The organism is Kitasatospora sp. NPDC092286 (assembly GCF_044755565.1).
Lineage (GTDB): Bacteria > Actinomycetota > Actinomycetes > Streptomycetales > Streptomycetaceae > Kitasatospora.
In genome coordinates this window covers 1-57,671 of record NZ_JBIVRD010000004.1, presented here as the reverse complement: position 1 = coordinate 57,671, position 57,671 = coordinate 1, and the positions used below count along the sequence as shown (strand labels likewise).

General features: G+C 71.7%; 43 protein-coding genes, 3 pseudogenes and 5 riboswitches (1 of these 51 running past the window's edge). Of the genes and pseudogenes, 18 read left to right on the top strand and 28 right to left on the bottom strand.

What is annotated here, in order from left to right:
- The 3 genes from ACIQIB_RS06060 to ACIQIB_RS06050 form a co-directional block, all read right to left on the bottom strand.
- Positions 1-2,085 carry the 5' portion of a response regulator gene (locus tag ACIQIB_RS06060; RefSeq protein WP_363607641.1) on the bottom strand. Its footprint begins 540 nt before the window's first position, so the window shows 2,085 of its 2,625 coding nt (coding positions 1-2,085); its start codon is at positions 2,083-2,085; the stop codon falls past the left edge of the window.
- A gap of 9 nt (positions 2,086-2,094) precedes the next feature.
- Positions 2,095-2,634 carry a heme NO-binding domain-containing protein gene (locus tag ACIQIB_RS06055; protein ID WP_363607642.1) on the bottom strand — a complete coding sequence of 180 codons (540 nt, stop codon included), beginning with the start codon at positions 2,632-2,634 and terminating at the stop codon, positions 2,095-2,097.
- Between the two features lie 316 nt (positions 2,635-2,950).
- Complete coding sequence (locus ACIQIB_RS06050) at positions 2,951-4,030, bottom strand: response regulator (RefSeq protein ID WP_363607643.1); 1,080 nt, start codon at positions 4,028-4,030, stop codon at positions 2,951-2,953.
- A gap of 1,085 nt (positions 4,031-5,115) precedes the next feature.
- Between ACIQIB_RS06050 and ACIQIB_RS06045 the strand changes: the two genes are divergently transcribed.
- The 4 genes from ACIQIB_RS06045 to ACIQIB_RS06030 all read left to right on the top strand — a co-directional run bounded on the left by ACIQIB_RS06045 (position 5,116) and on the right by ACIQIB_RS06030 (position 8,251).
- Complete coding sequence (locus ACIQIB_RS06045; RefSeq protein WP_363607644.1) at positions 5,116-6,927, top strand: glycoside hydrolase family 15 protein; 1,812 nt, start codon at positions 5,116-5,118, stop codon at positions 6,925-6,927.
- On the top strand, positions 6,924-7,388 hold the full coding sequence (locus tag ACIQIB_RS06040; RefSeq protein WP_400756938.1) for a HEAT repeat domain-containing protein: 465 nt from the start codon (positions 6,924-6,926) through the stop codon (positions 7,386-7,388). Before ACIQIB_RS06045 ends, ACIQIB_RS06040 begins: the two co-directional genes overlap by 4 nt.
- Positions 7,389-7,578: 190 nt before the next feature.
- Positions 7,579-7,791, top strand: a complete 213-nt coding sequence (locus ACIQIB_RS06035) for a hypothetical protein (protein ID WP_363607646.1) — start codon at positions 7,579-7,581, stop codon at positions 7,789-7,791.
- A gap of 130 nt (positions 7,792-7,921) precedes the next feature.
- On the top strand, positions 7,922-8,251 hold the full coding sequence (locus tag ACIQIB_RS06030) for an SIMPL domain-containing protein (protein ID WP_400756937.1): 330 nt from the start codon (positions 7,922-7,924) through the stop codon (positions 8,249-8,251).
- Between the two features lie 176 nt (positions 8,252-8,427).
- Here the strand turns inward: ACIQIB_RS06030 and ACIQIB_RS06025 are convergent, their stop codons facing one another.
- The 3 genes from ACIQIB_RS06025 to ACIQIB_RS06015 all read right to left on the bottom strand — a co-directional run bounded on the left by ACIQIB_RS06025 (position 8,428) and on the right by ACIQIB_RS06015 (position 10,428).
- Entirely contained in the window at positions 8,428-8,670 is a 243-nt protein-coding gene (locus ACIQIB_RS06025) for a hypothetical protein (protein ID WP_363607648.1), read from the bottom strand.
- A 171-nt stretch (positions 8,671-8,841) separates the two neighbouring features.
- Positions 8,842-9,972, bottom strand: coding sequence for a DUF6745 domain-containing protein (locus ACIQIB_RS06020; protein ID WP_400756936.1), 1,131 nt, complete (start codon positions 9,970-9,972; stop codon positions 8,842-8,844).
- A gap of 129 nt (positions 9,973-10,101) precedes the next feature.
- Complete coding sequence (locus tag ACIQIB_RS06015) at positions 10,102-10,428, bottom strand: hypothetical protein (protein WP_363607650.1); 327 nt, start codon at positions 10,426-10,428, stop codon at positions 10,102-10,104.
- Between the two features lie 154 nt (positions 10,429-10,582).
- Between ACIQIB_RS06015 and ACIQIB_RS06010 the strand changes: the two genes are divergently transcribed.
- From ACIQIB_RS06010 to ACIQIB_RS05985, 6 genes are all read left to right on the top strand, one after another.
- Positions 10,583-11,536: an STM4015 family protein gene (locus ACIQIB_RS06010; RefSeq protein WP_400756935.1), complete on the top strand. Its 954-nt coding sequence runs from the start codon at positions 10,583-10,585 to the stop codon at positions 11,534-11,536.
- A 92-nt stretch (positions 11,537-11,628) separates the two neighbouring features.
- Entirely contained in the window at positions 11,629-12,567 is a 939-nt protein-coding gene (locus tag ACIQIB_RS06005) for an STM4015 family protein (protein WP_400756934.1), read from the top strand.
- Positions 12,568-12,582: 15 nt separating this feature from the next.
- Positions 12,583-13,749: an STM4014 family protein gene (locus ACIQIB_RS06000; RefSeq protein ID WP_400756932.1), complete on the top strand. Its 1,167-nt coding sequence runs from the start codon at positions 12,583-12,585 to the stop codon at positions 13,747-13,749.
- 65 nt (positions 13,750-13,814) lie between these two features.
- Positions 13,815-14,648, top strand: a complete 834-nt coding sequence (locus ACIQIB_RS05995; RefSeq protein ID WP_400757070.1) for an STM4013/SEN3800 family hydrolase — start codon at positions 13,815-13,817, stop codon at positions 14,646-14,648.
- On the top strand, positions 14,645-16,039 hold the full coding sequence (locus ACIQIB_RS05990) for an STM4012 family radical SAM protein (RefSeq protein ID WP_400756931.1): 1,395 nt from the start codon (positions 14,645-14,647) through the stop codon (positions 16,037-16,039). Before ACIQIB_RS05995 ends, ACIQIB_RS05990 begins: the two co-directional genes overlap by 4 nt.
- A gap of 11 nt (positions 16,040-16,050) precedes the next feature.
- Entirely contained in the window at positions 16,051-16,953 is a 903-nt protein-coding gene (locus ACIQIB_RS05985; RefSeq protein ID WP_400757068.1) for an STM4011 family radical SAM protein, read from the top strand.
- A 60-nt stretch (positions 16,954-17,013) separates the two neighbouring features.
- Here the strand turns inward: ACIQIB_RS05985 and ACIQIB_RS05980 are convergent, their stop codons facing one another.
- Together ACIQIB_RS05980 and ACIQIB_RS05975 are read right to left on the bottom strand one after the other, a co-directional pair.
- Positions 17,014-17,142, bottom strand: a complete 129-nt coding sequence (locus ACIQIB_RS05980) for a polysaccharide lyase (protein ID WP_400658733.1) — start codon at positions 17,140-17,142, stop codon at positions 17,014-17,016.
- A 188-nt stretch (positions 17,143-17,330) separates the two neighbouring features.
- Positions 17,331-17,906: a polysaccharide lyase gene (locus tag ACIQIB_RS05975; RefSeq protein WP_400756930.1), complete on the bottom strand. Its 576-nt coding sequence runs from the start codon at positions 17,904-17,906 to the stop codon at positions 17,331-17,333.
- 288 nt (positions 17,907-18,194) lie between these two features.
- Between ACIQIB_RS05975 and ACIQIB_RS05970 the strand changes: the two genes are divergently transcribed.
- The 3 genes and pseudogenes from ACIQIB_RS05970 to ACIQIB_RS05960 form a co-directional block, all read left to right on the top strand.
- Positions 18,195-23,513, top strand: a complete 5,319-nt coding sequence (locus ACIQIB_RS05970) for a type I polyketide synthase (protein WP_400756928.1) — start codon at positions 18,195-18,197, stop codon at positions 23,511-23,513.
- Between the two features lie 6 nt (positions 23,514-23,519).
- On the top strand, positions 23,520-24,497 hold the full coding sequence (locus ACIQIB_RS05965; RefSeq protein WP_400655044.1) for a spirocyclase AveC family protein: 978 nt from the start codon (positions 23,520-23,522) through the stop codon (positions 24,495-24,497).
- Positions 24,473-25,531, top strand: a pseudogene (locus ACIQIB_RS05960) (NAD(P)/FAD-dependent oxidoreductase); the annotation flags it as partial. The gene ACIQIB_RS05965 and the pseudogene ACIQIB_RS05960, both read left to right, overlap by 25 nt.
- Positions 25,532-25,879: 348 nt before the next feature.
- On the opposite strand, the gene ACIQIB_RS05955 reads toward ACIQIB_RS05960, so the two are convergent.
- The 5 genes from ACIQIB_RS05955 to ACIQIB_RS05935 are packed head-to-tail and all read right to left on the bottom strand — an operon-like array spanning position 25,880 to position 33,602.
- Complete coding sequence (locus ACIQIB_RS05955) at positions 25,880-26,728, bottom strand: ECF transporter S component (RefSeq protein ID WP_363607661.1); 849 nt, start codon at positions 26,726-26,728, stop codon at positions 25,880-25,882.
- A complete protein-coding gene (locus ACIQIB_RS05950; RefSeq protein ID WP_400756927.1) occupies positions 26,725-28,368 on the bottom strand; it encodes an ABC transporter ATP-binding protein in 1,644 nt (547 codons plus the stop codon). The genes ACIQIB_RS05955 and ACIQIB_RS05950 overlap by 4 nt, the downstream gene beginning before the upstream one ends.
- Positions 28,365-29,594, bottom strand: a complete 1,230-nt coding sequence (locus tag ACIQIB_RS05945) for an energy-coupling factor transporter transmembrane component T (RefSeq protein ID WP_400757067.1) — start codon at positions 29,592-29,594, stop codon at positions 28,365-28,367. Before ACIQIB_RS05945 ends, ACIQIB_RS05950 begins: the two co-directional genes overlap by 4 nt.
- A 10-nt stretch (positions 29,595-29,604) precedes the next feature.
- A complete protein-coding gene (locus tag ACIQIB_RS05940; protein ID WP_400756926.1) occupies positions 29,605-30,723 on the bottom strand; it encodes a hypothetical protein in 1,119 nt (372 codons plus the stop codon).
- Complete coding sequence (locus ACIQIB_RS05935; protein ID WP_400756923.1) at positions 30,720-33,602, bottom strand: prenyltransferase/squalene oxidase repeat-containing protein; 2,883 nt, start codon at positions 33,600-33,602, stop codon at positions 30,720-30,722. Before ACIQIB_RS05935 ends, ACIQIB_RS05940 begins: the two co-directional genes overlap by 4 nt.
- A gap of 102 nt (positions 33,603-33,704) precedes the next feature.
- Positions 33,705-33,844: riboswitch (cobalamin riboswitch) on the bottom strand.
- A 52-nt stretch (positions 33,845-33,896) separates the two neighbouring features.
- A riboswitch (cobalamin riboswitch) is annotated at positions 33,897-34,021 on the top strand.
- A 110-nt stretch (positions 34,022-34,131) separates the two neighbouring features.
- On the opposite strand from ACIQIB_RS05935, the gene ACIQIB_RS05930 reads away from it, so the two are divergent.
- Complete coding sequence (locus ACIQIB_RS05930) at positions 34,132-35,547, top strand: hypothetical protein (RefSeq protein WP_400756921.1); 1,416 nt, start codon at positions 34,132-34,134, stop codon at positions 35,545-35,547.
- Here the strand turns inward: ACIQIB_RS05930 and ACIQIB_RS05925 are convergent, their stop codons facing one another.
- Both ACIQIB_RS05925 and folP read right to left on the bottom strand, forming a co-directional pair.
- The gene (locus ACIQIB_RS05925) at positions 35,548-36,336 is read right to left on the bottom strand and encodes an adenosylcobinamide amidohydrolase (RefSeq protein WP_400756920.1); all 789 of its coding nucleotides are present in this window, start codon (positions 36,334-36,336) and stop codon (positions 35,548-35,550) included.
- Between the two features lie 197 nt (positions 36,337-36,533).
- Positions 36,534-37,427, bottom strand: a complete 894-nt coding sequence (gene folP, locus ACIQIB_RS05920; RefSeq protein ID WP_400756918.1) for a dihydropteroate synthase — start codon at positions 37,425-37,427, stop codon at positions 36,534-36,536.
- 184 nt (positions 37,428-37,611) lie between these two features.
- Here folP and metF point away from each other — a divergent pair, with 184 nt between their 5' ends.
- Positions 37,612-38,529, top strand: coding sequence for a methylenetetrahydrofolate reductase [NAD(P)H] (gene metF, locus ACIQIB_RS05915; RefSeq protein WP_363607667.1), 918 nt, complete (start codon positions 37,612-37,614; stop codon positions 38,527-38,529).
- A 462-nt stretch (positions 38,530-38,991) separates the two neighbouring features.
- Here the strand turns inward: metF and metE are convergent, their stop codons facing one another.
- The 3 genes from metE to ACIQIB_RS05900 all read right to left on the bottom strand — a co-directional run bounded on the left by metE (position 38,992) and on the right by ACIQIB_RS05900 (position 43,437).
- On the bottom strand, positions 38,992-41,301 hold the full coding sequence (metE, locus tag ACIQIB_RS05910) for a 5-methyltetrahydropteroyltriglutamate--homocysteine S-methyltransferase (RefSeq protein WP_400756916.1): 2,310 nt from the start codon (positions 41,299-41,301) through the stop codon (positions 38,992-38,994).
- Positions 41,302-41,437: 136 nt separating this feature from the next.
- Positions 41,438-41,663: riboswitch (cobalamin riboswitch) on the bottom strand.
- Positions 41,664-41,742: 79 nt separating this feature from the next.
- Positions 41,743-42,627 carry an ABC transporter substrate-binding protein gene (locus ACIQIB_RS05905; RefSeq protein WP_400756915.1) on the bottom strand — a complete coding sequence of 295 codons (885 nt, stop codon included), beginning with the start codon at positions 42,625-42,627 and terminating at the stop codon, positions 41,743-41,745.
- Positions 42,628-42,678: 51 nt separating this feature from the next.
- Positions 42,679-43,437 (bottom strand): SDR family NAD(P)-dependent oxidoreductase, encoded by a 759-nt coding sequence (locus ACIQIB_RS05900; RefSeq protein WP_400756913.1) that lies wholly within the window; start codon positions 43,435-43,437, stop codon positions 42,679-42,681.
- Between the two features lie 29 nt (positions 43,438-43,466).
- Between ACIQIB_RS05900 and ACIQIB_RS05895 the strand changes: the two genes are divergently transcribed.
- Positions 43,467-43,979, top strand: a complete 513-nt coding sequence (locus tag ACIQIB_RS05895; RefSeq protein ID WP_363607672.1) for a nuclear transport factor 2 family protein — start codon at positions 43,467-43,469, stop codon at positions 43,977-43,979.
- Between the two features lie 72 nt (positions 43,980-44,051).
- Here ACIQIB_RS05895 and ACIQIB_RS05890 read toward each other — a convergent pair whose 3' ends face one another.
- From ACIQIB_RS05890 to ACIQIB_RS05855, 8 genes and pseudogenes are all read right to left on the bottom strand, one after another.
- Complete coding sequence (locus tag ACIQIB_RS05890) at positions 44,052-44,537, bottom strand: flagellar hook-length control protein FliK (protein ID WP_363607673.1); 486 nt, start codon at positions 44,535-44,537, stop codon at positions 44,052-44,054.
- A gap of 37 nt (positions 44,538-44,574) precedes the next feature.
- Complete coding sequence (locus tag ACIQIB_RS05885) at positions 44,575-45,666, bottom strand: peptidase (RefSeq protein ID WP_400756912.1); 1,092 nt, start codon at positions 45,664-45,666, stop codon at positions 44,575-44,577.
- 102 nt (positions 45,667-45,768) lie between these two features.
- Positions 45,769-45,898, bottom strand: a riboswitch (cobalamin riboswitch).
- A 107-nt stretch (positions 45,899-46,005) separates the two neighbouring features.
- Positions 46,006-46,896 carry a 3-hydroxyisobutyrate dehydrogenase gene (gene mmsB, locus ACIQIB_RS05880; RefSeq protein WP_400757065.1) on the bottom strand — a complete coding sequence of 297 codons (891 nt, stop codon included), beginning with the start codon at positions 46,894-46,896 and terminating at the stop codon, positions 46,006-46,008.
- A 2-nt stretch (positions 46,897-46,898) separates the two neighbouring features.
- Positions 46,899-47,975: an enoyl-CoA hydratase/isomerase family protein gene (locus ACIQIB_RS05875; protein ID WP_400655013.1), complete on the bottom strand. Its 1,077-nt coding sequence runs from the start codon at positions 47,973-47,975 to the stop codon at positions 46,899-46,901.
- The gene (locus ACIQIB_RS05870) at positions 47,975-49,117 is read right to left on the bottom strand and encodes an acyl-CoA dehydrogenase family protein (protein ID WP_400756910.1); all 1,143 of its coding nucleotides are present in this window, start codon (positions 49,115-49,117) and stop codon (positions 47,975-47,977) included. Before ACIQIB_RS05870 ends, ACIQIB_RS05875 begins: the two co-directional genes overlap by 1 nt.
- Before the next feature lie 8 nt (positions 49,118-49,125).
- Positions 49,126-50,624, bottom strand: a pseudogene (locus ACIQIB_RS05865) (CoA-acylating methylmalonate-semialdehyde dehydrogenase).
- 208 nt (positions 50,625-50,832) lie between these two features.
- A riboswitch (cobalamin riboswitch) is annotated at positions 50,833-51,023 on the bottom strand.
- 87 nt (positions 51,024-51,110) lie between these two features.
- Positions 51,111-52,712, bottom strand: coding sequence for a PucR family transcriptional regulator (locus tag ACIQIB_RS05860; RefSeq protein ID WP_400756908.1), 1,602 nt, complete (start codon positions 52,710-52,712; stop codon positions 51,111-51,113).
- Positions 52,709-53,524, bottom strand: coding sequence for a serine hydrolase (locus ACIQIB_RS05855; RefSeq protein WP_400756906.1), 816 nt, complete (start codon positions 53,522-53,524; stop codon positions 52,709-52,711). The genes ACIQIB_RS05860 and ACIQIB_RS05855 overlap by 4 nt, the downstream gene beginning before the upstream one ends.
- A 683-nt stretch (positions 53,525-54,207) precedes the next feature.
- Between ACIQIB_RS05855 and ACIQIB_RS05850 the strand changes: the two genes are divergently transcribed.
- On the top strand, positions 54,208-54,690 hold the full coding sequence (locus tag ACIQIB_RS05850) for a hypothetical protein (RefSeq protein WP_363607681.1): 483 nt from the start codon (positions 54,208-54,210) through the stop codon (positions 54,688-54,690).
- A gap of 117 nt (positions 54,691-54,807) precedes the next feature.
- On the opposite strand, the pseudogene ACIQIB_RS05845 reads toward ACIQIB_RS05850, so the two are convergent.
- Together ACIQIB_RS05845 and ACIQIB_RS05840 are read right to left on the bottom strand one after the other, a co-directional pair.
- Positions 54,808-55,035, bottom strand: a pseudogene (locus tag ACIQIB_RS05845) (transposase); the annotation flags it as partial.
- 25 nt (positions 55,036-55,060) lie between these two features.
- Positions 55,061-55,600: a CGNR zinc finger domain-containing protein gene (locus tag ACIQIB_RS05840; RefSeq protein ID WP_363607682.1), complete on the bottom strand. Its 540-nt coding sequence runs from the start codon at positions 55,598-55,600 to the stop codon at positions 55,061-55,063.
- A 181-nt stretch (positions 55,601-55,781) separates the two neighbouring features.
- On the opposite strand from ACIQIB_RS05840, the gene ACIQIB_RS05835 reads away from it, so the two are divergent.
- Positions 55,782-57,008, top strand: coding sequence for an MFS transporter (locus tag ACIQIB_RS05835; protein ID WP_331749496.1), 1,227 nt, complete (start codon positions 55,782-55,784; stop codon positions 57,006-57,008).
- Positions 57,009-57,671 lie beyond the last annotated feature (663 nt).

Genomic DNA, 57,671 nt, shown 5'->3' with positions numbered 1-57,671 from the left:
CTCAAGCATTTGATTGATCTTCCGCGACGCCTCGAGGCCGTCCATGACGGGCATCTGCACGTCCATCAGCACGACGTCGTAGCAATCATTGAGGACGGCATCGACGGCCTGACTGCCGTCGTCGACTATCTCGGCGGTGTGGCCGAGTTTCCGCAACATCAGCGTAGCGATCTGCTGATTCACCGCATTGTCCTCGGCCAGCAGGATTTTCAGGTCAGAAGACGCGCCGTCAGGAGACGTACCCTTGCTCGGGGAAGGGCTCACCCCGGCGGGTTCCCGCTTGCCCACGATGACCGTCACAAGCGCATCATGCAGCTGCGAAGCCCTTATAGGCTTGGTCAGGACCGCGGAGAATTCTTCACGGTCGATCAGTTCTCTGGACGTCACCAGTGAGGTTGCCAGTATGAGCGGCAGACGTTCACGACCCAGGATCCGGTGGATCCTCCTGGCCAGCTCCACGCCATCCATCTTCGGCATCATCATGTCGATGACTGCCACATCAAACGGATCGCCCGACTCAAGTATTCTGAGGGAATCTTCGGGGAAGGCCGTTTCATAGGGCACCATGTTCCATGAATCAGCGTGCCGCCTGACCACTTCGCGGTTGACCGCATTGTCATCGACAATGAGCAGGCGCTTCAGTCGCAGTGGTTCTTCCGCGACAGGCGGCAGACTGCCTTCGGCGACCTCCAGATTGATTTCGAAGCTGAAGACAGAGCCGACACCGCTCTTGCTCTCCACCTTCATGAAACCATCCATCATCTCGACGAGGCGCTTGCTGATCGCCAGCCCCAGGCCCGTCCCCCCGTACCGGCGAGTGGTGGACGAATCCACCTGGCTGAAATCCCGGAAGAGTCGATCCATGCGATCTTCAGGGATGCCTATACCCGTATCCGAAACGGAAAAATGCAACCGCGTGGCCCGGTCGTCCCCGTCGACATCCTCAGTGGTTCTCACCGAGACTACGACTTCACCGGTCTCGGTAAATTTAATCGCATTGGAGAGGAGGTTGGTCAGTACTTGCCGGAGACGCATTCCGTCGCCGACCAGCCTGTCCGGAACGTCAGGCTCAACCAGGCAGGCAAGTTCGAGCGATTTTTCTGCGGCACGGGTGGCAATCACCCCGACCGCGGAATCCATCATATCACGCAGGGAGAACGGCCGGCTCTCCAGCTCCAGCCCGCCGGCTTCTATCTTGGAGAAGTCCAGAACGTCATTGATGATACCAAGCAGGGCCTCCCCGCTGGAATTGATGATATCAACAAAGTTTCGCTGTTCGGACGTCAGTTCAGTAGACAGCAGCAATTCAGTCATCCCGATGACTGCGTTCATCGGGGTCCTGATCTCATGACTCATGGTGGCCAGGAACGAGCTCTTGCTGCGGGCCGCGGTCTCCGCGACCGAGCGCGCGTCCTGCAACTCCCGCTCTGCCTTCGCCCTTTCAACCACGCGTGACAGCTGAGCGCCGACCTGAATCAGCAGCTTCGTGAGCATCTCGTCCTGGCTGATTTTTCCCGGCGCGGCAAAGAACTCAAGCACAAAAATGACTTCGGATTCACAGAAAACAGGAAGCGTCAGGAACTCGGTGATTCCGAGTTCACGACAGGACTTGATGTAATCTATTTCTTCGTCCTCGCTGCCGACGGTGCCTGTCAGCGCCTCGGTGGACAGCAGGGCGCGTCCGGCCGGCCCACGCCCCCGGGGAACCATGAGCCCATCATTCGCCTGCAGCGCTCGCAGGTGTTCCGGATCGTCCGCCCACCAATAACGCGAGTACGAGGCAAGCATGCCGCTGTCCGGCGAGAACGACAGCGCATGACCGGCCGGGCACCCCGTGAAGGTGCATATTCCTTTTACCGCGGCAAGCAGCGGATCGCTCACCTGGAGCGCGTTGTTGCATGCCGCAGCCACCGACTCCAGCAGTTCCAGACCCCGCTGCTTCTCGAGCTCCTGGTTCTTTGCGTCATGCAGCTTGCGAATCATTTCCTCTGATATCAGCTCGGCCTGCCGCCGCGCCTTGCGTTCCTTGTTCAGTAGGCTTTCCAGCAGAGCTGCTTCCCGATCTATATTCCGCTCACGCTCCACCGTAATCTCCTATGACGCTAGCCTTACTTCAAATACGCATTCTTCGTCCCCTCGCCCGGTGCATCTGGGCTGCTTGATCTGAACGGACTCCCCGAAGTGAACGGCCGCACCCTCGATAAGTCCTTCGCCGAACCAGCACAGCTGTCGTTCCGACCTGTAGCTCATGATGAGTACATCATCGGACGACGTATCGAATCTGAAACTAGGCACATCGGCACCGGGATAGAGCCGCCTCACTTCGGGATGTATGATGTCGTTCAGTGTCAGCAGGAAGGTTCGAGCCGAGCTGTGTCTCTCGAAGAACACGGGATATCTTTCGGCGAAGATCGGCAGCGCCTCGCGCCCCAGCCAGCGAACAATTTCGTCTTCTGACATACCGAACATGGACGCCGCTTCGGCAACTATTTTCAGGAACTCGGCATCCGGGTAGTTGCCGAGCGACGTATACACTCCCTCAACACCTGCAGCGTTGATCAGGTCTTCCCATGCGGTCAGGCCGTACTTCTGCGAGACCACCTCATTGAAGAGATCAAAAACGACGCCCTTCATCGCATCTCATCCCCTTGCCCTGACGTCTCGACGGCAACCAAGTCCACGGATCCGAGGGTGCCGGCTTTCACGAGTGCCGCGATTGATTCTCGAATGCCATTTTATGCGAAGACATCTTCATCGCTTATTACTGTGGCGTCTCCAGCAGCCGCATATTGAATGAGCGGAACCAGCATACGCCCGCCCGGACACCGGTGCGACTGGAGGGGAGGATGGCAGACCGGTCGCCATGGAGCGCTCTTGCCCCCGTACACCTTTGGCGCCGCGCGTGAGCCGGTACAGTGCGCCTTTAGGGCCTTTAGGGCGCGGCACGCCTTCAGCCGGCGGCGGCCCCTTTCGATCCATCTCCCCAGACACCGACGGAGGACCGCTTCCCGCGAAGGGATATCTCTCCGACGAAGACGAGGTCGTCGGAATGCCTGCTCAGCATGGCGTAGGTTTCGTTTGAGATCAAAATCGCGTGCGGTACCTCTTTGGTCATTTGCTCAAGACGGGATGCGGTATTGGTGGTATCACCCACCGCCGCATACTCGAGGCGGCGTTCCGACCCTACTGTTCCGGACATCACCGGGCCACTGTTCAAGCCGATTCCGATTCTGAATCCCGTACCCAGGCCTTCGCGCTTCAGCCACGTATTGAAGTCCAGCAGGGCTTCCTGCGCCATCATGCGGGCCGCGGCCAGGGCGAGGTCGGCATGGCATTCCTCCTCGATCGGAGCCCCAAAAGCGGCCATAATCCCGTCGCCCATGTAGGACACCAGGGTACCGCCGTGATCGAGAATAACGTCACTCATGGAACCGAGATAGTAGTTCAGGGCATTGATCACGAGATCCGGCGAACTGTCCTCGGCCCAGGACGTGAACCCGCGCAAGTCTGCGAACATTATCGTTGCGACGCATTTTTCTCCCTTCAGCCTGAGATCCTCGCCGGCCTGCAGGAGCACTTTGTCGACTATAGCTGTGGGAACGAATCGCCCAAAGATGCTGCGGACCCTCTCCTGTTCCAGGTCGTGAATCCTCTTCCGGTTGAGGCTCGCATCCATCCTCGCCCGCAGCAGGATCTTGTTGGCTGGCTTCGGAATATAGTCGGTTGCTCCGAGGCCAATCGCTTTGACAACACTGTCTATATCTTCGATCGCCGAGATCATGATGACGGGAATGTGACGAGTCCTCGTATCCTGCTGGACGCGTTCCAGCACGCCGAAACCATCCATCTCGGGCATCTCGATGTCGAGGAGAATGACGTCGACGTCGTTCTCCGCCAAAAGATCACAAGCGACCCGCCCGTTTTTTGCCGCGAGTGTCAGATACCCCTCTCTTTCGACGAGCCTGATGAGGAACATCCTGTTAACGGGATCATCGTCCACCACTAGGACGCACGGGCGGTCCAATCTCATATCGAATCCTCCTTGCAAATGTCTCAGCACCCGGCAAGGGTCGGGGACTCAAGTCCCGGCGGACAGTCCACCAGGTACGCGCACCCGATATCTGCGCGTCGTCCAGGAACCAGGTGAATCGGCTTGGTGATCCTTACCCGCGTTGATTCCTCTCTGTCACCACCCAAAGTGGTGGCTGCCATTCCCATTATTCGCGGCCAATCCTCGTGGCGCCAGACCTGATGAGACCTTGGGAGCCCTTTTCAGGTGCAGGTCGTGCGGGTGAGGGTGGCGACGGTGACTGAGGACCTGCCCGCACTGTGTGTGGCCGTACTTGTGGTTACCGCTCACCTTCCGTGAGATGGAGGAGCTGATGCCGGAGCGCAGCGTGATCGCCTCCCAGGAGGCGGGCCGCCGATGGCGCCTGAAACTCGGCCAGGCCTACGGCGACAGCTGCGGCCCGGTGACAGGTGGTACTTGGAGGAGGTCTTCATCATGATCAACGGTGACTGTAAGTACCTGGGAGGGCGCGGGCACAGCGGTAACCGTCCGCGTTCAGTGGCATCTCACCCCGCTTCAGACCCCGCCGCCACGTCATGACCGCTGGTCGGCACCGACTCGAAACGATTATCCGCCTCGCCATCTGTAACCACATCACCGAGCCGCCGGCCCGCCCGCGGCAGGCTGAACCAGGCCCGGAAGCGAGCCCCGGCACGCCCCGAGACGCCCCCTCCGGGATGCCGGACGCCGATCCGCACGGACTCCGGCGGCCGTACCCGCGAGTTCCTTGAACTGGCGCGCGGCGCGCGGTCGATGATGGTCCTACTCGGTGGGGACGGCCATCACCGACGGTATCCACCAGGTGGTGCCGAAGGTTCCGGCGCCGGCCTCGGCACCGGCCGTCGAGCCCGCCGGGGGCACCGCCGGTCGTTCGCCAGGAACGTCCCGGCCCCAGTGCCCAGTTGCGTGTCGCCGCATCCGCGCGGCCCGCGACACCGGCCTGCGGAACCTGCCCCCGGCCCCGGTTGTGGCACAGCTGGCAGGCAGGGCTCCCGCGTAGCACAATCGAAGTATGTTCAGCCGCTCAGGGCCCCAAAGGACATGGCATGAGCTACAAACCGATTGAGAACTACGGAGTAATCGGGGACATGCACACGGCGGCTCTGGTCGGCATGGACGGCTCGATAGACTGGTGCTGCCTTCCGAGATTCGACTCGCCAAGCGTCTTCGCCCGCCTGATCGATGATGAAAGGGGCGGGTACTTCAAGATCTCGCCGGTACTGTCGGGGCGCTGCCAGCAGATGTACATGCCCGACACCGCCGTTCTGATCACGCGCTTCCTGAGTGCGGAAGGCGTAGGCGAACTGGTCGACTTCATGCCCGTCAAACAGTCCGCCTCCCGCGTGACGTCGCACCAGATTGTGCGAGTCGCCAAGGCGGTTCGCGGTAACATACCTTTCCGCCTGGACTGCTTTCCCGCCCTTGATTTCGCGCGGCAGGACCACGAAATCAGCCAGGAGGGGCGCGGGGCCGTATTTCGCGGTGGCGAGATCTCCGTTGCTCTCACCAGCCGCTTTCCGCTGGCCACGGTGGGCTCCGGGGTCTCTGCCGAGTTCACGCTGCATGAGGGTGAGGAGGTGACGTTCCTGCTCCGCCAGGTGGAAAGCCTCGGCGGCGAGGCTGATCTCCTCGAGGCGCGCCTGACCGGCCAGGACCTCCTGCACCGCACTATCGACTACTGGAAGAGCTGGCTCGGCCAGTGCACTTATACCGGCCGATGGCGGGAGATGGTGCGGCGTTCGGTTCTCACGCTGAAGCTGCTGACACACGATCCCACCGGCGCTATCGTTGCGGCTCCGACCACCAGTATTCCCGAGGAGATAGGAGGGGAAAGGAACTGGGACTACAGGTTCACTTGGATCAGGGACGCCGCGCTGACCCTCCTCGCCTTTATGAAGCTGGGATTCACGGAGGAAACCATCCGCTTCATGGAGTGGCTCGAGGACCGCGCCAAAGAGACCGGCGAGGGTTACCCGCTGAAGCTCATGTATCGAATTGATGGCAATGCTCAACTCGATGAAATGACACTGGACCACCTGCAGGGCTACCGGGAATCACGGCCGGTACGCATCGGCAATGACGCCTCGAACCAGCTCCAGCTGGACATATACGGCGAGCTCCTCACTGCGATCGAGCTTTTTGATGCGCGCGTCTGCCATATATCTTATGACTTGTGGTGCCATCTCCAGCGAATGGTTTACTGGGTCGCCGACAACTGGCACCGTCCCGATGAAGGAATATGGGAGATCCGGGGCGAGAAGCAGCACTTCGTCTATTCGAAACTGCAGTGCTGGGCAGCCCTCGACCGGGCCCTGCGCATATCTTCCCGTCGTGGATTTCCACTCGACAGTGACCGCGTGAGGAGTCAGCGTGATGAGATATTTCAAACCATCATGCAGGAAGGCTACGACTCACAACGCAAGACCTTCGTTCAGTATCTCGGCTCAGATGCCGTGGACGCCAGCATTCTCGCCATGCCCATGATCGGTTTCATATCACCGAAAGACCCGCGGATGCTCGGCACACTTCAGAGCATCATGGAAGACCTTTCGTCGGACAGTCTCGTGTACAGGTACGAGGCGGACAAGGCCGCGGGTGACGGACTCCGCGGCGGCGAAGGGACCTTCAATATCTGCACGTTCTGGCTCGTCGAGGCCATGGCGCTGGCCGGGCAGGTGGAACCGGCCCGCTTCCTGTTCGAGAAGATGCTGACTCACGCCAACCACCTGGGGCTTTTCGCGGAGGAAACGTCCGCATATGGAGAAAGTATCGGAAATTACCCGCAGGCCCTCACCCATCTGAGTCTCATAAGTGCCGCGTGCACCCTTGACGAAGCCCTGGGGAGGGGAACGGTGTGATTCGAGAAGATCGTTCAGCGGCCGGCGGATACCTCGACAGACCGGCCGAATACTGGATGTCCTTTGTTCGCAGCGACGATCCGACCGAACGGCGGCTGGGCGTCTACGCGCTGGGAGAGATCGGTTCGGTCGAGGTCGTACCCGCGCTCGAAGCAGCGCTGCACGACTCTTTCAGCTTCGTACGGGTCTGGGCGGCGGCCGCTCTGGCCAGGGCAGCCTGCGACAAGCAGAAAGACGCGGTCCTCGCCCTCTCGGCAGAGAGCGCGGATTCCGCCGGCTTCGTTCGCAGCCTGGTGGCCTGGTCCCTCGGCCGCCTCAGCTATCAGCAGGGCGGGGAGGCGGCAGCCGTCCAGACGCTTCGAGTCCTGCTCGAGGACCCGGATGCCAGTGTTCGCGCCGAGGCCGATCTCGCCCTGCACCAGATTCTCCGCAGGGCCCGACGAATGGGTCTCGACGACTGACCACCGGCTCCTGGCGGGAGGCACCCGCCCGCACCGGTTTTCTTCCAGCCGGTACTGATCGCCCGGGCCCCGTAAAGCCGGTGGGCCCACGACGACACGCGTCCCGCCCCGTTCGGGTGACATTCCCCCTACGGCGGGTTCCCGCTTCCCTAGGGTGCGGTTGCACGTTGGCCTACGAAGGGATTGCTCCATGTACCGTACCGTCCGCACCCTCGCCGTCCTGCTGGCCGCCGTCGGCGCCGTCGCCGTTCCGGCCCAGGCCTTCGCCGACAGCCCGGCTGTGACCACCACGACCATCACGGTCATCGGTACCGGCAACCAGCTCGCCGGCGCCGACATCTTCAACACCGGTGGTGACAACGTGGTGGGCTCGTTCGACGGCAACGGGTACCAGACCCCCTGACCTCGCACCGCCCACAACTGCCGCACCGCCCGCACCGACCCCGGTGCGGGCGGTGCGGCACGTTCGGACCCCTGCGCTCCGGGGGCGGTCAGCCCGTAACGGCGTAGTCGAGCGCCGGCCGCCCAGCGACGTGCCCAGGAACGCGGCGCTCTTCACCTCCAACGAGGCCGGGGCGAACCAGGTCGACGGTGTCGAGTTCGATGTGAGTACCAGGAAGGAACTCCGCGCCCGGGCGCGCACGGCCGCCGTGGCCGCCGCCCGCGAGAAGGCGGCCCTGTATGCGGAGGCCGCCGATGTCCGGCCCGGCCCCGTCATCCACATCAAGGACGTGGGCTCCGATCAGTTGCGGAACTCCTACCGCGGGCACCGCCAAGCCGGCGGGGCCGGGGGCGACCTCGCCCCCGGCAAGATCAGTGTCGCCGCGGGCGTGGTGATCGGTTTCTCGATCACCGGCGGCTGACAACACGCACAACAGAGGCCTGGTGCCCGGCCACGAGCGCGGCCGGGCACCAGGCCGCCTGTTTGCGGAGTGGAAGGACGACCGGACTGAGCGCCGGTCGTCGTTTCCGATGTTCCAGGCCCCGTGTCGGCCATGACAGCATTTGATCACGCCCTACCCGAACTGCCGCGCCGGCCTCAGGCGGTGGCCGTCGGAGCGGGCGAAGCCGCGCCGGTGGGCGGGGCCTGACAGGGCAGGGTGACGATGACGCCCACACCCTGGCCGGACTTCGCCCCGCCCACCGAAACGGTGTAGCGGTCGGGCTCGTGGACGGCCTCGAAGTCCCAGGTGGGCGAGGTGGACCGGGTGGCCGAAGCGGACTCGTTCGAGGTGATCTTGAAGCCCTCGCCCGCGAGCTTCTCCCGCAGTGCCCGGAGCACATCAGGACGCTGGTCGTCCGTGGCCTTCAACTGGATCGCCGAGCTGAGCCGACGGCAGTTGGATACCCGGCCTCACCGGTATCGAGCCCCTACTCGGTCGGCCGCCGCACTCCCGGCGGGCCGGCGGCGGGGCGTACCCCGCGGCGCGGGCCGCCGGGGTCCTCCGGGCCCTCAGGTCTCGCGCTGCGGGTGGTACTCCGCCTCCGTCAGGCCGAAGGTCCAGGCCACCCCGGCCCGGGCGGTGCGGGTGCTGGGCGGGACGCGCAGCCAGTAGGTGCGGAAGGTGCCGTCGGGCTCGGCGGTGGAGTTCACCACCTCGACCATCACCACCGGCTCGTCGGCCGGCAGCTGGATCCGCCAGAGCACCCCGGTCTCGTCCCGGTGCAACGGCTCGGCGCCGGAGTCCGCCAGGTAGCGCTCGTAGCCGTAGTGCTCCAGCAGGACGCGGCGCAGCTCGGCGTTCTCCTCGGTGCGGATCCGCTCGACGGTGACGGTGCCGAGGCCGGCCAGGAAGCCGGGCGGGACGGGCATGCCTCGCCAGGCGTGCAGCGCGAAGCCGTCGGCGTACTCCAGGGCCGGGCCGTCGGCGCGGTCGAGCCGGCCCGCCTCGTCGCGGTGCAGGGCGACGGGCCGCTCGCTGACCAGGGCCACGCCCTCGTACGGCCACCACCAGCCGGCCTCGCGCGCGACCCGGGCGAGCGCGTCGATCCCGTCGGCCTTCTCGGCACCCCCGTCGTCCTTCTCAGCGCCCTCGGCCGCGCCGGTCGGCTCCCCCGCCGCCTCGAAGGCGGCGAACCACGGCGCGTCGTGCTGGCCCCGGACGGCGTCCAGCAGGGCGAGCCGGACGGCCGTGCGGCGGGCGCGGGCGGCCTCGACGACGTCCTGCGGATCCTCCTCCGCATCGGCCTCCGGGGCGAGCCGGTCGAGGACGGCGTCGCGGACCCGCCCGGCCAGGGAGTTGGTCACCGGGCCGAGTTCCCCGCCGGTGAGCGCCCAGAGCGGCGCCCAGCCGGCCGGGCCGACCCGCTCGACGGCCCGGCGGCGGGCCTCCTCCCACGGCCGGGTGCGGACGGCCTCACGGACGCTCACCGCGCCGCCGGCCCGCAGCTCCAGCGCGGCCTCCGCCGCCGCCCGCGGCGAGCCGAACCAGCGGACGACCGCCGGCTCCGCCAGTCCGGCCGCCCGGTAGGCGGCGCGCAGCGCGCGCTCGACCCCGGCCCGGTCGGCCGGCCCGGTGGCCGCCGCGCTCGCCCGCCAGCGGGCCGTCACCGCACCGGGCCCGACCGTCTGCTCCGTCACCATCACGCACTCCGCTCCCGGCCGGGAGCCCTGCCCGGCCACTGGTACTCGATCTGTTCAACTGCTCGATCCGTTCGACGCCGCCGCACCATCCGCGCGGCGGCGGCCCCGCTGTGAACCGCCGCCGGGGCCTCAGTCGGCGACGACGCGGACCGCGCCCGGCATGTACTCGCGCTGGCGCACCACCCGGTACCAGCCCCTGGGCAGCGGTATCGCCGCGTGCTCCTCGTGCACCACCCGGCCGCCCTCGGGCAGGTGCAGCCAGGCCGCACCGAACGGACCGGCCTCCCTGCGCAGTTCGCCCGGGCCGACCACGGCGTGGGCGTGGCCGGTGACCTCGCCGAGCGCGAGGACCATCCGGCCCCGTCCGTCCCTCGGCTGCGCGGCCAGCGCGCCCACCCGCGGCGGCACCGCGGCCTCCTCGACCGGCGCGATCAGCACATCACCCTGGCGGTACATCAGCCCTCCTGACCGGCCCGGCGGGCGCCGGACCTCTCACGCCCCGAAACGTAGAGGAGGGGTCCGACAACGCGCCCGGGCGACGCCCCAGCCACCGGATTGTCGGACCTGGCTGGTAGACATTTGTTCGGCCCCAACCCCCGAGGAGCAGCGCATGACGGTCAGCAGGCACATCGAAGAGTTCCACGGCCTCCCGGTCTTCGACTTCGTCCAGGCCGTGGAGAAGGGCGCCCAACTGCCGGACGCGGCAGCGGTCGCCTGGAAGATCGGCCTGGAGTACGAGTCCCCGCGGACGTTCACCGAGTGCTGGCAGCAGTTCCTCGACACGGTCGAGGCGGACCGGGTGAGCGCCGTGGTGATCGGCCTCTGGTCGCAGGAGGAGCCGGACAGCTTCGCCGAGCCGCTGCGGGCGATCGTCGGCGCGGCCGGGCGTCTCCCGGCGCTGCGCGCGCTCTTCGTCGGCGACATCACCTTCGAGGAGTGCGAGATCTCCTGGCTCCAGCTGGTGGACGTGACCCCGCTGCTGACGTCGTTCCCGCAGCTGACCGAGCTGGTGGTGCGCGGCTCCGGCGAGGACTGGGAGGGCGGGAGCGGCCTGGCGCTCCAGCAGGTCCGGCACGAGCGGCTGCGCGCACTGCGCTTCGAGTCGGGCGGCCTGCCGGTCTCCGTGGTGCGCTCGGTCGCCGCGTGCGACTTCCCCGCCCTCGAAAGCCTGGCGCTCTGGCTCGGGGTGGACCAGTACGGCGGTGACGCCGCCCTCGACGACCTCACGCCCTTCCTGGACGGGTCGCGCTTCCCGGCGCTGCGCCACCTCGGCCTGCAGAACAGCGAGTTCCAGGACGCCATCGCCGCCGCCGTGGCCCACGCCCCGGTCGTCGCCCGGCTCGAAGCACTGACCCTCTCCATGGGCGTGCTCACCGACGAGGGCGCCACCGCGCTGCTGGAGGGCCAGCCGCTCACCCACCTGCGCGCGCTCGACCTGCACCACCACTACCTCTCCGACGCGATGCAGGAGCGGCTCCGCCAGGCCCTGCCCGGCGTGGCGCTCGACCTCTCCGAGGCCGGGAAGCCGGACGACCAGTGGCGCTACGTCGCCGTCGCCGAGTAGCGGCGCCGGCAGCACGCGAGCCACCGGACCAGCACGCAACACCCAGCACCAGCACTCCCACCACCGACCGGCAGAGCGCCGCAGGAGCATCCGTGTCCGTCAACCACCCCGAGCAGTTCCACGGGCTGCCCGTCTTCGAGTTCCCCATCGGCCCCGACGCCTCCCGGAAGCAGCCCGCCCCGGGCGCCGTCGCCTGGCGGCTCTCGGTGGACTACGGCTCGGGCACCGACTTCGACGAGCGCTGGCAGGCGTTCCTCGCCGCGATCGACCCGGCCGGGGTGCGGGCCCTGATAGTCGGCCCCTGGTGGGCCGAGGACTACGGACCGGTGGACGACACGCTCGCCGCGATCGTCCGGGACGCCGGGCGCTTCCCGGCGCTGGAGGCGCTGTTCATCGCCGATGTGGCGTCCGACGAGTGCGAGATCTCCTGGCTGGAGATGTGCGACGTCACGCCGGTGCTGACGGCGTTCCCCCGGCTGACCGAGCTGGTCGTGCGCGGCGGCGGGGGCCTGGAGCTGAAGCCCGTCCGGCACGACCGGCTGACCGCCCTGCGCTTCGAGGCCGGCGGCCTGCCGGCCACCGTGGTGCGGGCGGTGGCCGGCTCCGAACTCCCGGCGCTGGAGCGGCTGGAGCTCTGGCTCGGCGTGGACGAGTACGGCGGCGACAGCACCATCGACGACCTCGCGCCGTTCCTGGACGGGTCGCGCCTCCCGGCGCTGCGCCACCTCGCCCTGGCCAACAGCGAGTTCGAGGACGAGATCGCCGCCGCCGTGGCCCACGCGCCGGTCGTCGCCCGGCTGGAATCGCTCGACCTGTCGATGGGCGTGCTCACCGACGAGGGCGCCACCGCGCTGCTGGAGGGCCAGCCGCTCACCCACCTGCGCGCGCTCGACCTGCACCACCACTACCTCTCCGACGCGTTCCAGGAGCGGCTCCGCCAGAGCCTGCCCGGTGTGGCGCTCGACCTCTCCGACGCCGAGGCCGAGTACGAGGACGATCCCGAGGACCGCTATGTCGCGGTCGCCGAATAGGCGGGTGGCGTTCGGATGACCACGCGGCTGACCGTCCTCGGCAATCCGGGCCACCGGCGGGTGACGCTGTTCGCCGCCGCGGCCCGGGCCGCCGGCCTGCCGGAGCCCTCCGTACTGCCCTGGCTCGACCTGCTGCGCGGCGAGTACCGGCTGCCCGACGGCGCTCTGCTGCGAATCGAGTCGCCCGGCGAGGAGCCCGCGGTCGACGAGCTGCTGCGCGGGCCGGCGCTCGGCCCGGGCTACGCGCCGACCAGGGTGGAGGGCGGGGCCGCCTGGTACGCCGGGGTGATGACCGCCCTGCGCGGGCTGGCCCGGGTGCCGGGGGTACGGCTGCTCGGCGATCCGGAGGAGATCGCCGTGATGTTCGACAAGCGGCGGGCGCACACGGTCCTGGCCGCCGCCGGGGTGCCGGTGCCCCGCGCGCTCGACACGCTCGGCGCGGACGTCACCGGCTGGGAGGAGCTGCGCGAGCGGCTGCGCGCCGCCGGACTGCGCCGGGTCTTCGTCAAGCCCGCGCACGGTTCCTCCGCCTCGGGGGTGGTGGCGCTGGAATTCGGCCCGCGCGGGCAGGTCCTGGCCACCACCTCGGTCGAGCTGGCGGGCGGGCAGTTGCACAACTCGCTGCGGGTCCGGCGCTACCGGGACGAGCGGCAGGTCGCCGGGCTGGTCGACCGGCTGGCGCCGGACCGGCTGCACGTCGAGCAGTGGATCCCGAAGGCCTCGCAGTCCGGCCGCTCGGCGGACCTGCGGGTGGTGGTGGTCGCCGGACGGGCCACCCATGCGGTGGTGCGGACCAGTTCCCAGCCGATGACCAATCTGCACCTCGGCGGCGCCCGGGGCAACCTCGACCTGGCCCGGGAGGCCGCCGGGGCCGCCTGGCCGGCCCTGCTGGAGACGGCGGAGCGGGCGGCCGCCTGCTTCCCGGACTCCCCGATGGTCGGCGTGGACGTGCTGCCCGCCTCGGGCTGGCGGCGGGCGCTGGTCTGCGAGGTCAACGCCTTCGGCGACCTGCTGCCCAACCTCACTGGACTGCCCGGCGGCCCGGCCGAGGGCCTCGACACCTACGGCGCCCAGCTCGCCGCCCTCCTGGCACGACCCGACGCCCGGACCGGACCACCCGGCCTGCGGCCGGACACCCGCCCGGCACCGACGAACCACCAGATCATGGAACCGACCCGATGAACCAGCACACACCCCACCGGACCACCGACCGGACGCCCGACCCGGCGAACCGCCCCGCCCCCGACATGAACGCCGTCGTGGGCAGCCACGACCTGCTCCTCGTCACCCTGGACACGCTGCGCTTCGACGTCGCGGAGGAACTGGCCGCCGCCGGGCGGATCCCGAACCTCGCCGCGTTCCTGCCCGGCGGCCGCTGGGAGCGCCGGCACTCGCCCGGCAGCTTCACCTACGCCTCCCACCAGGCGATCCTGGCCGGTTTCCTGCCCACCCCGGCCTCTCCGCACGGACCGCACCCGCGTCTGTTCGCCGCCCGCTTCGCCGGGTCGGAGAGCACCGCGCCGCGCACCTGGGTCTTCGACGCGCCCGATCTGCCGGGGGCGCTCGCCACGGCCGGGTACCGGACGGTCTGCATCGGCGGCGTCGGTTTCTTCAACAAGCAGGGACCGCTGGGCTCCGTCCTGCCCGGCCTCTTCCAGGAGAGCCACTGGGAGCCCGCGATGGGTGTCCCCTCCCCCACCTCGTTCGAGGCGCAGGTCGCCCGGGCCGAACAGGTCGCCGCCGAACAGCCGGACGGACAGCCGCTCTTCCTCTTCCTGAACGTCTCGGCGCTGCACCAGCCCAACTGGTTCCACCTGCCCGGCGCCGACCGCGAGCACGGAGACTCCCGGGAGAGCCACGCCGCCGCCCTGGAGTACGTGGACGCCCACATCGGCCGGCTGTTCGCGGCGATGAGCGCCCGCCGCCCGTGCTTCGCGATCGTCTGCTCCGACCACGGCACCGCGTACGGCGAGGACGGCTACACCGGCCACCGGATCGGCCACGAGGTGGTCTGGACGGTCCCGTACGCGCACTTCACCATCCCCGCCCGCCCGACGGCCACCGCCGAGGAGACCTCATGACCACGGCACCGGCGCCGACCGGCCACCCACTCGACCTGACGACCGCGCGGCCACCCGGCCTGACGGCTGACCGGGCGGCCGACCAGTCGCCCTACCAGTCCTACGTCTACGCCTACCCGCACAAGACCGCGTACCGGCCGCTGCCGGACCGCCCGACACTGCGCGAGCTGTGGGCCGGCGAGCCGCAGCACGCGCTCTCGCTCTACCTGCACATCCCGTTCTGCGAGGTGCGCTGCGGCTTCTGCAACCTGTTCACCCGGATCGGCAGCCCCGAGGGCCTGACCACCGCCTACCTGGACGCGCTGGACCGCCAGGCCGGCGCCGTCCGCGAGGCCCTGGCCGACGACGCCCGGTTCGCCCTGGCCGCGTTCGGCGGCGGCACGCCGACCTATCTGACGGCCGCCGAGCTGGAGCGGCTCTGCGACATCGCCGAGCGGCGGATGGGCGCCGACCTACGGGCGATACCGCTCTCCGTGGAGGCCTCCCCCGCCACCGCCACCACCGACCGCCTGGAGGTCCTGGCCGCCCGGGGCACCACGCGGCTGAGCCTGGGCGTGCAGTCCTTCGTCGACGCGGAGGCCCGCTCGGCCGTCCGCCCGCAGAAGCGCGCCGACGTCGAGGCCGCCCTCGGGCGGATCCGCGCGGCCGGCTTCCCGGTTCTCAACATCGACCTCATCTACGGCATCGACGGCCAGGACGAGGCCGGCTGGCTCCGCTCACTGGACGCCGCACTCGCCTGGCAGCCCGAGGAGCTTTACCTCTACCCGCTGTACGTCCGGCCGCTGACCGGCCTGGCCCGGCGCGGCGAGCAGGAGAGCCGGACCGCCTGGGACACCCGTCGGCTCGCCCTCTACCGCACCGGCCGCGACCACCTGCTCGCCCACGGCTACCAGCAGGTGTCGATGCGGATGTTCCGCCGCGCGGCCTCCCCGCAGGCCGGGAGCGGCGAGTACGCCTGCCAGACGGACGGCATGGTCGGCCTCGGCTGCGGAGCCCGCTCCTACACCTCGCGGCTGCACTACTCCTTCGACTACGCGGTGAACGCCACCGAGGTGCGCGGCATCATCGACGACTACGTGGCCACCGAGGACTTCGGACGGGCCGAGGTCGGCCGGTCCATGACCGCCGAGGAGGCGCGTCGGCGGCATCTCGTCCAGTCGCTGCTCCAGGCCGAGGGCATGCCGCTGGCCGAGTACCGGGCCCGCTTCGGCAGCACGCCGGCCGAGGACTTCCCGGCCGAGCTGGCCGCGTTCGGGGCCCGTGGCTGGCTGGCGGACGACCCGTTGCGGCTGATGCTCTCGCCGGAGGGGCTGGCGCACTCGGACGCGGCCGGTCCGATGCTGTTCTCGCCCGAGGTCCGGGCGCTGATGGCCGACTACGAGGTGAAATGACCTTCCTCGGCATGCTCACCACCGCGCCGGAGCCCGGCACCGAGGCCGGTACCGGCACCGGCCTCGATCTGACCCTGCTCTACCGGGGCCCGCTGTCCTCCTGCGACTACGACTGCCCGTACTGCCCGTTCGCCAAGCGGCGTGACACGCCCGGGCAACTGCGCGCCGACCGCGCCGCGCTGGAACGGTTCACCGGGTGGGCCGCGGAGCGCGCGGGGACCGGCGACACCCTGTCGCTGCTGTTCACGCCGTGGGGCGAGGGGCTGGTGCGCTCCTGGTACCGGCGGGCGCTGGCCGAGCTGAGCCGCCTGCCGCACGTCCGGCGAGTGGCGATCCAGACCAACCTCAGCTGCCGCACCGACTGGCTGGCCGAGGCCGACCTCGCCACCCTGGCGCTCTGGGTGACGTACCACCCCGGGCAGGTCGGGCACGACCGCTTCCTCGCCAAGTGCCGCGAACTCGACGCCCTGGGAGTGCGGTACAGCGTCGGCGTGGTCGGGCAGCCGGAGCACCTGGCCGAGGCCCGCCGGCTCCGCGCCGCGCTCGCCCCGGCCGTCTACCTGTGGATCAACGCCGCCGAGGGCCGGACCTACACCGACGCCGAGGCCGCCGACTGGACGGCCCTGGACCCGCACTTCGGCTACAGCCGGCACGCCCACCCCAGCGCGGGCCTGCCCTGCCGCACCGGCGAGTCCGTGCTCTCGGTGGACGGCGACGGTACCGTCCGCCGCTGCCACTTCGTCCGCGACGAACTGGGAAATCTCTACGACGGCTCGTACCGCACCCAACTGCGCGCCCGCGGCTGCCCGTTGCCGGTCTGCGACTGCCACATCGGCTATGTGCACCTGGAGACGCTGCCGCTGTACGACGTCTTCGCGGGCGGCGTGCTGGAACGAGTGCCGCACGGCTGGTGAAAACCCGTTCGCGCCCTCACCCGGTGGCGGCCCGGGAAGGCCCTGGAAGGCCCGGGGCGGTCAGTGCTGGACGGTCGTCGAGAGCGAGAAGTCGGCGAAGTACGCGTGCTGGGTGCTCGTCGGGCCCCAGGTGGTGTCGTGGCCGCCGTAGAAGGTCGAGAAGAACACCCCGCCGAACGGGACGGACACTTCCGGTCCGGCTCACACTTCGCCGGATCGTGCGGCGGGACACCCCTGACCCTCGTCAAGCAGTACATCGAGAACCAGCAGCGCCCCGCCCGACCGTCACCACGGAGGCGCAGAACCCTCCGCCGCTTCGCGCCCCCGGTCCAAGGACGGCCTTCACCCCAGCCCGAAGGGCGGAACACTGGCCAAGATCAGAAGTAGACCTCACCGTTGTCCGGCGCGGAGGAGTTGCCCCGCCACATGTACCGGGTGGACCAGCCGTTCCCGTGGTTGCCGCCGGACTCGTCGCCGATGGTGCCGCCGTACAGGCCGGGCAGCTTGCCGGCCTTGCCCCAGTCCTGCCCGGCGGGGAACTTGAGGGAGTACTTCAGGTCGAGGGTCGCCGACTTGGCCAGACCGGCCAGGCCCAGGGCCTTGAGGCCGGTGTAGAACTGCCCGCCGCCGGGATTCGGGCAGTCCGTGCACGAGCTGGCGGACGAACCGGCGCCGTACGTCACCCGGAGCGCGGAGCCGTCGCCCGGCCCGCCCGGGGAGGTGACGGCGCTCAGCTGCGCACCGCCCCAGGACCCGGCGGCGGCGGTACCCCGGACGGCCCGCCAGGCCGCGGTGCCGTACCCCGTGAACTGCCCGCTCCAGGCCGGAGCGCCGGCGCGCGCCGCACCTGCCGTACCGGTGGTCAGCGGGGTGGCGGCCAGAACGGCCGAGGCGGCGAGCCCGGTTCGGCGGCGCGGCCCGGGTGTCCGGCGCGATGTCTGATGCGACGTCATGTTCGTTCTCCTGCAAGGCGCAACGCATTACCGTCAGTTAGTGGGTTTCCTGACTTTCCGCCACTGTCAAGAAGCCTGGGGCCTTGCATCACAGACCGGAACCCGATCCGGCGTACAAGCCGGGGCGTGAGCAGCCGATACATGTGCGCCGTATGCACCGAGCGCCCCCTCCTTCGCCCTTGCCGAGTCTGTTGGTCGGGCGCTCACTGAGTACTGAGCATCGCCTTCCGGTCATATCTCAGGCCCGGGCCTTGAGCCGGAGCGGTGGTTTCAGGCGGAGGTACGGCCATGTCGGCATCGAATGCTGAACCGATTGCCATCGTGGGTATCGGGTGCCGGTTCCCGGGCGGTGTGGAGTCAGCTGCCGGCCTGTGGAGGCTCGCGGCCGCCGGACGGCGGACGGTGGGCCCGGTACCTGTGGACCGCTGGGACGCCGCGCGGCTGGCGGCTGTCCACGATCCGGATGACGCGGTGCGGGCCGGGCTGGGCTGCTTTGTGGAGGGGGATGTCTGGGCGTGGGATCCGGTGGCGCTGTCGGTGGCGCCGGCGGAGCAGGACTGGGTGGATCCGCAGTTCCGGCTGCTGGCGGAGGTGGCCTGGGAGGCGGTGGAGCACGCCGGAATTCCGCTTGCACGGTTGCGGGGGTCGCGGACAGGCGTGTATGTGGGCACCTATGCGCCGGACAATCTGTTCCGTGAGGCGCGGCCGGTCGAGGACGCCCCGAACAGCCCGTACTTGTTCGGCAATTTCACAGCGGGGGCCGCCGGGCGGGTGGCGTTCGCGATGGACCTGCGCGGCCCGGTCATGGTGGTCAGCACGCACTGTTCGTCCGGGCTGGTGGCGGTGGATACGGCGTGCGGGGCACTGACGCTGGGCGAGTGCGATACGGCGCTCGCGGGTGCGGTGCTGCTGATGATCTCGCCGGAGACGCAGTACTACGAGGCCCCGCTGCTGCTGTCGCGGCGCGGTGCCTGCCATGCCTTCGACGCGCGGGCCGACGGATACGTGCGCGGTGAGGGGGCGGGAGTGCTGCTCCTCAAGCGGCTGGTGGACGCGCGGCGGGAGGGGGACCGGGTGCTGGCGGTGATCCGCGGCAGCGCGGTCAACAACGACGGGCAGTCCAGCCGGCTGACCGCGCCGTCCACGCTGATGCAACAGCAGCTCTTCAGAGACGCCGTCGGCAAGGCCGCGGTCGATCCTGGTGAGGTGGGGCTGGTGGAGGCGCACGGCCCGGGGACCGCGGTCGGCGACCCGATCGAGTACAGCTCGATCGACGCCGTCTACGGCCGGGGAAAGGGCCGGTGCGCGCTGGGTTCGGTGAAGACCAACATCGGGCACTCGGAGCCGGTCTCCGGGATCGCCGGAACCATCAAGGCGGTCGAGTGTCTGCGGCGTGGCGTGATCCCGCCCAACCTCAACTTCGACCAGTGGAACCCCTCGATCCCGCGCGACCGGGAATCCCGGCTGTTCGTGCCGACCGCCCTGACACCGTGGCCGGTCGACACGCGCACACGGCTGGCCGCCGTGTGCTCCTACGGGGTGACCGGTACCAACGCGCACCTGGTGTTGGAGGCCGCCCCCGCACGCCTGCGGCCCCGTCGCCCGCGCCCGGCGTCGCCGCAGAGCGCTGAAGAGTCCTTCTTGCTGGCGGTGTCGGGCGGTTCACCACAGTCCCTTGCGCTGGCGGCGGCCCGGCTGGCCGACTGGGCGGAGGGCGAGGGTGCCGGCACCGGCCTGCTCGACGTCGCACACACCCTGGCGTTGCGCCGTTCGCCGGCGGACCACCGCCTGGGCATCGTCGCCCGCGACCACCGTGAACTGGCGGTGCGGGCCCGCGCCTTCGCCTCAGGCCGGGAGGCCGAGGGGGTGGTCTCGGGTGTGCCGGTGCTGCCGCCTTCGCATCCGGGGCCGGTGTTCGTGTTCACCGGGCAGGGTTCGCAGCGGGCCGGGATGTGCCAGGGCCTGCTGCGCGGTGAGCCGGTGTTCCGGGCCGCGATCGAGGAGATGGAACCGCTGGTCACCCGGGAAGCAGGATTCTCCCTGTGTGAAGTGCTCACCCGCCCTGAGGAGTTGGTGGGTCTGGCGCGTATCCAGCCCACCCTCTTCGCCGTCCAGGTCGCCCTCGCCGGGCTGTGGCGGTCCTGGGGAGTCGAACCGGTCGCGGTGATCGGGCAGTCGCTCGGCGAGGTCGCGGCGATGGTGGTGGCGGGCGGGCTGGGCCTGGCCGAGGGGGTGGAAATCATCTGCCGGCGCTCCGCACTGCTGGCCACCATCTCCGGCGGGGCGATGGCCTCGGTGATGCTCGGCGCACCGGAGGTGCGGGCCGCCATCGACGACGCCGGCGCCGACGGGGTCACGTTGGGGGTGCTCACCTCCCCGGACAGCACGGTCGTCTCCGGCGATGCCGCCCAGATCGCCGCCCTGGCCGCACGGTGGGAGGCCGCCGACGTCGTGGTGAAGCCGATCGACGTGGACGTGGCGTCCCACTCGCCCGAGGTCGACCCCATCCTGGACCGGCTGCGCACCGCCCTGGCCGATCTCCCGCAGGCACGGCCCGCGGCCACCTTCTACTCCACCGTCACTGACGATCCACGGGTGCCCGGGGAGCTGGGAGGGGAGTACTGGGTGCGCAACCAGCGCGAAACGGTACGCTTCCACGCCGCCGTCTCAGCCGCTCTGGCCGATGGCCACCGGCTGTTCATCGAGTGCACGGCCCATCCCCTGGCGGTCCGGCCCATCCTGGACACCGCCCGCCACCACGGCATCCACGATGCCGTCGCCCTGGGAAGCCTGCGTCAGGGCAGCGACGACCAGGACGCCTTCCTCACCCACCTCGGCCGGCTGCACGCGGCCGGCTACGACGGCATCGACTTCTCCTCCCACTACGGCCACGGCCAACTCGCCGAGGTGCCCGGCACGGCCTGGCACCGCACCCGCCGCGGCGGTGACACCACCCCCTACCGGCTCGTCGCCCCGTACCTGGTCGGCGCAGCACAGCACCCGTTGCTCGGCGGCTCCGTCCACGACCCCGACCACCCGGGACGGTTCCTGTGGCAGACCCCCCTCGGCCCGGCCCGGCTGCCCTGGCTGGACGACCACAAGGTCGCGGACGTGCCGGTGCTGCCCGGTACCGGCATGGTGGAGATGATGCTCGCCGCCGCAGCCCGCGTCTTCGCCACCGACCGCGTCAGCGTCCACGACGTGACCATAAAAAGCCCGCTGATCCTGGACCCCGAGCCCCTGGTCACCACCCGTCTGGTCCACGACGGCGACAGCGCGCACGTCGAAATCCTCTCCCGGACCGAGGACGGGGCCACGGTGGTCCACGCCCATGGCACCGTGCGTCCTCTCGACGGCGCCGAAGGCGCCCCGCCGCCCATCACCCTCGGTCCGGCCGTGCAGGGGTGGCAGGACAGCGATCCGGCCGACCTGTACCGCGTTTTCCGCGAGCGCCACAACGTCCACCACGGCCCGGCCTTCACCGCCATCGAACACATCAGGATCCACCCCACCGAAGACCGGGCCACCTCCTCACTGCGCACCCACGCCAGTGCCCGTGTCTCGGCCTGGATGATGTCCCTGCACCCGGCCCTGCACGACGAACTCGTCCAGACGGTGGTATCGCTGTGGCTGGCCCACCGGGCCACCAGCCCCGGCCCCGTCGTCGTCGCCGGCTTCGACGAGGTCCGCGTCTACGGGCCCACCGCCCACGTCCGGACCGCCCTGGTCGAACTGCACCACGCCGACGATCTGACCTGCACCTCCTCCGGAAAACTGGCCACCGCCGACGGCACCGTGGTCGCCGAAGTCCGCGGCCTGCGCCTGTCCAACATCACGCCCTCAGCCGAACGCTTCGCCACCCGCCTGGCCCATCTGACCTGGCAGCCCGAACCCGCCGTCCCGTCGGCCACCCCGCTGGGGCAGACGGGCCAGGCGGGCTGGGCCGTGCTCGCGGCCGACGGGGAAGGCCGGCCCGCCGAACTCGCCCGGGCGATGACGCGACGGGGTATCGCGTGCCGCCTGCTGCCCCACGACACCGGTCCGCTGGCGGCAGCGCTTCCCTCGCCGTGCACCGGCGTCGTCCTCGCCGTCGGCACCGGAGCCACGACAGCCGATCCAGCCGGTGCGGCCCGTGAGCAGGTCGCCCGCGCCATCACGGTGATCCAGCAACTCACCGCCCTGGACCACCCGCCACGGCTGTGGATCCTCACCGGCCCACAGGCACCGGACCGGACATCGCTGACCGGGGCCGGGCTACCCGGACTGCTGCGCACGGCCGCCTACGAACACCCCGAACTCGCCCCCAGCAGTATCACCTTCGACACCGGCACCCCTTGGGACCGGCTCATCGACGAACTGCTCGACTCCGCCCAGCCGGTCACCGAACTCGCTTACCACGGCGGCCGGCGACACGTCGCCCGCCTCCACGCGGGCGCCGACACCCCCACGCTCCCGGCCGACCCGCCCGCCGGCCCGGTACGCCCCGGTGCCGCCTACCTGGTCACCGGCGGCCTGGGCGGCCTCGGCCTGCTGACCGTCACCTGGCTCGCCCGGCGTGGCGCCGGCCGCGTGGTGATCAGCGGCCGCTCCGCCCCCGGCACCCGGGCACGGGCCGCCCTCGCCGCCCTGCGTACCGGTGGCACCGACATCCGCGTCGTGCGCGGTGACATCGCCGACCCCCGCACGGCCGAGCGGTGCGTCGTCGCCGCCACCCAGGGCCGGATGACGCTGCGCGGCGTCCTGCACGCCGCCGGCGTCGTCGAGGACGCCGCCCTCGGCAACCTCCGTCCCGACCTGCTTCAGCGGGTATGGCGCGGCAAAGCCGAAGGAGCCTGGGCCCTGCACCGGGCCACCGCCGACATCGAGCTGGACTTCTTCGTTCTCTACTCGTCGGTCGCCTCGCTGATCGGCTCACCCGGGCAGGGCGCCTACGCGGCCGCCAACGCCTTCCTCGACCAGCTGACGGCCTGGCGCCGCGCCCGGGACCTGCCCGCCACCGGCATCCACTGGGGTGCCTGGAGCGAAGTCGGACGCGGACAACACCTCGCCGACCGGGGACTGATCACCATCACCCCCGTCGACGGCATCGACGCCCTCGAACGCATCCTGACCGCAGGATTCCGGCAGATCGCCTACTCCCCGCTCGACCTCGACCAGTGGACCGCCCCCTACCCTGCCCTGCGCCACTCCACCCTGCTCACCCCACTCCTGACCTCCGGCCAGGACGACGGCGGGCAGGCGCCGGTGCGCGAGGAACTCCTGACCGCCGAGGGCGAAGGAGCGCGCCGGGAGCTGCTGGAGTCCTTCATCATCGACTGCGTACGCGAGCTCCTCGGCGGCACCACCCATCACATCGGCCCCCACACCAGCATGGTCGTCCTCGGTATGGACTCCCTCGGCGCCGTCCAGCTGCAACAGCGCATCCAGCGAGCCCTGAGCATCACCGTCAAACCCGGGGTGATCTGGGTCAACCCCACCCCCGCGGGCCTCGCTCACTGGCTCATGGGACACCTGGGCCTCGGCACCGGCGGGCCTGACAGCGACGCGGAAGAGCGATCCGCGACCGCCCCCGGTCCTGAGCCGCCTCACCACCTCACACAGGGGTGACAGCACATGCCGTACGAGAGCACCTTCCCGGCCCGTCGGGCCAAAGAGCCTGCCGCCCCCGCCGGGGGACGGCACAGCCGTTGGCGCCGCCCGCCCGTGTGCTGGGCAGCGTTCGGCCTCCTGTGCGTTCTCTTCCAGATCTGGGTGCTCGCCCGCTGGGCAGCCGACGGCAACCTGCACGCCTGTTCCTCCGGCGGCTACACGATGTCGGCGGGGATGAAGCTCGCCACCCGGATCGAGGACGCCGTGGCCCTGGCGGGCTCTGTCCTGCTGATCGTGGTGGCCTGGCGGCAGTCCCGCAAGGCCGGACACATCACGCTGTCCGCCGCACTCGTCACGGGCTACTTCCTGGTCTGGTGGACCGACCCCTATTCCGGCAGCTTCCACCACACGGTCAGCGCGAACCGGTACGACGTCAACCTCGTCTCCTGGGGCCCCTACCTGCCCGGATGGCACGGCCCGACCCCGCAGACCGAGACCTTCCTGGAAAACGGCGCCTACCCCTGGGTCGTTTTCTGGATCTTCATGGCCCTGGGCATCGCCGCGCTCCTGCGTCGGTACAGGCCCCGCTGGTCACGGGCCCGCACCGCAGCGGCGACCGTCGTGATCAGCCTGATCTGCGACATCCCCATGGAGCACGCCTACATGCGCTTCGGTGGCTACGGCTACCCCCGCGCACTGCCGTATCTCACGCTCTTCGAAGGCCACTGGTACCAGCTCCCCCTCACCTCACCACTGTGCCTGGTCCTCCTCGCCGCACTGCCGGTGCTGCTGATGACCTTGTACGCGGGACCCGGCCGGGAAGCCTGGCTGCTGGAAGGCTCCCTGTCCCTCCCGCCACGCGCCCAGCCGTGGATCCGGCTGCTCGCCGGCGTCGGCTTCGCCACCGTCTGCATGCTCGCGCTCCAGCTCGTCATGCTCCTGGCCTCCTTGGTCAGCCACCCGATCGTGCTTCCCTCATGGTTCGACCTTCCCCGGCCGTAGGCCGCGCCCGACGCCGCGGGCACGCCGTCGTGATCGGGGCGGGCATCGCCGGGCTGCTCGCGGCCCGCGTCCTGGCCGAGACGTTCGAACACGTCACCGTTGTCGAACGGGACCGGCTCACCGACGCGCCCACCCCCCGGCCCGGGGTTCCCCAGGGCAGACACGCCCACGCGCTGACCACCCGCGGCGCCCAGGCCATCGAGGAGCTGTTCCCCGGCATCCGCGACGAACTCACCGCCGAGGGCGCCCCCGTCTTCGACTTCTGCCGGCAGGCCCGGCTCCACCTCCCCGCCGGGCGACCCGAGCCGGTCACCTCCGGCATCCTCGTCCAGCCCGTCAGCCGGCCCCTGCTCGAAACCACCATCCGCTCCCGCGCCGCCGCCCTGCCCGGCCTGCGGATTCTGGACCGCCACACCATCACCGGACTGCACTTCGACAGACCGCTCCGGGTGAACGGCGTCCTCCTCCGACCACGGCAGCCGCCCGGAACTGCCACCCGGCTCCTGGATGCGGACCTGGTCGTCGACGCCTCCGGCCGTACCTCGCGTCTGCCCGACTGGCTCACCGCCGACGGCCTCCGGCCGCGCCCCTCGCAGACGGTGATCGATCCCGGTATCGGCTACGCCAGCCGCCTCTTTCGGGCGCCCCCGGGCTCGCACCCGCCGTGGCAGGCCCTCCTCGTGCCGCTGCGTGCCCCCGACACACCCCGCGGCTGCTTCGCCCTGCATATCGAGCACGACCGATACCTGATCACCCTCCAAGGGGCCTCCGGACACCACCCGCCAAACGACACAGCCGGGTTCGAAGCCTTCGCGGCATCGCTCAACTGCGGCCTCGACGACGCCCTGAACAGCATGGAACCCACCTCGGGAATCGCACGCTACCGCCACACCGCCAACCGGCGCATGCACTACCACCGCCTGCACCCATGGCCCGACGGACTCATCGCGCTGGGAGACGCCGCCTGCGTCTTCAACCCCCTCTACGCCCAGGGCATGACCGTCGCCGCCCTCGAAGCCCACCTTCTACGACACCTGCTGGCCAACCAGCCGCCCGGCGGACCACACGACTTCGCCCGCCACTTCCAACGGCACCTCAACCGCACCACCCGCTGGCCCTGGGCCATGGCCACCCTCAGCGACCGCGCCTGGCAACCCGACCAGCACACGCCACTGGCGGCCCGCGCCGCGCAACGCTACCTACGCGCCTGGCAGGACCTCATCCCCGACCACCCCGCGATGTACACCGACTACATCAGGGTCGCCAACATGCTCACCGGCCCAGCCACCCTCGCCCGCCCCCGCAACCTGCTGCTCGCCCTCCGCTCGGGCTCCGCCTCAAGGCCCTCCGCGCACCCTGCGGACGGCCCGGGCACAAGGAGGTCAGACACCGGCCGGAGTACCGGTGGGTCCGGGTCGGTCGCGGGAGTCGGGCAGGCCCGCGAAGCGCACGGTCGGCTCGAAGTTGGCGCGACGGGCCGCGCGGCGGAAGACGGTGAGGACGGCCGGGCCGACGATGAGGACGCACAGGCCGGTGGTGACGGCGCGGCCGGTGTCCCAGCCGAGCGAGGTGGCGAGGTCGAAGAGCAGGTAGCGGTGCCACTGTTCGGTGAAGGGAAGCCCGGGCAGGTAGGCGATCGAGCTGTTCGGGTCGGTGGAGAACGGCCAGAAGGAGAGGTTGAGCAGAAAGCCGAAGAGATAACCGGAGACGGCGCCGTAGCCGGCCAGCATCAGCACCTCCCACCTCCGCCGGAGCTTCGGCAGCAGCCCGGCGAGCATGCCGACGAAGGCGCAGCCGAACATCTGGTAGGGCATCCAGGGGCCGACTCCGCCGGTGATGAGGGCGGAGGCGAAGAGCGAGGTGCAGCCGAGGGTGAAGCCGAAGCCGGGGCCGAAGACGCGGCCGGCGAGGACGAGGATGAAGAAGACCGTCTCGACGCCGGCCGTGCCCGCGCCTAGCGGCCGCAGGCCCGCGTTGACGGCGGACAGGACGCCGAGCATGGCGAGCGCCTTGGCGTCGATGCCGCCGGCGGAGATCTCGGCGATGACGACGGCGAGGACCAGGATCAGCAGGGCGCCGAAGATGAGCGGCGGCGCGTAGGAGGAGCCGAACGTTCCCGGGGCGACGACGAACGGCCAGGTGAAGGCGGTCAGGCCGATGAACGCGGCGAGGGCCACGACGATGCGGGCCCGGCCGGGGATCCGGACGGCCGCCCGGGTGGGGGCGGTCACCGGCCGGCCTCCAGCCCGCCCAGGGCCCGGGCGACCTGACGGCTGGTCAGATAGGGCAGCGGGGCGAGGATCTTGGCGGTCTGGGGGGCGAAGGTGGGTGAGGCGACGATCACTTCGGCGGTCGGGCCGTCGGCGACGGTCTCGCCCTCGGCCATCACCACCACCCGGTCCGCGGCCGCGGCGACGAACTCGACGTCGTGGGTGGAGACGACGACGGTGTGCCCGTCGGCGGCGATCCCGTCGACGATGCCGATCAGCGCCTCCTTCGCGTGGTAGTCCAGTCCTCGGGTGGGTTCGTCCAGCAGGACCACCTCCGGCGCGGCGGCCAGCTGGACCGCCAGGACCAGGGCCAGCTTCTGCCCCTCGGAGAGGTCGCGGGGGTGGGTGCCGTCGGGGATGCCGGGGGCCAGCCGGTCCAGGATCCGCCGGGCGGCCGGCGCCGGCCGGCCCGCGGCGTCCTGGTCCGCCTGGGCCAGTTCCTGGGCCACCGACTCCAGGTAGAGCAGGTCCGTCGGGGTCTGCGGGACCAGCCCGACGAGTTGGCGGGCCTCGACGGCCGGGAGCCGTTTCGGGTCCCTGGCCGGTCCGCCTTCGGCCCGGGCGACCTTGACGGTGCCGCCCTGCCGCGGGCCGGAGCCCTGCAGGGCCCAGAGCAGGGAGGACTTGCCGGAGCCGTTGCGGCCCATCAGCGCGGTGACCTGGCCGGCCCGCAGCTCCAGGTCCACCTCCCGGACGGCGGCCACCTGGCCGTAGCGCACGACGATCCGCTCGGCGGTCAGCACCGTCCGTCCTCCGGCGGGTTCGCGGCGCGGCGGCGGGGCGGGGTGGCCGGAGAGGCGTTCCCTGAGCGGTGCGGCGGCCCGGCGGGCGTCGCGGACGGACAGCGGCAGCGGGTGCCAGCCGGCCAGCCGGCCGAGGTCGACGACCGGTGGCGCGATCGCCGTGCCGGTGAAGATCTCGGCGGGCGGTCCGTGGGCGACGGTGCCGTCACCGGGGAGGTAGGCGACGCGGTCGGCGTACTGGACGACCCGTTCCAGGCGGTGTTCGGCGAGCAGGACGGTGACGCCGAGGTCGTGCACCAGCCGGGTGACGGCCGCCAGGACCTCTTCGGCTGCGGTCGGGTCGAGTGCGGAGGTGGGCTCGTCCAGGACCAGGACCCGGGGGTGGGCGGTGAGCACGGAACCGATGGCGACGCGCTGCTGCTGTCCGCCGGAGAGCTCGTGCAGCGCGCGGTACCGCAGGTCGGCGAGGCCGAGCAGGTCGAGGGTCTCCTCGACGCGTTTGCGCATCGTCTCCGGGGGGATCGCCAACTGCTCCATGGCGTAGGCGAGTTCCTCCTCGACGGTGTCGGTGACGAAGCCGGCCAGCGGGTCCTGTCCGACCACGCCGACCACGTCGGCGAGTTCGCGCGGCGGGTGGTGGGCGGTGTCCCGGCCGTCGACGGTGACCCGGCCCGACAGGGTGCCGCCGGTGAAGTGCGGGACGAGGCCGTTGACCGCGCCGAGCAGGGTGGACTTGCCGGCGCCGGTGCGCCCGACCACCAGGCAGAGTTCGCCCTCCGGGATGTGCAGGTCGACGTCGCGCAGTGTCGGTGCGGCCGCGCCCTCGTACACCACGCCGACCTGGTCGAAACGGATCACTTGGTCACCTCGGTGTGCGTGCGGCCGCCGGTACGGCGGTCCCCGGTGGTACGGTCGGCGGCCCGCTGCCGGGGCACGGCCGGGGGTTCGGGTGTGCGGCCCGGGGGCGGGGCGATGACCCCGGCGGCACCGGCCAGCAGCAGGGCCAGCACGGGGACGACCGGCAGGCTCGGCCAGCTCAGCGGGTAGAGCGACGGGTTGAGGTCGGTGGCGTCGTACCCCACGGTGACGAACAGCAGGGTCGCGGCCGCCACTCCGCAGCCGGCGACGCCCCACTCGGCGGACCGCCACGGGTCCGGCCGGTAGGTGGTGCGGCGTACCCGTCGGCCGCCGAGCGCCAGGCCGGCCGCGCACAGCAGCGAGCCCGCGAGCAGGGCCGGCAGCCCCAGCGCGGCGGGGGCGGTTCCGTCCAGCAGCCCGTACACGCCCGCGCAGAGACCGATCATGCCGAGCAGCATCAGCGCGCCGGTGGCCCGGCGGGACGCGCGGGTGGCGGTGCCGGAGCGGCCGTAGCCCCGGGAGTCCATCGCTGCGGCCAGGTGCAGCGAGCGTTCCAGCGCGTCCTCCAGCACCGGGACGACGATGCTGCGCAGAGCCCGGATGCCCTTGCTCCGCCCGGCGCGCAACCGCCTCGCGCGAACCACCCGTTGGACGCTCTGCACCAGCTGCGGGGCGACGCTGATCGAGACCGTCACGGCCACGCCCAGCTCGTAGAGGGCGCCGGGGAGCACGCGCAGGGCCCGTTTGGGATTGGCCAGGGTGTTCGCCGCGCCGATGCAGCAGAGCAGGCAGGCGAGCCGCAGGCCGTCGGTGGCGGCCGAGAGGGTGGCCTCCAGGGAGACCGGGCCGCCGATCCGGATGCCCGCGTACCAGTCGGGGGTGGGGATGTGCGGGAGCGAGAAGAGCAGGTGGTCGTGGGGGGTGATGCCGGTGGCGAAGACGCACCGGAAGACCACCCGGATCGCCACCACGGTCAGGGCGAGCCACAGGTAGTACTTGAAGCCGCGGGCCCACGGGGCCTCGGTACGGCGGGCGGTGACCACGTAGCCGAGGACGGCGAGCACCAGGAACAGGAGCAGCGGATTGGTGGTGCGGCTGGCCGCGGTGGCCAGGGCCAGGGCCCAGGCCCACCAGGCCAGCGGGTGCAGGTTGCGCGGGAGTCGCCCGGCCCCCGCGGCCCGCCCGGGGGCGGACTGCGGGGACCCGGTGCCGGGTCGGTCGAGCACGGTCACGGAATCACTCGGCCCGTCGGCGGCGGCGCGCGGCGATGACGGTGGCGGTGCCGAGGGCGGCCACGAGCACGACTCCGGCGACCACGGGCGCGATCGGGCCCGCGTCGTGCGGGGCGTCGGCGACCGGGGCGGCGTTCACCACGGCCGGACCGCCGGCGTCGGCGGACGGGGCCGGGGTCGCCGGGTCCGTGGACGGCGGTGGTGCGGTGTCGGTGGCCGACGGGGTGTCGGACGGAACCTGGGCAGGGGTCTCGTCGGGCGCGGGCACGGACGCGGCCGGATCGGGTGCGGGGGTGGTCTGCTCGGGCAGCCCGGCCGGCGGGATCGCCGGTTCGGTACGGCCCGTGCCTCCCGGAGTCCCGGCGGCGGGCGGACGTTTCGTGCCGCCGCCACCGGTGCCGCCGGTGACCGAACCGCCGGAGGCCGAACCGCCGGACGTCCCCCCGGTGCCGCCGCCGCTGCCGCCGGCGGTGCCTCCACCGCCGGAGCCACTACCGGAGCCACTGCCGCCGGCCGAACCGGCGCCGGCCGGCGGCCTGGGCGGCTCCGGGGTGGCGTCCGCTCCGCCGCCCGGTGCGGTGTTGTGCGCGCGGACGGTGTCGGGCGAGAAGGCGGGACGTCCTTCGGTGCCCTCGATGTTGGTCCCGCCGAAGATCCACAGGTCGACGCTGCCGGGCTTCGGCCGATAGCTCATCGCGCCGAGCTGGCTGTACGACCAGGTGTTCTCACCCGGGTCCGCGTGCCAGTACGACCAGTAGGCCGTGGCGGGCGGTGTGAGGACGCACTTCTCCTGATCCGGGGTGGGGAACTGCTTGCCGCCCTGGTAGCCGCTGTAACCGATCCGGCAGATGAACGCCGGGCCGTCGTGCCCCGTCCCGGTGGTCTTCCAGCCCCCCTGGTTGAGCAGGGTGTAGCCGGTGGTGGGGGTGGTGCCGCAGGAGCGCAGCAGCGGGCCGCCCCACTTGCCGAAGTCGACGGCGAGCACCACGCCGGAGGTGGTGGTGCACTGTTCGATCGGCAGCGGGGCCGCCACCGCCGGGGCAGCCGCCACCCCGAGCCCGCCGAAGGCGAGGGCGAGCGTCGTGGCAACGGCCCCGAGCAGCCGGCCGGTCCGCCGGATCACCGGTGGCGCCCGGGTGCGGAGGCCGCGCGGCGGCGGGCGGCGAGGACGGCTGCGGCTCCGGCGCCGACCAGCAGCCCGGCGGCTGCCATCAGGGCCGGTGTGTCCGTCCCGGTGCGGGCGAGGCTGCCGCCGTCGGCCGTGCCGGGCACGCGGTTTCCGGGTACGCCGGGCTGGGCCGGGTATCCGGGGTCGCCCGGGACGGGCCCGCCGGACACACCGGGCGTCCCGGTGTCCGCGGTGGCCGGGGCGGTCGGGGCGGTCGTGGGTGAGCCGGTCGGGGCCGGGGATCCGGTCTCCGTCGGGGAGCCCGTCGGCGTCGAACTCGGCGTCGCCGTCGGCGAACCGGTCGGAGTGGGCGTGCTGCCGAGGTCCCGCCGGAGGGTGCCGAAGGAGATCCCGGTGGCGCCGCCCACCGCCTGGGTGGAGGCCCGGACGTCCGAGCCGCGCTGTCCGCTCGTGGCGACGTTGAAGCCGCCGTCGCTGTTCTGCTGGCCGGCGAGGAAGTCCAGCGCCTTGGCGATCGGGCCGGCGTAGGCGCTCTGACGCAGCGTCATCCCCTGGATCGCGAGGGCGGCCGAGTTGGTGGAGTCACCGGCCGCGCCGGGGAAGCCGCCGTCGGCCTCCTGCTTGCCGGCCAGCCAGCCGAGGGCCTTGTCCACGGCCTGGGCGCCGTCATCCCCGGGAGCGAGGGCGAGGGCCATGGCCGCCATGGCGGTGCTGTCCACGTCGGAGTCCCCGGTGGCGGGGATCAGGCTCGGCCAGGAGCCGTCGGCGTGCTGGAGGCTCTTCAGGTAGGCGACCGGCGCGGCGGCCGGCCTGGTCTCCCCGGCGCGCAGCTGGGCCATGATGCCGAGCGCCTGGGAGAAGACCGAGGTGGCGTAGGTGTAGTTGCCGGGCGCCGCGCAGCCGGTGTCCGGGTTCGTCTGGGCGCAGACCGCCGTGGCGAGGGCGGCGATCAGGTCGTGGCCGCCGAAGGCGCGCGGGTCGCGGCCGGTGATCTCGGCGAGCAGCGCCTCCTTGCCGATCGAGCCGCCGCCGGCGTACTCGGTGCCGATGCCCGTCCAGTCGTTGACGGTTCGGTCGCCGGCGTCCTTGCCCTGCTGGTCCAGGAAGTCGACGATCCTGCGCAGGGCCGCGTCGTCCGCGCCGGTGGCGGCGAGGGCGTAGGCGCCGTCGATGGTGAGGCCGAAGTCGGCGAAGGCCGGGAAGGCCTCGTAGTAGTGACCGTCGATCAGGCGTGCCGGGTCGGTCAGGTAGGCGCTGCCCTTGCCGAGATCGGGGGTCTTCCCGGGGTGCGGGCCGGGCGGCGCGGTCGTGGCCGCGTTCGGGTCGTGCCGGACGCCGGTCGGGTCGGTGCCGGTCAGCGCGAGGATGGCCTGTTCGGTGGCGTCCGGGTCGGACTCGGTGGTCGACTCGTCGGTGCCGAAGCCGCCGTCCTGGCCCTGCCGGGCGGCGAGCCAGGTCCTGGCGGCGGTCTGTCCGGCGCTCCGGCCGGTGGCCTTGAGAGCCTGGGCCACGCGGGCGGTGCTGCCGGTGTCGCCGCCCGCGGCGCCGGTGTAGGGGAGGTAGGAGCCGTCGGCCTGCTGGCTCGCGGCCAGTTGGTCGGCGGCCTTCTTCGCCGTCTGCTCGAAGCCGCCGGCCTTGCGCAGGGCGAGAACGGCGAGAGCGGTGCCGGACGGATCGGACTCGCAGTAGTCGCCCGCCACGATCATCGCTCCGGCGATGCCGCCGTCGGCGCACTGGAGCGCCGTGAACCGGGTGAGCGCCGAGGCGGGCGGAGCGACCTCGGCCCGCTGCAGGGCGATGACGCCCAGGGCCTGGACCCAGGGCGAGGCCGCACCGTGGAAGTCCCCGGCGGCGGTGCACTTGCCGTTCTCGCCGGCCGAGGCACAGACGTGGTCGGTGAGCGCGGCGATCAGGTCGCGGCCGCCGAAGGCACGGGGGTTGCCGCCGGTGCTCTCGGCGACCAGGGCCAGCAGCGCGGCGGCCCTGGCGTCGGGCTTGGCGGACGGCCCGTCCGGGAGGAGGAACGCGTCGGTGTGGGCGGCGAGGTAGGCGAGGACCTTGCGCAGGGCCGGGTCCTCCGTCCCGGCGGCGGCGAGGGCGATCGCGGTGAGGGACGTCCGGGGGAGGTCGGGGCCCTCGAAGGCCCAGTTCTCCATGTGGTCGCCGTCGACGAGCCGGCCGGCCAGCCAGGCGGCCGCCGCGACGGGGTCGCCCGCGGCGGGCGACGGGCCGGTCGGGCTCGGGGACGTCGAGGGGGAGATGGACGCCGAGGGGGAGGCGGAGGCCGAGGGGGACGGACCGGCGCCGTTCTCGGCGCGGACGGAGTCCGGGGTGAAGGAGGGTGCCCCGCTGGTGCCGCCGATGTCGGTGCCGCCGTACACCCAGGCCTCGACCTCGCCGGGCTTCGGCTTCTGGGTGGCGGCGCCGAACTGGCTGTAGGACCAGGTCTGCCGACCGGGTTCGGCGATCCAGTACGACCAGTACGCGGTGGCCTGTGGGGTGTTGACGCAGGGCTCCTCGGCGGCTGTCGGGTACTGGGTGCCGCTGTTGAAGGTGCCGTTGCCGAGCCGGCAGATGAACGCCGGGCCGTCGTGCTCGGTGCCGGTGGTGGTGAAGCCGGCGTTGTGCAGCAGGTTCATCCCGGTGGTGGGGTGGGCGTCGCAGCCGCGGACGACCCCGCCGCCCCAGTGGCCGAAGTCCACGGCGACGATCGCGCCGGTGGTGGCGGTGCACTCCTCGATCGGGTCGGCGGCCGCGGTACCGGGGTGGCCGAGCAGGACCGTACCGCCCGCGGCGGCAGCGACGGCGCCGGTGGCCAGCAGGGACGTCAGACCCCGGGCTCTGTGACGTGTGCGCGTGCTGTTGACCCTCACCGGCGACTCCCTGATCGGTCGACGGGGTGTCACGGCGCAGCCGACGGCTCCCCGGCATGGGGACCGTCCCGACCGCGTCGTAGTCCTCGACGACGCAAGTGCTTCTGAACAGGCCCTCGGCGCAGGCAGTCCGGCTCATCCGCCCGGAGGGGCGGATCTACGGTTGCGGGTCAGCGCCGGAGTTGGACCGGCTTCCCCTACTGCCGAGGATGAAAAACGGTTCATCAGACCACGCTCCCGCGTCGGCCGTCAATGAGTCGTCATGTCGCCTTGGACACCTCGCCGGTGGCGGCACCGTGCGGTAGCGTCCCCGGTGGCCGAGCGGGGGAACCTGGTGCGATTCCAGGGCTGACGCGCAACGGTATGGGGCGGTTCCGCCGTCCCGAGCCCGAATGCCCGCCCGGCCACGTACCACCGGCGAAAGCCTGCCCACGCGATCCGGGCGGCGGCCGCTCCGGCCGCCGAACTCCCGAGGGAGCCCCGGGGCCCGGAGCCGGGTCGGCGCCCATCACTCCAAGGAGCCCGCCCCGTGTCGTCCCTCCTCTCCTCCTCGCGCGTCTCCTCCGCGGTGGCCGTCCCGATAACGGCCGGCGCCCTGCTGCTCTCCGCCGTCCCCGCCCACGCGACCGCCACCCCGGCCCAGACAGCCACCTCGAAGAGCACCGGCGTCACCTATCTGAAGTCCCTCCAGGCCGCCGACGGCAGCTACGTCACCGGCGGGGGCCTCTCCAACGAGTGGGCGTTCAGCGCGCTGGCGGCCGCCGGCACCGCCGCGGCGGACGTGGCCCCGGGCGGCGACGCCACCAGGAACGCCCGCCTGGTGTACCGCAACCAGCTCGCCGCCACCACCTGGCCGAGCGCCGCGCCCGTCGTCACCGACTACGAGCGGGGCGTCCTCAACGCCTACGCCGCCGGGATCGACCCCGCGCGCGTCGGCCCCGGCCGCAACCTCATCGCGGACGTCGCCGCCTACTGGCAGACCGCCGAGCCCGGTTACTACGGCCCGTCCGCCAACTTCAACGGCACCGTGTTCGGCCTGCTCGCCCTCGGCGGCGCCAGGACGCAGAGCGGTGCCCAGCGGGTGCCGCAGGCCCTGCTCGACGCCTCGGTCACGGCGGTCCGCGCCAACCAGCACAACGACGGGGGCTGGAACTTCGGCAAGGCCGCCGGCGATCCGGCCGCACTCGCCCAGGCCGGTGACATCGACATGACCGGCGCCGCCATGGCCTCGCTGTGCAGCAGCGGCGTGCCCGGCACCGACCCCGCGATCGTCGCCGCCAAGAACTTCCTCAAGGGCAAGCTCGTCGCCTCCGGCGCCTTCAACTCGATGTTCGGCGCCAACACCGACTCCAACGGCTGGGCCGTCTCCGGTCTCAACGCCTGCGGCATCAACCCCCAGGGCGCCGACTTCACCAGCGGCACCGGCAAGACCCCGGTCGACTTCCTGATCTCCCAGCAGTTCAAGCCCGGTGGCGGCTTCAAGTACCTGCCCACCGACACCGCCCCCTCCCCCTACGCCTCCGTCGACGGGCTGCGTGCGGTCGCCGGGGCGGGCTTCACCGCCACCCCGCCCACCCCGACCACCGCCGGGGAGCCGACCTGGGCCACCACCGGTTCCTTCACCGCCGGCACCGCCGCCCGGCTCGCCCTGGTCGTCGACGACGGCACCGGCTCGCCCAGGGTCTGCGCGGTCACCGTCACCCCGACCGGCACCACCACGACGCTCGGCGCCGTCCTCGACGCCGCCGGGGCGGCGACCCCGAGCGGCTGCGTCACCGCCGTCACGCCGTCCTCCGGCAGCGGCACCGTCACCGCCGTCAACGGCACCGCCAACAGCGGGACTTCCAGCTGGAAGGTGAGCATCGACGGCGCCGCCGCCACCGGCGCCGCCCGCAGCACCGTGATCAGCGTCGGCGACACCGTCTCGCTGCGCTTCGGCAGCTGATCACCGCGCGCCGGACAGCACAAAGGTCCTGGCGCACTCCGGAGTCAACCGCGCATGGCCGGGCACGGCCCCCCGTGCCCGGCCTGTGCGGTCCCGCTCGGCGCCCAGCGTGACGGCCTCGTGGACGGCGCGGGCGGCCCGGGCGCCCCACCGGGAGCGCGGGCCGCCGAACGGCTCGGGCACCTGGCCCGGACCGGCTCGGCGGACCGCCACGCACACCGCGTCGGACGGCGTCCCGGAACAGTCGTACCCGGCCTCCACCAGCGCCTGGACCTTCGCCTCGGTCGCCGTCGCCAGCAGGTTGACCAGACCGGCGTCCGACACCGCGGCGGGCACCACCAGCAGGATGTTGATCGTGCCCGGGAATCCGGCCCCGGCCTCCGCGGCCGGGTCGGGGGCGGCCGCCCAGGCCGGCACCCCGATCCCCGTCGTCACCACCGCGGTGACCCCGCCGTCGCAGGCCCAGGTGAAGTCGTCCACCCGCGCGGCGGTCATCAGCCCGGCGCCGGGGCCGCTCAGCCCCAGCCCGGTGGCCAGCCCGGCGAGGTGGCGGTCCGGGTCCATCCGGCCGTACCCGGGCCTGACCTGTGCGTTGACCACCCACTCCCGCTCGCCGAGGCCGCCCCCGAGCACCGCGCTGCTGAGCATCCGCCAGCCTGGGCCGGCCCGCCACAGCAGAAGGTGGCGGCACTCACCGTCCTCGAACCGGCAGGACCGCTCGACCTCCACCGCCCCGCCGGTCCGGCCGACCGGTTCGGTGAAGGCCGCCTTCTGCTGCGGGAACGCCATGGAACGGGCCGCCTTCGGGTGAGTTCGGGTGAGTTCGGGTGAGAGTGAGCCGGGCCTGGCTGGGCCGGAGCCGCCGGCGGCGTCACGCGGGCGGGCAGCGCGAGCCGTCCGGCCGACCGGAAACCGGGCGACAAGAGTACCGACCGCCCGGGTGCGCGGCGGCGCCGGGCCCGCGTGCACCGGGCCCGGGCGGCTCGTCACCGGGTCGGCGCACCGGCCCGGACGGGCATGCCGGCGAGCGCCCGGCGCAACGCCGCCTCGACGCGGACCGCGTCCGCACTCGCCGACACGTCATGGACCCGAACCGCCCAGACACCCTTCGCGGCGGCGAGGGCCGAGACGGCTGCCGTAGCGGCATCGCGCTCCCGGGCGGGCCGGGGCTCGCCGGTCGACGGGTCGGCGAGCAGCGTCCCGAGGAAGCGCTTGCGCGAGGCCGCCACCAGGACGGGACGGCCGAGCCGGGCCCAGGCGTCCAGGCGGGCGAGCAGCGCCCAGTCGTCCTCCCGTCCCTTCGCAAAGCCGAGCCCGGGATCGACGATCAGCTGGGCGGGGTCCACTCCGGCCGACACCATGGCGTCCAGTTGCCGCGCCACCTCACCGACCACCTCGTCGACCACGTCCTCGTAGTCGGCCAGGCCGTCCATCGCGGCGGAGTGCCCGCGCCAGTGCATCACCACGAAGGGAACGCCCGTCCTCGCCGCGACGGACACCATCAGGGCGTCCGCGCGACCCCCGCTGACATCGTTGATGATCCGCGCGCCGGCCTCCACCGCCGCCTCGGCCACAGCGGCCCGCATCGTGTCCACGCTGACGGTCACTCCCCGCGCCGCCAGCTCCCGGACGACGGGCAGCACGCGGCGCAGTTCCTCCTCCAGGGGCACCCTGGCCGCCCCGGGACGGGTCGACTCACCACCGACGTCCACCACGTCGGCTCCCCCGGCGGCCAGTTCCAGGCCGTGGGCGACCGCCTTGCCGGGATCCAGCCACAGACCACCGTCGGAAAAGGAATCCGGGGTGACATTGACGATGCCCATCACCCCGCAGCGACCCCAGTTCTCCACACCGGTGAGCGAGTACTCGTACGCGTTCATGAGGTCATTGTGCCGTGCCCGGAACCCACTGTCCGCAGCACCCTCGCACAAATTCCGCACCGCACTCCCGAACAGCCGGCCCGAAGCCCGGGAGCTCCCTCCGGAACGGGCGTCCCGGCGGGCCCGCGTATCACTAGGTGGACACCCGCATGGGAATTCCCGGCACCGGTCGACAATATCCCGCATGACTCTCGGAACCCCCAGTACGAGGACCGACCGGGCAGTCCCGATCCGCGAGCTCCTGGCGGCCGGGGAATGCTCCTACTCGTTCGAGTTCATGCCTCCCCGCAGTGCGCGGGCGGAGGCCGGTCTGTGGAATGCGATCCGCAGGCTGGAGGCACTGTCACCCACCTTCGTCTCCGTGACCTACGGCGCGGGTGGATCGACGCGCGGACGCACCGTCGGCATCACCGGGCGGATCGCCCAGGAGACCACGCTGACCCCGGTCGCCCATTTGACCGCGGTGAACCACAGCGTCGCCGAGCTGCGCAACATCCTCGGCCACTACGCTGACCAGGGCGTTCGCAACATCCTCGCCCTCCGGGGCGATCCGCCCGGCGACCCGCTGGGCGACTGGGTGCGCCACCCCGAGGGCGTGACGTACGCGACGGAGCTGGTCGAGCTGATCAAGGAGTCCGGCGAGTTCTGTGTCGGCGTCGCGGCGTTCCCCGAGACGCACCCCCGCTCGCACGACCGCGACAGCGATATCCGGCATTTCGTGGAGAAGTGCCGGGCCGGGGCCGACTACGCGATCACCCAGATGTTCTTCGACGTGGACGGCTATCTCCGGTTCCGCGACCGGGCGGAGAAGGCCGGGTGCACCGTCCCGATCATCCCGGAAATCATGCCGATTACCACGATCCGGTCACTCCGGCGCATTCCCGAGCTCAGCACCGCGATCATTCCTCCGTCATTCGTCGAAAGAATGACCAACGCGCAGGACGACGCCGAGCAGGTCCGCTCCATCGGTATCGACTTCGCCACCGAGATGTGCCGCCGGCTGATTTCCGAGGGCACTCCCGGGCTCCATTTCATGACGATGAACTTCTCCACGGTCACGACGGAGATCTACCAGAATCTCGGCCTGCACAACCGGAACTGACACCGGTGGCCGGTGGCCCCCGCCCGATCCCCGGCGGAGGGCCACCGGCCGCCACGTCACCGGCCACCACGTCACCGGTCCGGGCGGCGAGGCGATCACGTCTCCCCTGTCGCCGGAGGGCTCGCGCCGTCCGACGCCGACGACCCGCCCGGAAGCGGCGGTCCCGCAACAGGCGAGGTGTGGGGCTGGGCCGCCGCCAGCCTGGCCGAGGGCGTGCTGCAGCACCCGGATCCGGGCTCCCTGTGCTCCGACCTGCCGACGGCCGGCCAGCAGGATCGCGTACTCCTTCTCGGGAATGGCGATCATCACCTGCCCGTCCACACGGATGCGACGAGCCTCGAACTTCCTTCCCACCGCTCCCCTCCTGTCGCATCCGGGGAACCGGCCGACAGCCGGTACGGGGTGGGTGCGGGGACGGTCGCCCCCGCCCCACCCCGGCACCGGGGTCGGCTTCGGCTCGGGTCAGCCCTTCAGCTCGGCACGGACCAGGCGTGCGGCCTCGACGAGGTGGTCGAGCGAGGCGCGGGTCTCGGGCCAGCCACGGGTCTTCAGGCCGCAGTCGGGGTTGACCCAGAGCCGCTCGGCGGGGATGGCCGCCAGTCCGGCCCTGAGCAGGGCCGCGGCCTCCTCGGTGCTCGGCACCCGGGGCGAGTGGATGTCGTAGACGCCCGGGCCGACCTCACGCGGGTAGCCGGCCTCGGCCAGCTCGTGCGCGACCTGCATGTGCGAACGGGCCGCCTCCAGGGAGATCACGTCGGCGTCGAGGTCGTCGATCGCGGTCATGATCGCGCCGAACTCCGCGTAGCACATGTGGGTGTGGATCTGGGTGTCCGCGCGCACCCCGGAGGTGGAGAGCCGGAAGGACTCGGTGGCCCACGCCAGGTAGCCGGGGCGGCCCGCCGCGCGCAGCGGCAGCGTCTCGCGCAGGGCGGGTTCGTCGACCTGGACGACGGCGGCGCCGGCCGCCTCCAGGTCGGTGACCTCGTCGCGCAGGGCGAGGGCGACCTGGCGGGCGGTGTCGGCGAGCGGCTGGTCGTCGCGGACGAAGGACCAGGCGAGCATGGTGACCGGGCCGGTGAGCATGCCCTTGACCGGGCGGTCCGTCAGGTCCTGGGCGTAGCGGAACCAGTCGACGGTCATCGCGTGGGGCCGCGAGATGTCGCCGGCCAGCACCGGCGGGCGGACGTAGCGGGTGCCGTAGGACTGCACCCAGCCGTGCTGGGTGGCCAGGTAGCCGGTGAGCTGTTCGGCGAAGTACTGGACCATGTCGTTGCGTTCGGGCTCGCCGTGGACCAGGACGTCGATCCCGGCCTTCTCCTGATAGGCGATCACCTCGCGGACCTCGGCGCGCATCCGGTCCTGGTAGGTGCCGTCGTCGATCCGGCCGGCGCGCAGGTCGGCGCGGGCGGTGCGCAGGTCGGTGGTCTGCGGGAAGGAGCCGATGGTGGTGGTCGGCAGCAGCGGCAGGCCGAGGCGGACGCGCTGGGCCCCGGCGCGCTCGGGGTAGGCCTGGGCGCGGCGGGCGTCCTCGGCGGTGGTGGCGGCGACCCGGGCCCGGACGGCCGGGTCGCGGGTGAGCGCGGAGGCGGCGCGGGAGGCCAGGTCGGCCCGGTTGGCGGCGAGTTGGGCCGCCACGGTGTCGGTGCCCTCGCGCAGGCCCCGGGCGAGGGTGGTGATCTCGCCGGTCTTCTGACGGGCGAAGGCGAGCCAGCGGGCGACCTGCGGGTCGAGGTCGCGCTCGGCGGCGGCGTCCAGCGGGACGTGCAGCAGCGAGCAGGACGGGGCGACGTCCACCCGGTCGGCGAGGCCGAGGAGCGTGCCGAGGACGGAGAGCGACTTCTCCAGGTCGTTGAGCCAGATGTTGCGGCCGTCGACGACGCCGGCGACCAGGCGCTTGCCGGGCAGGCCGCCGACGGCGGCGAGGTCGTCGAGGTTGGCCGCGCCGGGGCCGGTGAAGTCGAGCCCGACGCCCTCGATCGGGGCCTTGGCCAGAACGGGCAGGGCCTCGCCGGCGCGGTCGAAGTAGGTCGCGACCAGCAGCTTGGGCCGGTCGGTGAGCCCGCCGAGCTCCCGGTAGACGCGGGCGGCGGCGGAGAGTTCGGCCGGTGTGCGGTCCTGGACGAGGGCGGGCTCGTCGAGTTGGACCCACTCCGCTCCGGCGGCGCGCAGGTCGGCGAGGAGTTCGGCGTAGACGGGCAGCAGCCGGTCCAGCAGGGTGATCGGCTGGAAGTCCGCGGTGACCCCGGGTGCGGGCTTGGCGAGCAGCAGGTAGGTGAGCGGGCCGACCAGGACCGGGCGGGCGGTGTGGCCGAGGGCGATCGCCTCGCGCAGCTCGCCGACCGGCTTGGCCGGGTTGGCGGCGAAGACCGTGTCCGGTCCCAACTCGGGTACAAGGTAGTGGTAGTTGGTGTCGAACCACTTGGTCATCTCCAGCGGCGCCACCTCCTGGGTGCCGCGGGCCATGGCGAAGTAGCCGTCCAGCGGGTCGGCGTCGACGGCGGCGCGGTGCCGGGCGGGGATCGCGCCGACCGCCACCGTGGTGTCCAGCACATGGTCGTAGAGCGAGAAGTCCCCGGTGGGGACCTCGGTGACACCGGCGTCGGTGAGCCGTCGCCAGGTGTCGCGCCGCAGGTCCGCGGCGGTGGCGTACAGGGCCTCGGCACTGATCCGGCCGGCCCAGTAGCCCTCGATCGCCTTCTTCAGCTCCCGGTTCGGCCCCTGCCTCGGGTAGCCGTACACGGTGGCCTGCGGGGTGGTGGAACTCGTTGACACGGAACTCTCCTTCGCGAGTCGCGCTGCGATCCCGGGAGAGCGCGAGGAGGCGAAGGTACGACAGGGGTGCGCGGCACCAGGATGTGCCCGCCCGCTCCGCCGACCCGCCCTCGAGGTCACCGAGATCACCGCGTGCGGGGTGCACGCGGGCAGTGGCAGGTCTTCGGACTCGCGGGCACGCCGGGCCTGTCGGCCTTCTCCGGCACCTACTGGCCGTCGCTTCCCGGGCCCCATCGGGGTCCAGTGCATGTGACGGCGGTCGTTCCCACTCACCGCTGCGGGGCAGTCCCGGATTCACACCGGGTTCCCTCTTACGACGCCATGCCTGGAGGACATGACGAACCGACTGCACCGCACAGACTAGGGCCCGCGGGGCCCGCCGTCACCGCCCGTCCGAATGCCGGATGGCCGGATGAGACCGATTCCGGGCAGGTGGCCGCCTCAGCCACGCTGTGACCCGGTCCCGTCGGCGGTCGCGGTGCGGTAGAAATCGGCTGCGGTGACGGTGGCGGGGACGCCGAGTTCGGCGGCGACCGCGGTGATCGCGGTGGCGCCGACGGCGAGGTCGGCTTGGCCGTCGGTGGTGAAATGCGGTGCGATGAACGTCTCGTAGTGGGCTCGGGCTTCGTCCGCGGTGTGCCGGCCGAGGAACGTCCGGATGTGGCGCACCGTGGTGTCGGGTTCGTTGTGGATCACCTGCAGGGCTCGTACGACGGCCTGGACCGCGGGGTCGTCCGGGTGGAGGTGGGTGGGGTCGACGGCCACGCCTACGGTGGGGATCCTGAAGTGGTCGCCGACCCAGGCCAGCACCTGCCAGCCGTACTCGGCGGCTACCGCTTCCGGTGCCATGGTGCTGCCGACCAGGGCGGCGTCGATCCTGCCCTCGTGCAGCCTGCGCAGGTCCATGCCGTAGTCGCCGGGCGGGCGGACGACGGTGTGGATGTCGCGGTCCGGGTCGAGGCCGGCCCGGCGCAGCACGATCCGGGTGAAGCACCCGGGTGCGGTGTGGGGAGCGTGCACCGCCAGCCGTCGGCCGGCCAGGTCGGCCAGGGAGGTCAGGCCGGGGCGGGCGAGGAACCAGAACAGCGGGCGGTGGGTGTTGACGCTGAGGGCGACCCAGGGGGTGCCGTCGGCCAGTCGGGACAGCAGTGCCCGGCCGAGCCCGATGGTGGCGCCGTGGCGCAGCCGCTCCTCGTCCCACGAGCAGCCGTCGTGCAGCGCGACGTGGACGCCCTCGTCGGCGTAGTAGCCCTGCTGGTCGGCGATGTAGGCGGCCAGTTCCTCGTGCAGGCCCCGCCCGACGTAGGCGAGATCGATCGTGTACATGAACGTTTTTCCTTGATCGTGCCGCCGCCGTGCGCACAGGACGGCGGGGCGTCAGTACATGGACATCCCGCCGTTGACCGCGGCCGTGGTGCCGGTCATGACGGCGCTGTCCTCGCCGGCGTAGAAGGCGACCGCCCGGGCGACGTCGTCCGGGTGTGCCAGGCGGCCCAGGGGGGTGGCGGCCACCTGCCGACGCCTGTGCTCCTCGTCGAGCACATCCGCCGCCATGCGGGTGCCGTCCACCGGGCCGGGCTCGACGACGTTGACCGTGATGCCCAGCGGGCCCAGCTCCTGGGCGAGGTACCGGGCGAACTGCGCCAGTGCGGCCTTGGCCGTGCCCAGTGCGATCATGCCCTCCCGGGGCTGGCGGCTGAGGACGGTGCCGAGATAGACGATGCGTCCCCAGCCCTGTTCGGTCATGGCGGGCAGGACGGCCTTGGTGACCGCGAACGCCGCACGCAGCTCGTCGTCGAGCTTGCCGCCCAGCTCTTCCCACGTCATGTCCTGGAACGGCTTGACCACATACGGGGTGAGCGCGTTGTGCACGAGCACGTCGGTGCCGCCCCATGCCGCCCGGACCTGCTCGATCATGCTCTCGACCGCCGCTGCCTCGCGCACGTCGGCCTGCACGGCCATGGCCTGGCCGCCCGCGGCCTCGATGCCGGCCACGACCTTCCCGGCTGCCGTGCCGCTGTGCAGGTAGTTGACCACCACGCGCATCCCTCGTGCGGCCAGAAGGCGCGCGGTGGCCGCACCGATTCCGCTGCCGGCCCCTGTCACCAATGCCACCCTGCCGGTCGCCCCGGTCATGGGACCACTCCCTGTCTGTCATTGTCATCGTGGGCCGCCGGGATGACCGTCCGGAAACCATGCTCGGCGGCGGGACCGCCGCCGGGGTTACGGTGGTCGGCAGGAGGCCGGCACACCGGATGTGCGCCTCGTCCGACACCGCTGTGATCGGAGGGAACACGATGGGGCACCAGGAGACCCGAGCGGCGCTGGATCGGCACTGGGCAGCGTCCGCCGCAGGGGACCAGGACACCGAGCACGAGATCTACCACGACGACGTCATCGTTGATTATCCCCAGTCGGGTGAGCGCATCCACGGCCGCCACAACCTGCAGGCGCTGCGCTCACACCACCCGGCCAGGCTCGGCTTCACCATCCGCCGGATTCTCGGCAGCGGGGACCTCTGGATCACCGAATACGTGCTCGACTACGACGGAAAACCGGTACCCACCGTCAGCGTGATGGAATTCCGCGATGGAAAGGTCGCCCGCGAGACCCAGTATTTCGCGGATCCGTTCGCTCCGCCCGCCTGGCGTGCCCAATGGGTGGAGCCGGCACCATGACGGGCCTCCTGGTGCTCCAGCCGGATTTCTCCGTTCCAGCCGGAGCACCGAGGCGGATCGGCCCGGTGGGGATCAGGGCGCGGTGATACCCGGCTGGGCACCGGCACCGAAGGACCAGCCCTCGACGTCCCCGGGGGCCGGGTCGTAGCTTCCGGCGCCCAGCGAGCTGTACGACCACGGGCCGCCGTGCTGGGCGTGCCAGTACGACCAGTAGGCGGTGCCGGTGGGGTTGGTGCAGGTGGCGGGGAGAGCGTTGATCTTGCAGACGAAACCCGGGTAGCGCGGGTGGAAGGCGTACGGGAAGCCGGCGCCGGTCAGTGCGGCCAGGCCGCTGGCCGGGTCGCCGGGGGCGCAGCCGGTCTCGATTCCGCCGCCGAGCGCGGCGAAGTCGACGACGACGGTCACGCCGGTCGTACCGGTGCAGGCGGTGGCGCTCGCCCGCGGCGCCTGGGCGGCGGAGGCGCCGAGCAGGCCGGCGGTCAGGGCCGCGACGGCGGCGACCGAACCGACGGTGCGGCGGATCCGGCGGGCCGGGGCCGGGGCAGGGGTGCGGGTCATCGAAAGGCTCCTCACGGGATCGGCGGTTTCGGCGGTTTCAGCGGCCGGCCGGTGCCGGGCAGGCCAGGACCGGGGCTGCCGGGCGCGCGCCGTGGGCGGAGAGGGCGGCCAGCGGGGTGCCGGACAGACCCAGGACGGCCTGCGCGGTGGCCCGGGCTCCGTTGGCCTGGCTGAACCCGGACGCGTCGTACGCGACCGCGCCGCGGACGGCGGCGTCGGCGGCGCAGCCCTGCTGGAGCTTGACCAGGCTGCTCCAGCCCTTGAGACCCGCGCCGAGCCGTCCGGTGGACAGCAGGGCCTGGGTGGCCAGTCCGGTGGTGTTGGCGTTGGAGGTGGTCGCGCCGGCTGCGGCGAACCCCCCGTCGGTGTTCTGGTGGGCGGTCAGCCAGCCGAGTCCGGCGTTCGCCTTGGCGGTGCGGCCGGTGGCGGCAAGGGCCTGGACGGCGAGCGCGGTGGCGTCCGGGTCGCCCGCGCAGGTGGTCTGGCCGAAGGCGACGGGGAAGCCGCCGTCCGGGCACTGGCTGCCGGCGAGGAAGTCGACGGCGGCGGCCGGGGCGCCGTCCGGGGTGCGCTGGAGGGCGATCACCGCCAGGGACTGGCCGAAGGCGTTGCTGTAGTCGCCCCACTGGGAGCGGTCGGAGAAGCGGCCGCTCGGGCTCTGGAGCGAGCGGAGCCGGGCCGGGAGGTCGACACCGCCGAAGCCGTGGACGTCCTCGCCGCGGACCTCGGCGGCGAGCAGCAGCTTGGCGGTGGCCCCGGCGTACGCCTCGGTGGTGCCGTCGCCGAGGTAGCCGCTGATGATCCCGGGCTGCGCGAGCCAGGCGGTGGCCTTCGCGGCGGCCTGGTCGGAGCTGTGGGAGGCGGCGAAGGCCAGCACGGCGTCGATGGTCAGCCCCTGGTCGGGGTAGGCGGTGCCGTCGAAGACGGTCTCGAAGTGGTCTCCGTCGACGAGTTGGCGGGCGAGCCAGCCGGCCGCGGCGGCGTCGGGACGGACGGTCATCGAGACCGGAGCCGGAGCCGGAGCCGGGGCCGGAGCCTGGGCCGCCTGGGCGGCGGACGCCGGAAGCACGGCGGTCAGGACGAGCGCGGGTATCGCGAGCAGACCGAGGGAGCGGCGGAGCGTGGGCATGGGACGCCTTTCCGGGCCCGGGCGCACGGGGTCCCCGCCCGGCCGCCGGTGCGGAACCGGGCAGCCCTGGGAACTCCGGCCCGCAGACCACGACGGGAGGAGGGAACACACGCCTCCGCCGACGGGTCCTCGGGCTCGCCGCCGACAGCCGTCGGCGGCCTACCGTTGCGGGTCAGCGCCGGACTCGGACCGGACTTCCCCCAGCGGCGGAGTCAGTACATGACGGCTCATCATGTCGGTCGTGCGGAGAAGGGGTCAAGGGCCGGCCACTCGCCGGCCCCGACCCCGACCCCGGCCTCACGGGTCAGAACACCTCCGCCAGGACCGGCTCGTGGCCCGTCACTTCGCGCTCTCCCTGATGGTGTTGATGACCGCCGAGAAGTCCAGCCCGGCACCCTGGTCCGCGGCGAACCCGGCGTACAGCTCGGCCGCGTGGGAGCCCAGTTCCACCGGAACACCGGCGGCCTTCGCGGCGTCGGCGGCCAGGCCGAGGTCCTTGGCCATCAGCGCGGCGGCGAAGCCGGGCCGGTAGTCCCGGTTGGCGGGGCTGGCGGGCACCGGACCGGGCACGGGACAGTTGCTGGTGAGCGCCCAGCACTGGCCGGAGGCGGTCGAGACCACGTCGAACAGCGCCTGGTGGCTCAGGCCGAGGTGCTCGCCGAGGACGAAGGCCTCGCTGACGGCGATCATCGAGATCCCGAGGATCATGTTGTTGCAGATCTTCGCGGCCTGCCCGGCGCCGGACGGGCCGCAGTGCACGACCTTGCGGCCCATCGCCTCCAGGACCGGCAGGGCGGCGGCGAAGTCCTCCTCCGCCGCGCCGACCATGAAGGTGAGGCTCGCGGCGCTCGCACCGGTCACACCGCCGGAGACCGGCGCGTCCAGCGCCCGGTGGCCCGCCGCGAGGGCCGCCGCGTGCGCTTCGCGGGCGTCGGCCACGTCGATGGTCGAGCAGTCGACGAACAGGGTTCCGGGCTCGGCCGCGGCCAGCAGTCCGCCGTCCCGGTAGAGGTCGAGGACCTGGCGGCCCGCGGGCAGCATGGTGATCACCAGCTGCGCGTCGGCCACGGCGGCCGGCGCGGAGGCGGCGGCCGGCACGCCGGCCGCCTCGGCGCGGCGCAGGGCGTCGGGGTCGAGGTCGAAGCCGGTCACCCGGTGGCCGGCCCTGACGAGGTTCGCGGCCATCGGGCCGCCCATGTTGCCCAGTCCCACGAAGGCGATCGTGCGGATGGTCACCAGCGTTCCTCCCATGCGGTGGTGGTGCCGAGGCCCAGCTCCTGCGGGCCCAGCGGGGTGAAGAAGCGGTCCACGTCGTCCTCGGTCACGGCCTCCAGGGCCGGTGGCGACCAGCGTGGGGAGCGGTCCTTGTCGATCACCTGGGCCCGGACGCCCTCGACCAGGTCGGGCGAGCGCAGGGCCGCGCTGGAGACCCGGTACTCCTGGTCCAGGACCTGCTCCAGCGGGCCGAGCCGGCGGGCCCGGCGCAGCGAGCGCAGGGTCACCTTGAGGGCGGTGGGCGACTTGGCGGCGATCTGCTCGGCGGCCTCCTTCGCCGCGCCCTCCCCGCTGGCGCGCAGGCGGTCGAGGATCTCCTCGACCGTGTCGGCGGCGTAGCAGTGGTCGATCCAGTCGAGCTGTGCGGCGAGCGGGCCGGCGGGGACGGGAGCGGCGTGGCGGTGCACCGCGGCGGTGACCTCCTCCTCGGTGAGCGCGGCGAGGAACGACGGCAGCTTCGCGGCGGGGACGAGGAGGTCGGCCAGTCCGCACAGCAGCGCGTCGCCCGGTCCGGCGGTCGCGGCGGTGAGTGCGAGGTGGGTGCCGAGTTCGCCCGGGGCGAGGGCGAGCAGGTAGGTGCCGCCGACGTCGGGGACGAAGCCGATGCCGGTCTCGGGCATGGCGATCCTGGTGCGTTCGGTGACGACGCGGACACGGCCGTGGGCGGAGATTCCGACTCCGCCGCCCATCACGATGCCGTCCATCACGGCGATGTACGGCTTGGGGTAGCGGGCGATCCTGGCGTTGAGGCGGTACTCGTCGCGCCAGAAGCCGAGGGAGGCGGTGCCGCCGGCCCGGGCGTCCTCGTAGATGGCGCGGATGTCCCCGCCCGCGCAGAGGCCGCGCTCCCCCGCGCCGGTGATGACCACGGCCGCCACGGTCTCGTCCTGCTCCCAGCGGGCGAGGGCCTCGTCGATCCGGCGGACCATCGGGTGGGTCAGCGCGTTGAGGGCCTTCGGCCGGTTGAGGACGATCCGGCCGATCCGGCCCTCGCGTTCGAGGAGGACGTCCTCCTGTTCCGTCCCGGTGTTCATCAGGCGGCCCCGGTCAGGCCGCGGGCGACGATGACGCGCATGATCTCGTTGGTCCCTTCGAGGATCTGGTGCACCCGCAGGTCGCGGACGATCTTCTCGACGCCGTACTCGGCGAGGTAGCCGTAGCCGCCGTGCAGTTGGAGGGCGCGGTTGGCGACCTCGTAACCGGTGTCGGTGGCGAAGCGCTTGGCCATCGCGCAGAGGTGGGGGGCCTGCGGGTCGCCGTCGTCCAGCGCGGTGGCGGCGCGCCAGAGCAGCGACCTGGCGGCCTCCAGCTCGGTCGCCATGTCGGCGAGCTGGAACTGCAGGGCCTGGGCGTGCAGGAGCCTGGCGCCGAACGCCTCCCGTTCGGCGAGGTACTTGGTGGCCCGTTCCAGTGCGTCCTGGGCCCCGCCGAGGGAGCAGGCGGCGATGCCGAGCCGGCCGCCGTCGAGGCCGTTCATGGCGATCCGGAAACCTCCGCCCTCCACCCCGAGCAGGCGGTCCGCGGGCAGCCGGACGCCGTCCAGGACCACCTGGCGGGTGGGCTGGGCGTTCCAGCCCATCTTGCGCTCGTTGGGCCCGAACGAGAGTCCCGGATCCCCGCGTTCGACGACGAACGCGGAGATGCCTTGCGGCCCCTCGCCACCGGTGCGGGCCATCACCACGTACACCTGCGAGGACCCGGCGCCGGAGATGAACTGCTTGACGCCGTCCAGGACGTAGTGGTCGCCGTCGCGGCGGGCGCGGGTGGTGAGTGCGGCGGCGTCCGAGCCGGCGCCCGGCTCGGTGAGGCAGTAGCTCGCCAGGTCGCGCATCGAGCAGAGGCCCGGCAGCCAGCGGGCCCGCTGCCCGGGTGTGCCGTGGCGGTCGATCATCCCGGCGACCATGTTGTGGATGGAGGTGTAGCCGGCGATGGAGGGGCAGCCGGTGGCGAGGGCTTCGAAGGCCAGGACGGCGTCCAGCCGGGTCAGGCCGGAGCCGCCGCACTCCTCGCGGACGTGGACGCCGCCGAGCCCGAGAGCGGCCGCCCTGGCGAGGACGTCCACGGGAAAGTGCTTGTTCTGGTCCCACTCCACCGCGTACGGGGCAAGGCACTCCTGCGCGAAGTCCCTGGTGGTCGAGACGATGGCGAGCTGATCCTCGGTCAGTTCCCTGTGCACAGCGGCCCTCAGCCCATCGTGGGGATGGTGAAACTCGCGCCCTCCTTGACCCCGGAGGGCCAGCACGAGGTGACGGTCTTGGTCCGGGTGTAGAAGCGGATCGCGTCCGGCCCGTACTGGTTGAGGTCGCCGAACCCGGAGCGCTTCCAGCCGCCGAAGGTGTGGTACGCCACCGGCACCGGAATCGGCACATTGACACCGACCATACCGGTGTTCACCCGCCGGGAGAAGTCCCGGGCGGTGTCGCCGTCCCGGGTGAAGATCGCCACCCCGTTGCCGTACTCGTGCTCGCTCGGCAGCCGCAGCGCCTCCTCGTAGTCCGCGGCGCGGACCACGCACAGGACCGGGCCGAAGATCTCCTCCTGGTAGATCCGCATCCCGGGGGTGACGCGGTCGAAGAGCGTGGCGCCGAGGAAGTAGCCGCCCTCGTACCCGGGCACGGTCAACTCGCGTCCGTCGACCACCAGTTCGGCGCCCTCCTGGACGCCGAGGTCCAGGAGGCCGCGCACCCGCTCCAGGGCGTCCCGGCTGACGAGCGGGCCGAAATCGGCCTCGGGATCGTGGGCGGCGCCGACCTTCAGCGCGGCGATCCGCTCGGTGAGCCTGGCGACCAGGGCGGAGGCGGTCTCCTCCCCCACCGGCACCGCGACGGAGATGGCCATGCACCGCTCGCCGGCGGAACCGTAGCCCGCACCGATCAGCGCGTCGGCGGCCTGGTCGAGATCGGCGTCGGGCATGACGATCAGGTGGTTCTTGGCACCGCCGAAGCACTGCGCCCGCTTTCCGCGGGCCGCCGCCGTGGCGTACACGTACTGGGCGACCGGCGTGGACCCGACGAATCCCAGGGCCTGCACCCGGGGGTCGTCGAGCAGGGTGTCGACCGCCTCCTTGCCGCCGTTGACCACGTTCAGCACGCCCGGCGGCAGGCCGGCCTCCAGGAACAGCTCGGCCAGCCGCAGCGGCACCGAGGGGTCGCGTTCGGACGGCTTGAGGAGGAAGGCGTTTCCGCAGGCGATGGCGGGTGCGGCCTTCCAGAGCGGGATCATCGCGGGGAAGTTGAACGGGGTGATGCCGGCGACCACACCGAGCGGCCGGCGGAGCGAGTGGACGTCGATGCCGGGGCCGGCGCCGTCGGTGAACTCGCCCTTGAGGAGGTGCGGCACGCCGGCGGCGAACTCGACCACCTCCAGGCCGCGTTGCAGGTCGCCGTGGGCGTCGGCGACGGTCTTGCCGTGCTCGGCGGAGAGCAGTCGGGCCAGCGGCTCGCGTTCGGCCTCGACGAGTTGCAGGAAGCGCAGCAGCACCCGGGCGCGACGCTGCGGGTTCCAGCCGGCCCACTCGGTCTGGGCCTGTTCGGCGTCGGCGATCGCCGCCTCGGTCTCGGCCCGGCTCGCGAGCGGTACCCGTGCCTGGACCGTGCCGGTGCTGGGGTCGTACACGTCGCCGAACACCCCGGACGTACCGGGACATGCTTTCCGCCGATGAAATGGGTGAGTTCACGGACCATCACAAGCCTGCTCTCGTCAGGATGTCAGGTGGGATCCGAGGGAACCGGGGCACGGCGGCACGCCCGCCCGACACGCAGGTGTGCGGGACGCGGGTGCTGCCGGGCGCGGCGAGCCGTCAGGGTGACGTGCGTGCCGCGACCGTCGCAGGATCACCAGGGCCAGGAAGGACACAGACCGGTGCCATGCGTGTTTGCTCCATCCTCGTGGACAACACGGAACACCCGCAGTCGGTATCCTGACTCCCGGATCAGCGCGCGCCACCCGGCCTTCCCGGCCGGCTGCCAGTGGCTGGTACTGCGGTGACGCGCTCCCCGGTCACAGTGGCGGGACCGTGCCGGACTCACACCGGCTTCCCTGCACTGCGGGCCTTGTCCACGACCATATAGTCGGACGTCCTAGCAAGTCCAGGGTGCCGCTCCCTCCGGCTCCGCCCCGAAGCTCCCCCGAGCGGCGACCCGCGGCCCGTACGCAGAGCCGCGCCCCGGTCAGGGGGTGGGCGGGGTGAGGCGGAGGTGGAGCATGGCCTCGAAGCGGGCCCCGGGGTCGGCGAGGTCGAGGTCCGCCACCTCGGCGAGGCGCTTGAGCCGGTAGCGGAAGGTGTTGGGGTGGATGTGGACGGCGGCGGCGGCCGCGACGACGTCGCCGAAGGTGTCCAGCCAGGCCGCGAGGGTCTCGGTGAGCGCGCTGTGGTGTTCGGCGTCGTAGGCCCGCAGGCGGGCGACGGGGTTGTCGGGGAGGTCGTCCTCGGCGTGGACCCGGTCGGCGAGTTCGAGGAGGAGCGACGCGACGTAGACGTCGGAGAGATGGGCGACGCGGTGCGGCGTGCCGCCGGCGGTGAGCACCCGCAGGGCGCGGTCGGCGTCGGCCCGTGAGCGGGGCAGCTCGCCGGGGTGGGCGGCGAGCCGGCCGAGGCCGATGACCGCCGGGACGCGGGGGGCGATCCGGGAGAGGAAGGTGTCGGCGACCCGGACGGCCGCCTCGTCGGAGCCGCTCGGCAGGACGGCGTAGGTCACACCGCCGAGCGAGGCGGTGGCGGCGCGCGGGTGGACGGCGGCCAGGTGCAGGGCGAGCGCCTCGCCGGAGCGGTGGCCGGCGGCGAGCAGGTCGGGGGCGGAGGAGTCGCCGAGCACCGTCAGGGCCAGGACGCAGGCGGGCTGGGCCGTCAGCCCGAGCCGGGCGGCGGCCTGCGGTGCGGCGGCGCCGCCTTCGAGGACGGTGGCCAGCAGGTCGGCGCGGAGCCGGTGGCCGACGTCCTCGCCGGCCCGGCGGCGCAGCAGGTGGAGGGCGGCGACCTTCGCGGCCTCGGTCAGGGCGTGCTCGCCGTCGGGGCCCAGGCGGTCCTGGACGACCACCCAGATGGAGCCGAGGATCTCCCCGCCCGCCCGGACGGCGATCGCCACCCGGGGTTTGTCGGCGACGCCGTCGACGTAGAGCGGGCCCTCGCTGCGGTAGAGCGCGTGGAAGGCGCCCCGGGCCTCCAGGTCGCGGAGTTTCTCGGCGGGGACCTGGCGGTCCAGGATGGTCGCGATCCGGGCCGGGTCGCCCTCGTCCTGGCGGCTGGAGAAGGCGAGTACCTTGCCGCCGCGGTCCTCGACGGTGACCGGCCCGTCGAGGAGGGCGGCGATCGCGTTGGCGAGGGCGAACAGATCGCCGGAGAGCGGGCCGCCGACGTCCTCCCCGGCGCCCGCCAGGTCCTCGCCCGCGAACTCGTCGACGGCCAGCAGGGCCCGCAGCAGGGCGGCGACCTGGGCCCAGGAGGCGCCCGGGGTGAGGCCGAGGACGGGCACGCCGCTCCCGGCGACGGCGACGGCGACGGTGTCGTCGACGGCGACCGGCGAGCGGACGATCACGGCGGCCGCGCCGAGGCCGGCCGCCCGCTCGACCAGGGCGGCGACGGCCGGCGCACCGGCGACGCCGACGCCGAGGACGACGGCCCCGGGCAGCCGCGCGGGCTCGTCCATCGGGTCGTGGATGAGCACCCCGCCGACCGGTCGGACCGGGTCGGGGTCCCCGGCCACGACCTCGACCAGCGTCGATCCCAGGTCGGTCAGGATGCGGCCGAGGACGGCCCGCACGGTCGGGATCATGCGGTCACAGTAGGCGGGTTCACCACCGACGACGGCTCCGGGGTGGACGGTGCCGTCGCCCGCAGTGCGTCGACCGCGATCCGGGCGGCCCGGCCGATCGCCCGGTCCGCGCCGGGGTCACGCTGCCGGGGCGTCTCGGCCCGGGTGAACACCGCCACCGCGTACCGTCCGCCGTCGGGGTGCTCGACCACCCCGGCCTCGTTGCGCCAGCCGGGCAGGGTGCCCGTCTTGCCGGCGATCCGGTAGCCGTCCTCGAAGCCCGAACTGAGCCGGTGCGGCCAGATCTGACGGCCCATCACCGACCTGACCTCGGCGCAGGCCTCGGCCGGGCCCGCCTCGTCGCGCCAGATCTGGGCCAGGAGTTCGGCCGTGTCGCGGGCGGTGCCCCGGGTGGTGCGCTCGGGCACGCAGACCGACAGTGCCATCGTCTGCGCGGGGGTGAGGGCGGCGAGCCTGGCCTGTGCCTCCTCCTCGTCGGCGGCGCCGAGGTCGGCGAGCAGTGAGCCGATGAGGTCCGCGCAGCCGCCGACCAGGTGGGTCCGGTCGCGGCCGAGCCCGGCGAGCAGGGCGTTGACCCGGTCGAGGCCGACCCGGTGCAGGACGACGTCGGTGGCGGCGTTGTCGCTCGTCGTCAGCATCAGCAGGACGAGGTCGCGCAGGCTCAGCTCGACCGGGTCGGCACAGCCGGAGGTGCCGATGCCGCCGTCCCGCAGCGGCGGGGGCACCGGATGCCATTCGGTGCGTTCCAGCCGGCCGGCGGCAAAGAGGGCGAGTTCGCCGAATCGTGAAGGGGTAGGCCGGTGAACCCGCACGCTCGTGCAGTCAGATAGGTCGTCATGCAGACGGGTTCGCTGTCGGCAATGGTAGGCGGCCGAGGCGAATTGGAGGTGCGGAGCCTATGGATCTGCGACTACAACGGGTCTCATGACGGTCTTCTACTGCTCCAAGTGCGGCATTGCGCTCACGCCCGACTTGACGGCGCTGTCCGACGTTCCGATCGTCCCGGACCTCGACAGTGCTCGGCCCAAGGGAGCACGCCAGGCGTCTCCGACTGTGCCGCGGGGTCACTATGCGATCGAGCGCGAGCCGTGGGGAGCGCCTTTCGTCCGGCAGGAAGACCAAGACAACCCGGTACCGGGCTATCCTCGGGGACCGCTCATGGCCACCGAGGAAGGCTTCGTCGTCTCGGCTGGCGTCCGCGACACGGTCGTTGTCCACCCTGATGACGCCCCCGGCCTGCAGCCGCTGCCAGGGTGGGAGAACAGCACCAGTTGCTGCGGCCCGAACGGAACCGAAGGACCCAACCGAGCCTGCCCGTGTGGGGTCCGGATCGCCACTCTCGCCGCAGATTGCTCCGGGCCATACGAGCTGCACCTTGACCCGGTCCGGACGTACGCCTTCGACGGGGCAAGGCATGACGTCTGATACAGCGGACCGATCCAGGTGATCATTTAATGAGCCGCACTGAGCTGCGGGGCCGTGACAACCTGTGGCCGTGCTTTTGAGTGATCACGCGAGCAGCGTTGAGCTCCGTCCGTTGCGCTATCAGTTTGCTGCGGTCCGAGGCGACTCCTACGACGACAACTGGCTGGTCATTGGCGGGTCGGTGGCCACTCCCGAGGGCAGTTGGTCCTTTGCTGATCCATGTCTGCTGGCTCATGAAGCCCGTCAGGTGTCCGCGTGGCTGCGGGCGGTGGCCGCCGGGACGGTGGCGGTGACGGGGCCCGATGCCGAAGGCTGGCTGTCTCCGGACACATGGTTCGTCGAACCGGTCCTTGCCGTGAGCCTCGCTGATCGAAGCGACAGCGGGGCAGTGATTCGTGTTCACCTCTCCCTTGAGGCAGCGCCCCCATGGCAGCAGGGAGATGACGGGGCGGACATCTACCAGCACTTCGTGGAGATGCGGCTGGATACTGCAGCACTGCTTCGCGAGGCCGACCGATGGGATCTTGCTCTGGACTCCTTCCCGGCTCGCTAGTAGGGCTTTGTTAGGTGGTGTCGCAGGGCTGCCATGGGGTGGGTTGTCGGCAGGTGGGGCAGGTTCCGGTCCAGGTGGCCAGCAGATGTTGGAGGAGGTCCAGGGCCTGGTAGAGGGTCAGGCCCTGGCAGGGACTTTTGGGCAGGTCCGCCGTTCGGTCAGGAACAGGTGGGCGGCGGTGACGAGGGTGACGTGGCGGTGCCAGCCGGTGAATGAGCGGCCTTCGAAGTGGTCGAGTCCGAGGGTGGTCTTCAGCTCGCGGTAGTCGTGCTCGATGCGCCACCGTAACTTCGCGAGGCGGACCAGATCCCGGGCCGGGATGCCGGCGGGCAGGTTGGATATCCAGCACAGGAACGCGGCCGACCGACGGCTAGATCGTCTGCCGTTGCCGGGACGCGTAGGACCGGCTCTTGTTGCGGTTCCCGCACACCTTCATCGAGCACCAGCGGCGGCTGCGGTTCTTCGACACATCCCAGAAAGCCCAACCGCAGGTGTGCTCTGCGCAGCGCTTAAGTCGGGCAGCATCCCCGGTCGTGACCAGCTCACTCCACGCGATCGCCAGCGTGGCCAGCGGCCCACACTCCGCCGGTAGCTCCGCCGCAGGGGTCAGTGAGCCGCGCACCGTGACCAGCACAGGGTGTTCGGCCAGCACCCGGTCCGCCGCGGCGAGCAGTTCCGCGTCGGGGGTGTCGCCGACATGGGCGCCCAACTCCTCGCGGATGCCTGCGCGAAGGGTCACATAGTTCTCGTGCACTTCGGTGGGGATCTCGCAGGGTGCGTCGAGCAGGCCGCGGTCCTTCAGCCAGTCGGCCAGTCCGGCCGGGGTGGCGATCTCATCATGTGCCTCTTCCACGTCGACCGTGTTGGCGAACGCCTCCACCAGGACGGCTGAGGCCGGTGGCTCCAGCATTGCGGGTCACCTCCTACAGGTTTCCACCACTCTACCGCCTAAACGTTTTACCGGTTGCGCGATGGCGGGGGTGTACGTCAAAGTGATCTCACCGGCTAAAGCGTTAGGTAGTTAGGGGATGGTCATGGCCACAGCGGTGCCTGAACGAACGCAGACCGACAAAAGCCTCGGCACGTCGACACTGGGGCCCTGCGCCCCACCAGACCCTGGTCGCCGCAACACCGCTGTCCTGGTCGGCTTCACCGCCGCGACCAACCTCGCCGACGGCGTGATGAAGATGGCCCTCCCCCTGCTCGCCGCCCAGCTCACCAGCTCTCCCGCCCAGGTCACCGCCGTCTCGTTGACCCTCACGCTGCCCTGGCTGCTTGTCGCCTTGCACATCGGCGTGATCGTCGACCGCTTCGACCGGCGGCGGCTGCTCTGGGGCGCAAATGGGATGCGGCTGGCTGCGATGGGCTGGCTCACCGTCTCAGCCGTTACCGGTGCCCTCACGCTCGGCCAGCTCTTCACCGCCGGGGTGATCCTCGGCGTCGCCGACGTACTGGCCTCGACCTCCGCCTCCGCTCTGGTACCGGCTGCGGTGCCGGCAGCGGGCCGGCAGCGCGCCAACGTCTGGATGGTGGGGGCCGAGACCGTGGGGCAGGAGTTCGCCGGGCCTTTCATCGGCGGGCTGCTGCTGGCCGCCGGGACGGGTCTCGCGCTGGGGCTGATAAGCGCCTCCTACGCGGTCGCTGCCCTGGCCCTGCTCCTGCTGGTGGGCCACTTCCGGGCCGACGGGCCCGCCCCGGACGCGGCTCCCGTCTCGGTCAACAGCCGGATCGCCGAGGGGCTGCGCTTCCTCTGGCGAGACGAGGTGCTGCGCACACTGTCGCTGGTCGTCGGTGTGCTCGCCGCCGTCTGGGGCGCCTGGCTGGCGCTCATGCCGCTCTACGCCCAGCAGGCCATGGAACTCGGACCGCAGCAGTACGGCATTGTGCTCAGCGCCCTCGGCATCGGCGGGCTGGCCGGCACGATGGCTGTGACCTGGGTGAACCGGCTGCTCGGTGCTCGCCGGGCGATGTTCGCCGACCTGATCGGCACCGCCGCGATGGTGGCGCTGCCCGCCCTGACCACCAACATCTGGGCAGTGGCGGGCGGTGCCTTCCTCGGCGGTATGGGCGGCACGCTCTGGACGGTCAACTCCCGGACCGTCGCCCAGCGCAAGGTCCCCGACGAGATGCTCGGCCGCTACGACGCGGCGGCTCGGCTCTTCAGCTTCGGCGCCATGCCGCTCGGTGCGGCTCTGGTGGGCCTGCTGGCCGAACTGGGCGGCATGCGGCTGGCCTTCGGGGTGTTCGCGGTAACCACAGCGGCGACGCCGGTGCTGTTCCTCAGGAACGTCACCCGGTCGGCCCTGGAATCCCGTTAGGAACGCACCTTCGGACCTTTCCGCGTTCCCCGCCCGATGCACCGGGCAGATGCGCCCCAAGGCGACACGGGACCCGGAAGGCCCGGAGGCATACCCCAGCCGCCTCCGGGAGAGGGCCCCGTTGACGGTGACGACTGTCCCGGATCCTGACCAGACGGGGGACTGAAGTTCCACCCTCGGCTCGGACACTCTCCATCTACGCCGCGAGGGTGTGGCCTTGCTGGTGCCGCTGGTGGATTTCGGGTGGCGTGGGGTAGCCCCACTCGGGGTGCCTGCGGAGAACGCCTGCGGTCATGGAAGGTCTCGATGAACGCGAAGACCTCCGCGCGGGCGGTGGCGCGGTCCGGCCAGACCGGGTGCCGATCTCCTCCTTCAGTACGGCGAAGAAGCTCTCGGCAGCGGCGTCATCGTAACAGGAGCCGACTCGCCCCATCGACTGCCTCATGTCCAACTTGCTTATCCCGGTTCGGGATTCACTCGACGTATATTCGGCGGATTCAATTGATCGTCGCAACACCTTGATTGAGGTGGTGTTGCATGGGACGGCCAGCAGGTTGGATCACGACGTTGACGGGGCGTCCGGCGATGCGTTCGCCGGGGCGGCCCCCGATCCGGCGCGGTGTGGAGCGGGAGTTCTGGGTGCGGATCGCAGAGGGGATGTCC

Coding starts and splice junctions, on each gene's coding strand:
- ACIQIB_RS06055 (WP_363607642.1), bottom strand. CDS start 2,634: ATGAAGGGCGTCGTTTTTGATCTCTTCAATGAGGTGGTCTCGCAGAAG.
- ACIQIB_RS06050 (WP_363607643.1), bottom strand. CDS start 4,030: ATGAGATTGGACCGCCCGTGCGTCCTAGTGGTGGACGATGATCCCGTT.
- ACIQIB_RS06045 (WP_363607644.1), top strand. CDS start 5,116: ATGAGCTACAAACCGATTGAGAACTACGGAGTAATCGGGGACATGCAC.
- ACIQIB_RS06035 (WP_363607646.1), top strand. CDS start 7,579: ATGTACCGTACCGTCCGCACCCTCGCCGTCCTGCTGGCCGCCGTCGGC.
- ACIQIB_RS06020 (WP_400756936.1), bottom strand. CDS start 9,972: ATGGTGACGGAGCAGACGGTCGGGCCCGGTGCGGTGACGGCCCGCTGG.
- ACIQIB_RS06015 (WP_363607650.1), bottom strand. CDS start 10,428: ATGTACCGCCAGGGTGATGTGCTGATCGCGCCGGTCGAGGAGGCCGCG.
- ACIQIB_RS06010 (WP_400756935.1), top strand. CDS start 10,583: ATGACGGTCAGCAGGCACATCGAAGAGTTCCACGGCCTCCCGGTCTTC.
- ACIQIB_RS06000 (WP_400756932.1), top strand. CDS start 12,583: ATGACCACGCGGCTGACCGTCCTCGGCAATCCGGGCCACCGGCGGGTG.
- ACIQIB_RS05995 (WP_400757070.1), top strand. CDS start 13,815: ATGAACGCCGTCGTGGGCAGCCACGACCTGCTCCTCGTCACCCTGGAC.
- ACIQIB_RS05990 (WP_400756931.1), top strand. CDS start 14,645: ATGACCACGGCACCGGCGCCGACCGGCCACCCACTCGACCTGACGACC.
- ACIQIB_RS05985 (WP_400757068.1), top strand. CDS start 16,051: ATGCTCACCACCGCGCCGGAGCCCGGCACCGAGGCCGGTACCGGCACC.
- ACIQIB_RS05975 (WP_400756930.1), bottom strand. CDS start 17,906: ATGACGTCGCATCAGACATCGCGCCGGACACCCGGGCCGCGCCGCCGA.
- ACIQIB_RS05970 (WP_400756928.1), top strand. CDS start 18,195: ATGTCGGCATCGAATGCTGAACCGATTGCCATCGTGGGTATCGGGTGC.
- ACIQIB_RS05965 (WP_400655044.1), top strand. CDS start 23,520: ATGCCGTACGAGAGCACCTTCCCGGCCCGTCGGGCCAAAGAGCCTGCC.
- ACIQIB_RS05925 (WP_400756920.1), bottom strand. CDS start 36,336: ATGGCGTTCCCGCAGCAGAAGGCGGCCTTCACCGAACCGGTCGGCCGG.
- folP (WP_400756918.1), bottom strand. CDS start 37,427: ATGAACGCGTACGAGTACTCGCTCACCGGTGTGGAGAACTGGGGTCGC.
- metF (WP_363607667.1), top strand. CDS start 37,612: ATGACTCTCGGAACCCCCAGTACGAGGACCGACCGGGCAGTCCCGATC.
- ACIQIB_RS05905 (WP_400756915.1), bottom strand. CDS start 42,627: ATGTACACGATCGATCTCGCCTACGTCGGGCGGGGCCTGCACGAGGAA.
- ACIQIB_RS05900 (WP_400756913.1), bottom strand. CDS start 43,437: ATGACCGGGGCGACCGGCAGGGTGGCATTGGTGACAGGGGCCGGCAGC.
- ACIQIB_RS05890 (WP_363607673.1), bottom strand. CDS start 44,537: ATGACCCGCACCCCTGCCCCGGCCCCGGCCCGCCGGATCCGCCGCACC.
- ACIQIB_RS05885 (WP_400756912.1), bottom strand. CDS start 45,666: ATGCCCACGCTCCGCCGCTCCCTCGGTCTGCTCGCGATACCCGCGCTC.
- ACIQIB_RS05875 (WP_400655013.1), bottom strand. CDS start 47,975: ATGAACACCGGGACGGAACAGGAGGACGTCCTCCTCGAACGCGAGGGC.
- ACIQIB_RS05860 (WP_400756908.1), bottom strand. CDS start 52,712: ATGATCCCGACCGTGCGGGCCGTCCTCGGCCGCATCCTGACCGACCTG.
- ACIQIB_RS05840 (WP_363607682.1), bottom strand. CDS start 55,600: ATGCTGGAGCCACCGGCCTCAGCCGTCCTGGTGGAGGCGTTCGCCAAC.